The organism is Streptomyces deccanensis (genome assembly GCF_022385335.1).
GTDB classification, from domain to species: domain Bacteria; phylum Actinomycetota; class Actinomycetes; order Streptomycetales; family Streptomycetaceae; genus Streptomyces; species Streptomyces deccanensis.
In genome coordinates this window covers 855381-911518 of sequence record NZ_CP092431.1, presented here as the reverse complement: position 1 = coordinate 911518, position 56138 = coordinate 855381, and the positions used below count along the sequence as shown (strand labels likewise).

The 56138-nt window shown below is 69.6% G+C and carries 52 protein-coding genes, 2 pseudogenes and 1 CRISPR repeat array (2 of these 55 cut by a window edge); of the genes and pseudogenes, 35 read left to right on the top strand and 19 right to left on the bottom strand.

Annotated features, from left to right (window positions below; all coding sequences use genetic code 11):
* The 3 genes in view from cas6e to cas2e are tightly spaced (at most 56 nt apart) and all read left to right on the top strand, a layout consistent with a single transcriptional unit that may run on beyond the window.
* Nucleotides 1–231: the 3' portion of a type I-E CRISPR-associated protein Cas6/Cse3/CasE gene (gene cas6e, locus L3078_RS04295; RefSeq protein ID WP_239750839.1), read on the top strand. It extends 411 nt beyond the left edge of the window; 231 of the gene's 642 nt are visible here — the last part of the coding sequence; its start codon lies off the left edge, out of view; the stop codon is at nucleotides 229–231.
* A gap of 56 nt (nucleotides 232–287) precedes the next feature.
* Complete coding sequence (cas1e, locus tag L3078_RS04290; protein WP_239760203.1) at nucleotides 288–1229, top strand: type I-E CRISPR-associated endonuclease Cas1e; 942 nt, start codon at nucleotides 288–290, stop codon at nucleotides 1227–1229.
* Nucleotide 1230: 1 nt separating this feature from the next.
* The gene (gene cas2e / locus L3078_RS04285; protein ID WP_239750837.1) at nucleotides 1231–1560 is read left to right on the top strand and encodes a type I-E CRISPR-associated endoribonuclease Cas2e; all 330 of its coding nucleotides are present in this window, start codon (nucleotides 1231–1233) and stop codon (nucleotides 1558–1560) included.
* A 16-nt stretch (nucleotides 1561–1576) separates the two neighbouring features.
* Nucleotides 1577–2338: a CRISPR direct-repeat array (repeat unit 29 nt; unit sequence GTGGTCCCCGCCGACGCGGGGGTGAACCG).
* A gap of 78 nt (nucleotides 2339–2416) precedes the next feature.
* On the opposite strand, the pseudogene L3078_RS04280 reads toward cas2e, so the two are convergent.
* Nucleotides 2417–3119 (bottom strand): annotated as a pseudogene (locus L3078_RS04280) (transposase family protein).
* 203 nt (nucleotides 3120–3322) lie between these two features.
* Nucleotides 3323–3571 (bottom strand): DUF7660 family protein, encoded by a 249-nt coding sequence (locus L3078_RS04275; RefSeq protein WP_239750835.1) that lies wholly within the window; start codon nucleotides 3569–3571, stop codon nucleotides 3323–3325.
* A 626-nt stretch (nucleotides 3572–4197) separates the two neighbouring features.
* On the opposite strand from L3078_RS04275, the gene L3078_RS04270 reads away from it, so the two are divergent.
* The 4 genes and pseudogenes from L3078_RS04270 (at nucleotide 4198) to L3078_RS04260 (ending at nucleotide 6276) form a co-directional block, all read left to right on the top strand.
* A complete protein-coding gene (locus L3078_RS04270; protein WP_239750834.1) occupies nucleotides 4198–5070 on the top strand; it encodes an RICIN domain-containing protein in 873 nt (290 codons plus the stop codon).
* Between the two features lie 149 nt (nucleotides 5071–5219).
* Nucleotides 5220–5597: a TipAS antibiotic-recognition domain-containing protein gene (locus tag L3078_RS04265; protein ID WP_239750830.1), complete on the top strand. Its 378-nt coding sequence runs from the start codon at nucleotides 5220–5222 to the stop codon at nucleotides 5595–5597.
* A 111-nt stretch (nucleotides 5598–5708) separates the two neighbouring features.
* Nucleotides 5709–5798, top strand: a pseudogene (locus L3078_RS44895) (IS5/IS1182 family transposase); the annotation flags it as partial.
* A complete protein-coding gene (locus tag L3078_RS04260) occupies nucleotides 5785–6276 on the top strand; it encodes a hypothetical protein (protein WP_239750828.1) in 492 nt (163 codons plus the stop codon). The pseudogene L3078_RS44895 and the gene L3078_RS04260, both read left to right, overlap by 14 nt.
* A gap of 5 nt (nucleotides 6277–6281) precedes the next feature.
* Here the strand turns inward: L3078_RS04260 and L3078_RS04255 are convergent, their stop codons facing one another.
* Nucleotides 6282–9437 (bottom strand): tetratricopeptide repeat protein, encoded by a 3156-nt coding sequence (locus L3078_RS04255; RefSeq protein WP_239750825.1) that lies wholly within the window; start codon nucleotides 9435–9437, stop codon nucleotides 6282–6284.
* Between the two features lie 156 nt (nucleotides 9438–9593).
* Between L3078_RS04255 and L3078_RS04250 the strand changes: the two genes are divergently transcribed.
* Complete coding sequence (locus L3078_RS04250; protein WP_239750822.1) at nucleotides 9594–10049, top strand: hypothetical protein; 456 nt, start codon at nucleotides 9594–9596, stop codon at nucleotides 10047–10049.
* Nucleotides 10050–10063: 14 nt separating this feature from the next.
* Nucleotides 10064–10702, top strand: a complete 639-nt coding sequence (locus tag L3078_RS04245) for a hypothetical protein (protein ID WP_239750821.1) — start codon at nucleotides 10064–10066, stop codon at nucleotides 10700–10702.
* A gap of 38 nt (nucleotides 10703–10740) precedes the next feature.
* Here L3078_RS04245 and L3078_RS04240 read toward each other — a convergent pair whose 3' ends face one another.
* Entirely contained in the window at nucleotides 10741–11679 is a 939-nt protein-coding gene (locus tag L3078_RS04240) for an esterase/lipase family protein (RefSeq protein WP_239750819.1), read from the bottom strand.
* Nucleotides 11680–12246: 567 nt separating this feature from the next.
* A complete protein-coding gene (locus L3078_RS04235; protein ID WP_239750817.1) occupies nucleotides 12247–12726 on the bottom strand; it encodes a MarR family winged helix-turn-helix transcriptional regulator in 480 nt (159 codons plus the stop codon).
* A gap of 60 nt (nucleotides 12727–12786) precedes the next feature.
* On the opposite strand from L3078_RS04235, the gene L3078_RS04230 reads away from it, so the two are divergent.
* Entirely contained in the window at nucleotides 12787–13728 is a 942-nt protein-coding gene (locus tag L3078_RS04230) for an amidohydrolase family protein (RefSeq protein ID WP_239750815.1), read from the top strand.
* 51 nt (nucleotides 13729–13779) lie between these two features.
* Here L3078_RS04230 and L3078_RS04225 read toward each other — a convergent pair whose 3' ends face one another.
* Together L3078_RS04225 and L3078_RS04220 are read right to left on the bottom strand one after the other, a co-directional pair.
* On the bottom strand, nucleotides 13780–14568 hold the full coding sequence (locus L3078_RS04225; RefSeq protein ID WP_239750812.1) for a 2-keto-4-pentenoate hydratase: 789 nt from the start codon (nucleotides 14566–14568) through the stop codon (nucleotides 13780–13782).
* Nucleotides 14565–15197 (bottom strand): TetR/AcrR family transcriptional regulator, encoded by a 633-nt coding sequence (locus L3078_RS04220; protein WP_239760202.1) that lies wholly within the window; start codon nucleotides 15195–15197, stop codon nucleotides 14565–14567. The genes L3078_RS04225 and L3078_RS04220 overlap by 4 nt, the downstream gene beginning before the upstream one ends.
* Before the next feature lie 127 nt (nucleotides 15198–15324).
* Between L3078_RS04220 and L3078_RS04215 the strand changes: the two genes are divergently transcribed.
* The 4 genes from L3078_RS04215 to L3078_RS04200 all read left to right on the top strand — a co-directional run bounded on the left by L3078_RS04215 (nucleotide 15325) and on the right by L3078_RS04200 (nucleotide 19419).
* On the top strand, nucleotides 15325–16926 hold the full coding sequence (locus L3078_RS04215) for a bifunctional 3-(3-hydroxy-phenyl)propionate/3-hydroxycinnamic acid hydroxylase (RefSeq protein WP_239750810.1): 1602 nt from the start codon (nucleotides 15325–15327) through the stop codon (nucleotides 16924–16926).
* Nucleotides 16927–16934: 8 nt separating this feature from the next.
* A complete protein-coding gene (locus tag L3078_RS04210) occupies nucleotides 16935–17798 on the top strand; it encodes an alpha/beta fold hydrolase (RefSeq protein ID WP_239750808.1) in 864 nt (287 codons plus the stop codon).
* Nucleotides 17795–18808: a VOC family protein gene (locus L3078_RS04205; RefSeq protein ID WP_239750806.1), complete on the top strand. Its 1014-nt coding sequence runs from the start codon at nucleotides 17795–17797 to the stop codon at nucleotides 18806–18808. Before L3078_RS04210 ends, L3078_RS04205 begins: the two co-directional genes overlap by 4 nt.
* Nucleotides 18809–19278: 470 nt before the next feature.
* Nucleotides 19279–19419 (top strand): hypothetical protein, encoded by a 141-nt coding sequence (locus L3078_RS04200; protein ID WP_239750803.1) that lies wholly within the window; start codon nucleotides 19279–19281, stop codon nucleotides 19417–19419.
* A 44-nt stretch (nucleotides 19420–19463) separates the two neighbouring features.
* On the opposite strand, the gene L3078_RS04195 is transcribed toward L3078_RS04200, so the two are convergent.
* From L3078_RS04195 to L3078_RS04180, 4 genes are all read right to left on the bottom strand, one after another.
* Entirely contained in the window at nucleotides 19464–20618 is a 1155-nt protein-coding gene (locus L3078_RS04195; RefSeq protein ID WP_239750802.1) for an amidohydrolase family protein, read from the bottom strand.
* Between the two features lie 396 nt (nucleotides 20619–21014).
* A complete protein-coding gene (dmpG, locus tag L3078_RS04190; RefSeq protein WP_239750801.1) occupies nucleotides 21015–22034 on the bottom strand; it encodes a 4-hydroxy-2-oxovalerate aldolase in 1020 nt (339 codons plus the stop codon).
* On the bottom strand, nucleotides 22031–22975 hold the full coding sequence (locus L3078_RS04185) for an acetaldehyde dehydrogenase (acetylating) (protein WP_275593121.1): 945 nt from the start codon (nucleotides 22973–22975) through the stop codon (nucleotides 22031–22033). The genes dmpG and L3078_RS04185 overlap by 4 nt, the downstream gene beginning before the upstream one ends.
* Nucleotides 22972–23808 (bottom strand): 2-keto-4-pentenoate hydratase, encoded by an 837-nt coding sequence (locus tag L3078_RS04180; RefSeq protein WP_239750800.1) that lies wholly within the window; start codon nucleotides 23806–23808, stop codon nucleotides 22972–22974. Before L3078_RS04180 ends, L3078_RS04185 begins: the two co-directional genes overlap by 4 nt.
* 106 nt (nucleotides 23809–23914) lie before the next feature.
* Between L3078_RS04180 and L3078_RS04175 the strand changes: the two genes are divergently transcribed.
* From L3078_RS04175 to L3078_RS04160, 4 genes are all read left to right on the top strand, one after another.
* On the top strand, nucleotides 23915–24637 hold the full coding sequence (locus L3078_RS04175; protein ID WP_239760200.1) for an IclR family transcriptional regulator: 723 nt from the start codon (nucleotides 23915–23917) through the stop codon (nucleotides 24635–24637).
* Nucleotides 24638–25769: 1132 nt separating this feature from the next.
* A complete protein-coding gene (locus tag L3078_RS04170; protein ID WP_239750798.1) occupies nucleotides 25770–26495 on the top strand; it encodes a flavin reductase family protein in 726 nt (241 codons plus the stop codon).
* Nucleotides 26492–27016 (top strand): DUF302 domain-containing protein, encoded by a 525-nt coding sequence (locus tag L3078_RS04165; RefSeq protein ID WP_239750796.1) that lies wholly within the window; start codon nucleotides 26492–26494, stop codon nucleotides 27014–27016. Before L3078_RS04170 ends, L3078_RS04165 begins: the two co-directional genes overlap by 4 nt.
* 29 nt (nucleotides 27017–27045) lie before the next feature.
* Complete coding sequence (locus L3078_RS04160) at nucleotides 27046–28758, top strand: GMC family oxidoreductase N-terminal domain-containing protein (protein WP_239750795.1); 1713 nt, start codon at nucleotides 27046–27048, stop codon at nucleotides 28756–28758.
* A gap of 136 nt (nucleotides 28759–28894) precedes the next feature.
* On the opposite strand, the gene L3078_RS04155 is transcribed toward L3078_RS04160, so the two are convergent.
* From L3078_RS04155 to L3078_RS04145, 3 genes are read right to left on the bottom strand one after another with little or no spacing between them, the layout of a single operon-like run.
* Entirely contained in the window at nucleotides 28895–29662 is a 768-nt protein-coding gene (locus L3078_RS04155) for an SDR family NAD(P)-dependent oxidoreductase (RefSeq protein WP_239750793.1), read from the bottom strand.
* Nucleotides 29659–30702, bottom strand: a complete 1044-nt coding sequence (locus L3078_RS04150; RefSeq protein WP_239750789.1) for a phosphotransferase family protein — start codon at nucleotides 30700–30702, stop codon at nucleotides 29659–29661. Before L3078_RS04150 ends, L3078_RS04155 begins: the two co-directional genes overlap by 4 nt.
* Nucleotides 30699–31892, bottom strand: a complete 1194-nt coding sequence (locus L3078_RS04145; protein ID WP_239750787.1) for an acyl-CoA dehydrogenase family protein — start codon at nucleotides 31890–31892, stop codon at nucleotides 30699–30701. Before L3078_RS04145 ends, L3078_RS04150 begins: the two co-directional genes overlap by 4 nt.
* A 131-nt stretch (nucleotides 31893–32023) precedes the next feature.
* Between L3078_RS04145 and L3078_RS04140 the strand changes: the two genes are divergently transcribed.
* Nucleotides 32024–32599, top strand: coding sequence for a TetR/AcrR family transcriptional regulator (locus tag L3078_RS04140; RefSeq protein ID WP_239750786.1), 576 nt, complete (start codon nucleotides 32024–32026; stop codon nucleotides 32597–32599).
* Here L3078_RS04140 and L3078_RS04135 read toward each other — a convergent pair whose 3' ends face one another.
* Both L3078_RS04135 and L3078_RS04130 read right to left on the bottom strand, forming a co-directional pair.
* On the bottom strand, nucleotides 32600–33451 hold the full coding sequence (locus L3078_RS04135; RefSeq protein ID WP_239750783.1) for an MBL fold metallo-hydrolase: 852 nt from the start codon (nucleotides 33449–33451) through the stop codon (nucleotides 32600–32602).
* A 97-nt stretch (nucleotides 33452–33548) separates the two neighbouring features.
* Complete coding sequence (locus L3078_RS04130; protein ID WP_239750781.1) at nucleotides 33549–34127, bottom strand: TetR/AcrR family transcriptional regulator; 579 nt, start codon at nucleotides 34125–34127, stop codon at nucleotides 33549–33551.
* Nucleotides 34128–34577: 450 nt separating this feature from the next.
* On the opposite strand from L3078_RS04130, the gene L3078_RS04125 reads away from it, so the two are divergent.
* The 9 genes from L3078_RS04125 to L3078_RS04085 all read left to right on the top strand — a co-directional run bounded on the left by L3078_RS04125 (nucleotide 34578) and on the right by L3078_RS04085 (nucleotide 43315).
* Nucleotides 34578–35066 (top strand): DUF6841 family protein, encoded by a 489-nt coding sequence (locus L3078_RS04125; RefSeq protein WP_239750780.1) that lies wholly within the window; start codon nucleotides 34578–34580, stop codon nucleotides 35064–35066.
* On the top strand, nucleotides 35059–35964 hold the full coding sequence (locus tag L3078_RS04120) for an alpha/beta hydrolase (protein ID WP_239750776.1): 906 nt from the start codon (nucleotides 35059–35061) through the stop codon (nucleotides 35962–35964). Before L3078_RS04125 ends, L3078_RS04120 begins: the two co-directional genes overlap by 8 nt.
* Nucleotides 35965–35984: 20 nt before the next feature.
* Nucleotides 35985–36788, top strand: a complete 804-nt coding sequence (locus L3078_RS04115; protein WP_239750774.1) for an alpha/beta fold hydrolase — start codon at nucleotides 35985–35987, stop codon at nucleotides 36786–36788.
* A 68-nt stretch (nucleotides 36789–36856) separates the two neighbouring features.
* The gene (locus L3078_RS04110; protein ID WP_239750773.1) at nucleotides 36857–37741 is read left to right on the top strand and encodes an MBL fold metallo-hydrolase; all 885 of its coding nucleotides are present in this window, start codon (nucleotides 36857–36859) and stop codon (nucleotides 37739–37741) included.
* A 10-nt stretch (nucleotides 37742–37751) separates the two neighbouring features.
* Entirely contained in the window at nucleotides 37752–38228 is a 477-nt protein-coding gene (locus L3078_RS04105) for a PaaI family thioesterase (protein ID WP_239750771.1), read from the top strand.
* The gene (locus L3078_RS04100; RefSeq protein WP_239750770.1) at nucleotides 38225–39274 is read left to right on the top strand and encodes an LLM class flavin-dependent oxidoreductase; all 1050 of its coding nucleotides are present in this window, start codon (nucleotides 38225–38227) and stop codon (nucleotides 39272–39274) included. The genes L3078_RS04105 and L3078_RS04100 overlap by 4 nt, the downstream gene beginning before the upstream one ends.
* A gap of 67 nt (nucleotides 39275–39341) precedes the next feature.
* Complete coding sequence (locus L3078_RS04095) at nucleotides 39342–40031, top strand: winged helix-turn-helix transcriptional regulator (RefSeq protein WP_239750767.1); 690 nt, start codon at nucleotides 39342–39344, stop codon at nucleotides 40029–40031.
* A 121-nt stretch (nucleotides 40032–40152) separates the two neighbouring features.
* The gene (locus tag L3078_RS04090; protein WP_239750766.1) at nucleotides 40153–41721 is read left to right on the top strand and encodes an acyl--CoA ligase family protein; all 1569 of its coding nucleotides are present in this window, start codon (nucleotides 40153–40155) and stop codon (nucleotides 41719–41721) included.
* A 124-nt stretch (nucleotides 41722–41845) separates the two neighbouring features.
* A complete protein-coding gene (locus L3078_RS04085; RefSeq protein ID WP_239750764.1) occupies nucleotides 41846–43315 on the top strand; it encodes a class I adenylate-forming enzyme family protein in 1470 nt (489 codons plus the stop codon).
* 22 nt (nucleotides 43316–43337) lie between these two features.
* Here L3078_RS04085 and L3078_RS04080 read toward each other — a convergent pair whose 3' ends face one another.
* Nucleotides 43338–43898 (bottom strand): TetR/AcrR family transcriptional regulator, encoded by a 561-nt coding sequence (locus L3078_RS04080; RefSeq protein WP_239750762.1) that lies wholly within the window; start codon nucleotides 43896–43898, stop codon nucleotides 43338–43340.
* A gap of 215 nt (nucleotides 43899–44113) precedes the next feature.
* Here L3078_RS04080 and L3078_RS04075 point away from each other — a divergent pair, with 215 nt between their 5' ends.
* The 3 genes from L3078_RS04075 to L3078_RS04065 all read left to right on the top strand — a co-directional run bounded on the left by L3078_RS04075 (nucleotide 44114) and on the right by L3078_RS04065 (nucleotide 47892).
* Entirely contained in the window at nucleotides 44114–45520 is a 1407-nt protein-coding gene (locus tag L3078_RS04075; protein WP_239750759.1) for an aldehyde dehydrogenase family protein, read from the top strand.
* Nucleotides 45521–45666: 146 nt separating this feature from the next.
* A complete protein-coding gene (locus L3078_RS04070; protein WP_239750757.1) occupies nucleotides 45667–46437 on the top strand; it encodes a maleylpyruvate isomerase family mycothiol-dependent enzyme in 771 nt (256 codons plus the stop codon).
* 153 nt (nucleotides 46438–46590) lie between these two features.
* A complete protein-coding gene (locus L3078_RS04065) occupies nucleotides 46591–47892 on the top strand; it encodes a DUF3533 domain-containing protein (protein WP_239750754.1) in 1302 nt (433 codons plus the stop codon).
* A 71-nt stretch (nucleotides 47893–47963) separates the two neighbouring features.
* Here L3078_RS04065 and L3078_RS04060 read toward each other — a convergent pair whose 3' ends face one another.
* Nucleotides 47964–50366: a SpoIIE family protein phosphatase gene (locus L3078_RS04060; RefSeq protein WP_239750751.1), complete on the bottom strand. Its 2403-nt coding sequence runs from the start codon at nucleotides 50364–50366 to the stop codon at nucleotides 47964–47966.
* 108 nt (nucleotides 50367–50474) lie between these two features.
* Entirely contained in the window at nucleotides 50475–51059 is a 585-nt protein-coding gene (locus tag L3078_RS04055; RefSeq protein ID WP_239750748.1) for a TetR/AcrR family transcriptional regulator, read from the bottom strand.
* Between the two features lie 288 nt (nucleotides 51060–51347).
* Between L3078_RS04055 and L3078_RS04050 the strand changes: the two genes are divergently transcribed.
* The 4 genes from L3078_RS04050 to L3078_RS04035 all read left to right on the top strand — a co-directional run.
* Nucleotides 51348–51842 (top strand): (2Fe-2S)-binding protein, encoded by a 495-nt coding sequence (locus L3078_RS04050; RefSeq protein WP_239750746.1) that lies wholly within the window; start codon nucleotides 51348–51350, stop codon nucleotides 51840–51842.
* The gene (locus L3078_RS04045; protein ID WP_239750743.1) at nucleotides 51839–52834 is read left to right on the top strand and encodes an FAD binding domain-containing protein; all 996 of its coding nucleotides are present in this window, start codon (nucleotides 51839–51841) and stop codon (nucleotides 52832–52834) included. The genes L3078_RS04050 and L3078_RS04045 overlap by 4 nt, the downstream gene beginning before the upstream one ends.
* Nucleotides 52831–55074 carry a xanthine dehydrogenase family protein molybdopterin-binding subunit gene (locus L3078_RS04040; protein ID WP_239750741.1) on the top strand — a complete coding sequence of 748 codons (2244 nt, stop codon included), beginning with the start codon at nucleotides 52831–52833 and terminating at the stop codon, nucleotides 55072–55074. The genes L3078_RS04045 and L3078_RS04040 overlap by 4 nt, the downstream gene beginning before the upstream one ends.
* A gap of 102 nt (nucleotides 55075–55176) precedes the next feature.
* Nucleotides 55177–56138 carry the 5' portion of an XdhC family protein gene (locus L3078_RS04035; RefSeq protein WP_239750739.1) on the top strand. The gene runs 193 nt beyond the window's last position, so 962 of the gene's 1155 nt are visible here — the first part of the coding sequence; the start codon lies at nucleotides 55177–55179; its stop codon lies off the right edge, out of view.

Genomic DNA, 56138 nt, shown 5'->3' with positions numbered 1-56138 from the left:
CGCCGCGCCACCGAAGCCGGCCTCGAACTGCGCACCCTCCTGCCCACCCCCCTCACCCCCGCACACCCCCGCACCGGCCAAACCCTGCGCGGCCGGCACCACCTCGTGCGCTACGACGGCACCGCCACCATCACCGACCCCCAAGCCCTCGCCCAGGCCCTGCTCACCGGCATCGGACGAGCCAAGTCCTACGGCGCCGGCCTCCTCAGCCTCGCCCCCGCCCCCGCGTGAACACCCGCCCCCGGGGCGGCGACGCCCGCAGACGCCTCGCCGCCCCCACCCTCGCCATGCTCCCGCGCATCGCGGACTCCCTGTCCTTCCTCTACCTCGACATGGTCCGCGTCGTCCAGGACGACACCGGCGTCTGCGCCCGGATCCAACTCGACGACAACCGCACCGACACCGTCCACATCCCCACCGCCGCACTCACCTGCCTGCTCCTGGGCCCCGGCGTCTCCATCACCACCCGCGCCCTGACCACCCTCGCCCGCCACGGCACCAGCGTCATCTGCACCGGGGCTGGCGGCGTCCGCGCCTACGCCGGCATCCTCCCGGACTCCCTCACCACCCGCTGGCTCGAACACCAGGTCGCCGCCTGGGCCGACCCCCACCAACGCCTCGCCGTCGCCACCCGCATGTACGAGATGCGCTTCGGCGAAGACACCGTCCCCCACGCAACCACCCTCGCCCAACTACGAGGCATGGAAGGCCAGCGCATGAAGGCCCTCTACAAACTCCTCGCCCAGCAACACGGCATCGGCCGCTTCCGCCGCAATTACCACCCTGACCAGTGGCACCAGCAAGACCCCGTCAACCTTGCCCTGTCCGCCTCCAACACCTGCCTCTACGGCATCATCCACGCAGCCGTTCTCGCCCTCGGCTGCTCACCGGCCCTCGGCTTCGTCCACACCGGCACCCAGCACGCCTTCGTCTACGACATCGCCGACCTCTACAAAGCCGACACCACCCTCCCCGTCGCCTTCTCCCTCCACCAGGCCACCGACCCCGAACAGCAAGCCCGCCGCAAATTCCGCGAAGAACTCCGCCTCATCCGCCTCCTGCCCCGCGTCATCCACGACATCCAGCGCCTCCTCACCCCTGCCACCGCCACCGCCACCGACGACGACTCAGACGACCCGACCCGCTACGACGTGCGCATCGTCCACCTCTGGGACCCCAAGACCGGAACCCTCCCCGCCGGCGTCAACTACGCACCGGACGGCACCTGACATGCCCTCCATGCTCGTCATCGCCACCACCGCCGTCCCCGACCACCTCCGCGGCGCCCTCAGCCGCTGGACCACCGAAGTCGTCCCCGGCATCTTCGTCGGCACCGTCTCAGCCCGCGTACGCGACCAACTCTGGGACGCCGTCACCGAAGTCGTCGCCGACGGCGCCGCCGTCCTAGTCCACCCCGCCCCGACCGAACAGGGCTACGCCATCCGTACCGCTGGAACTCGCCGCCGCGTTCCCATTGACTTCGACGGACTCACCCTCATGCGCATGACCGCTGCCCCACAACAACCCCACCTGGCAAAGAACAAGCAAAGCACGAGCTAAGCCGCAGGTCACGAAGGTGGTCCCCGCCGACGCGGGGGTGAACCGACGCTGGCTGCGACCGCGCTCCGGCCCGTCACGTGGTCCCCGCCGACGCGGGGGTGAACCTCCGAACGCGGCGACGAGACCGATGGACGCACCGTGGTCCCCGCCGACGCGGGGGTGAACCGGCGCGAGGAGACAGCATCCGGCGCAGTCGCGAGTGGTCCCCGCCGACGCGGGGGTGAACCGAGCGGCGAGTCGACGGCGGGCTCGGGCGGTATGTGGTCCCCGCCGACGCGGGGGTGAACCGGCCGACAAGCTGCGCGCCCAGCACGGCATCACGTGGTCCCCGCCGACGCGGGGGTGAACCGCTGCACCGCGACGGCGTCCACGGCGTCACCCCCGTGGTCCCCGCTGACGCGGGGGTGAACCGCCTCCGTGCCTGTTGTGGGTGTGGCCGCCGACGTGGTCCCCGCCGACGCGGGGGTGAACCGACGGCCCGGTCCTGCCCGGTCGGCGCTGCCTAGTGGTCCCCGCCGACGCGGGGGTGAACCGGCGGGCACGCATGGCGACCGCGCCGTGATCACGTGGTCCCCGCCGACGTGGGGGTGAACCGGCCCGCACTGGTCGGCGCGGGCCTTCGTGCTGGTGGTCCCCGCCGACGCGGGGGTGAACCGTTGATGGCGGTGATGGTCGCGCCGGGCATGGCGTGGTCCCCGCCGACGCGGGGGTGAACCGAAGGGAATGCCCGACCGGTACATCTCCGTGCGGTGGTCCCCGCCGACGCGGGGGTGAACCGACCTGATCTTCGCCGTCCTCGGGACGGTACATCTGGTCCCCGCCGACATGGAGGTGAACTCACGAGGACGATTCATGATCATGTGGTCAGGGTGAGGTTCAGCATCTGGGAGACCGTTTGGCCCGCACGGTGGAGGCCGTCGTCGTGCTGTCGGCAGTTTCGGAGGATCTTGTGCTTCTTCAGTCGGCCGATGGCATGCTCGACCCGCGCGTGGACCCGTCGGCGCTCGGCGTTGTCGGCCTCTCCCGCCATCAGGGGCCGGCCGGGCTGTTTGCGGTGCGGGACGACGAGGTCGGTGTTGTTGTAGGCGTCGCCGAGCACGGTAACGCCATGGCACCAGTCCGGCAGGCCGGAGTTGCGTCACACGTGGGCGTTGGCCCGGTTGCCCGGTGCTGGTCGGGCGGCGGCCACCACCAAGCGGGTGTCGGCATGGATGATGACCTGCACTTTCGGGGAGAAGCGGTAGTTGCCGCTGGAAGCATCGACCTTGCGGTCGCGGGCCGGGACCAGCGTGCCGTCCACGATCCACAGCCGGTTGTCGGCCTCGACGGGACGTGCGGCCGGTTCGAACCCGAGGAGCGGCCCAAGCCGTCGGATGGCCCTGCGCACCGTCGCCGGCGAGATCTCGAACAGGGGTGCGAGCTACCGCATGGTGAGGCTCGTGCGGCAGAAGACCACCACCAGCACTCGCTCAGCGAACGGTAGGCACCACGAACAGCGTCATCCGCAGCCCCGCAAACGTCTCCGCCCACACCACATCAGCCCTCAACACCTCACGCACACAAGGGAAATGCCCAGATCGTGACGTTCTGCAATGCGCTCTGGACTGGCGATTAGTGGCGCCTCCGGCATGACCCGAACCTGCGGCCAAGCGCTTAGAAGGCGCTTGGACGGATCGCCGGAGGAGTACCTCTGACCTGGTGCTTACAGCATGCCGCGTTCGGGCTATTGCCGACTTCGATACACATTCGACAGGGCCCCTGACTATTCGTAGATGGTCGCCCCTTGCAAGGCTCGTGCGAAGAACGTCCAGTCACCGCTGCCGGGCAACTCGCCGCCGGCGTTGCTGTACCAACCGTCCGCGTCGTCGATCCACGCTGCCAAGGCCTCCAGGAAACTCGCGAGATCCGCGTTCTCCCACGAGCCGCCATCCTCGGCTTGCCTGCGGTGCAGGGAACGGACGAAGGCGGCCAGGGTTTCTCGGCTGTCGACACGATCAGGAGAAGTGGGCATGCGCGGCACCCTACTTGGGTCGCCACTTGCTACTGCATGGCAAGAAACACCCCATCTTGCCGGATCGCTACCCCTGGGGGAAACGGGTATGGGTGGGCGGCGCTGACCTGGAGCTTTGCTGCCGACGGCGCAGCCTCATCCGTCACCGTCGGTCGCCCTTGGTCGGCCTCGGGCACCCTCGCACGGCCCGGAGACGGCCCAGGGCTCACGGCGTGTCTGCATGCAGAGTGTCCCACGTGTCCGACTGTTCAGTCAGGCTTACGACCTGCACGAATGGCCCGGACACCCTTGACAATCAAGTGTCCAGGCGTCGGGGTTATTGCAACAGCTGCCACAGGGAGTCGAGTTATCGGTGGTTGATCAGGCAGACGAGTTCAAGCAACGCTTCATGGGTGTCGGCCCGTCATTCCCATCAGATCCGCAGCCGATCCACGGCGGCGTCTCGCACCGAACCAGACGCTCAACTCACACCCCCTCACACGGCTCTCAGTACCGATTCGCTCCTTGCGCTGGTCGTTGTGGTATCCCCATGCTCCATCCCGAGTGGCGACAGAGACCGGATGCACCGATCCTTGAGATACATACAGGCTGGAACTAGACACATGCACGGATAGGGTGAGTGAGACATGCCTGCTGGACCCGGCGACTTCCTCTTCGGCATATTTCTAGCCGGAGTTGGTTGCCTCACGCGGATCAACAAGTACCGGGCCGAGAAGGGCCTTATCCCAGTCTTCATAGATAAGGACCTATCGGCAGCAGCCGCCCGCCACACGTCGGATATGGCAAATCACCCCTGGGTGTACAAGACGCCCGGTAGAGATGCCCACAAGGGTTCGGACGACAGTACCCCCGGAGTACGGATCGTAGAGGCTGCCGGTGCCGGAGGCTGGGTTCCGGAGAACAATCGGACTGGCGAAATCCTCTACTGGGGTGGCGCATATCTAAAGTCCGACGCACCCATGAATTGGTGGCTGCAAAGCCCGGGCCATGAAGCACTGATCCGAGAACCCGACTTCACCCACATGGGATTCTCGGCCAGCCACAACGGGACCGCCGATGAGTGGGTGTACGGGGTGACCTTCGCCCGCTCTCCCGTTCGACCGCTGCACTCCAAGTTCAGCGATAAAGTCCTCGACGTCGAGGGTATATCGAACGTCGACGGCGCCAAGGTCCAAATCTGGGACTACTGGGGAGGCGGAAATCAAAGGTGGAGAATGGAGCCCGTAGGCGACGGCTACGTAAGACTCATTGCGCAGCACGTCGATAAAGTCATGGATGTCGAGGGTATATCAACCGCGCAAGGGGCGCGCCTGCATCAGTGGAAATGGTGGGGGGGCGACAACCAGCGATTCCTCCCCGAGGTATACGGGGGCACCCACATCAAGTTGACGGCCAAGCACAGCGGTAAGGTGCTTGAGGTCGAATCAGATGTCCTGGGCGCCCCGGTGTACCAGGGAGGTTGGGTGGATGGGCACTCCAGACAGCTATGGCGGTTTTGATCGGCCCTTCGACGGAGCGGTGATCCAGATCCGGCGTGGCGAAGCCCAAATCAATGGTGAAAGCAGGCTTGACTGACCGTCACCTCCGGGCTAGCCACTGTCCTCCTTGCTGGCACGAATCAGGGAACACCAGGGAAGAAGGCGTCATTATGGTAGAGCCGAAGATCAACCGGCCGGAGAGCCTGTTCGAGGGGTTCGCCTACCTGGTGCATGATCCAAAAACCCGCGAGCGGCAGTCGGAGCAAACACAGGCCGAGGAACAGGACATCACCGACCGCCTGATTCGGATGGCCGAGTTCATGGTCGCTCGCACATCGCCCGACAACCCGACCGTACTGGAGGAAGTCGACTGGTACTACCGCGAGGCTAGGCGATACGGGATTGCGGACGCTGCCACGTTCATCTCTCTTGGGGAGATGTACGTAGATGACCCACATTTCAATGCCTTGTACGAGAGGGTCGCCGAAGGCCTAGCCGCCTACCAGCGTGACGCGATGGCTGCTTACGCGAGGGCGCGGTTGAGTTGATCTAGTGGGGCAGGCAAGCGTTGGACCGCCAGGAGCGAGTCACTGGTCCCAGGCTGAAACACCCGGGCACTTAGACCGTGTCCTACGTGGTGAGGCGTCGTTGACCACGGTATGGGGCGGGGTACGTGGAGTTGGATTGTTCCGGACGGGCTGTGGGAGATCGCCAGTCGGCCGGGTGGCGGAGGCGGTGACCACGACCCGGGAGGCCGTGTCGGTCCTGCGCAGGCTGGTCGCCGTCAATCCGCTGGCCCACGAACCTGACCTCGCGAGCGGACTGGGCAACCTCGGTACCTTTCTGATCGGTTCCGGCCGTACCGAGGAGGCAGCCGAGGCCGCCGACGAGGCGGTCGCCATCCAACGGAGGCTCGCGGCTCAGGACCCGGCGCTCCACGAGCCCGAACTGCTGCGCAATTTGTGGATGATCGCCGACGACCACAGAGAACAACGCCCGCACGCTGCGCTCCAGGCGGCTGAGGAGGCCGTCGCTCTCTGCCGCCGGCTGGCCGCCGCGGAACCGGAGAAGTACGCGACGGACCTGCGCGTCGTGCGCACCGCTCACGCGGAGGCGCTGCGCGTGCTCGGCCGTACGGAGGAGGCGGACGCGATCGTCCGAGAACTGGCTGACGAAGAGGCCGAAGGGGGCGAGGAGGGCGATGAGCGGGGCGAGGGCGACCGCTGACCGAGTCAGGGGCGCGTAGTGAGCGATTCGGCGAACTCCGCCAGCGACAGCAGACGCCCGGAGGAGTCGGTCCGGAAATACCGCTCCGGGTCCGCGGTCAGTGTCTCGATCGTGCGGGTGGGCAGACCGCGCAGTCCGGCCGCCTCGTGGGGCCACCACAGCGCGAGCCGGTCGAGGATCTGCTGCGGCCAGCGAGCCGGATCGGCAAAGGGCTCCTTGAGTTCCTCGACGACCGTTCGGTACTGCTCGGGGCTTCCGTCGCGCTCCACCCGTACGAAGGCCTCGACGAAGAACATGAATCCGACGCGCTCGACAGCGCCACGCATGTTCGCCGCGGTGGGCTCCAACCCCACGGAGGTGAGGAGTTCCACGTAGTGCCGCCGCAGCAGGGCGGGCAGCCCCAGTTCGCGACGCAGCCGGGCGCCCGTCGCCTTCGCTTCGGCTGCGGCCCGGATCCGGTCCCGCAGTTCGCGACACCGGTCCATCGCTTCCCGGCGGTCGGCGGGCAGGTCTGCGGCCAGGGGTTCCCAGAGAGCGAGGGCCTCTGCCGCTGCCTGGTCCGCGGAGGGCAGAGGATCGTGGCGCTGCCAAGCGCACATCTGCCGCCACGCCAGGTTGTACAACGAGTCCGCGAGGCGCAGCCCGTGGGCGTCGGGGTGTACGTCGGCCAGCCGGCGGTAGAGCGCGACTGCCTCGTGGGAGCAGGCCAGCGCCTCGTCGACGCGATCGTGCCAGGTGAACACACGGCCGATGTTGTCCAGCGCCTGCGCCAGCTCCGGCTCGTGCGCTCTCGGCCGTCGCGCGACCTGCCGCCGACGGATCTCGACGGCCTCCAACGCCGGGTTCAGCGCCTCGCCCCAGCGGTCGGCCTCGCTCAGCCGGACGCCGAGGTTGTCCAGTGCCCGGGCCAGACCGTCCTCGTGGGCGTCCTGGTTGAGCTTCACCAGCCGACGGTGGTGCGCCACGGACTCCTCAGTGACCCTCAGAGCCTCTTGATTTCGGCCGTTCTCGCCGAGCCGGGCACCGAGATTGTTGAGGGCCGTGGCGAGACGGGGGAGATGACGGCCCGGATCCTGTTCCGCCAGTCGGCGATTGATCACGACTGCCTCCCAGGTCAGTGCCAGTCCCTCGGCGTACTCACCGATCTCGGCATGCAGGCCCCCTACGTTGCTCAGCACGACAGCCAAGCCCGGTTCGTGGGTGTCCGGGTCGATGTCGGCGAGGCGGCGCTGGCGCGTCAGCGCCGCCAGGCCGTCCTCCAGGGCTTCTCTGCGCCGACCCAGCCTCCGCTTCCGCAGGCTGATGTTGGACGCGGCGACCGCGAGCCCGGACGTGTGATCCTTGCGGTCGGCGCCGGTTCGCGCCTGCCGGACCTCGATCGACTCCTGGGCCCTGGCCAGTGCGTCCTCCGTGTGGCCGAGGGTGGACAGCAGTGAGCTGAGGGTGTCCAACGCGATGGCGTGTGCGCGGGCGTGCTGCGGATCGCGGGCAGCCAGCCGGCGCCACAGGTGGACGGCCTCCTCGGCATGCTCCAGTGCGCGCTCGTATCTGCCCGCATGCTCCAGTACGTTCGCCAACCGCTGGAGCACCGTGGCGTGAACCAGCGGGTCGTCCGTGTTCAGCAGCCGGTCCTGCGACAGCCGCTCCACGATCGAGGCGATGCCGGTGTCGAGGTCGCTGTCGCTCCACTGGGGGAAGAGCTTCTCGATCTGCTCGAGCAGAGCTGGCTCCGCACCGGCGGCGAGCGCCGTCAACGCGGCGCTGCCGGCCTCCAGAGCCAGTTCCGGGGACGTGCGCAGGAGCGGGAACAGCAGCTTGTGCCCCACATGCGGCCACCGTTCGGTGGCCGCCGCGAGGAAGGTGACGGACCGCGCCACTCGCTCGCGGCGGGTGCCGTCCGCACCCCGCAACGCGACGACGCCGCCGGCCGCCTCCACGGCCCATGGCTGGTCGGGGTAGTCCGCCCTATGACCGGGCACGGTGAGCGCCAGGAAGTCTTCGGCGAGGCGATCGGGGTAGGGCGGCTCCAGGACGGTACCGCTCTCCGGATCCGGGGCCGGGTAGTACCGGGCGTGATCCTCCAGGACGTGGTGCGGGGAGGCGCGGACGCCCGCCGCGCGCAGCAGTGCGAGGCCTGTTCGCCGGCTCTGCGGGCCGGCGAGGGCTGCGGCGAAGACGGCGCGGTGCATCACCTCCGGCGATGTCCTGACCTTGCCCGCGGTGGCCCCGAGCCGGTGTGTGCCGTCTCCGGCCATGAGGGCCCAGTGCAGGTGCTCGCGATCCAGCAGGTACACGGTCAACCCCGCCGCGTCCGCGGGAGTGGGTCGGCCGTTGACGCGGGCGTCCACCGCGACCAGCGCCGCCATATGCACGGACAAGGTGAGGCCCATGGCGGCGGAGTCCAGGGGGACAGCGGGCAGGATGTACCCGAGGTCGCCGCAGCCGTAGTGACGTGTGAATGCCGTGCGGGCGGCGGCGAACATCTCCGCACGTGCGGCGGCTTCCGGCAGGACTCCCAGGCGTTGGTCGGAGGCCGAGCCGCCGAGTTCCGCCGTCGCGGCGCGTACGGTGGGCCAGGCCTCGTCCGTACGGGCGAGCAGCAGCACGCGGGTGGGGACGGTGTCGTGCTGGTGCAGCAGGGAGTTCCCGAGCAGCAGGGTCAGATGGTTGAGCGGCCAGCGGTCCGCGTAGTCGACGATCAGGAGCAGACCGGTGTGGCCGGCAGGTCGAAGATCGTGTGATGCCGACCCCACCACCGAGCCTGGGGCATGGGTGGCGACGACGGCCTTCCACCCCCGCTCGATCGCCTCCTTGGCCAGTTGGTCGGCGAGCCGCGTCTTCCCCTGACCGCCGACGCCGTGCAACCACCGCATCGACAGCCGATCGCTCTCCCGTAACCAGTGGTGGAGAGAGGCGCGTTCGTCCTGTCGGCCCGTGAAGTCCACGACCGCGTGCCGAGCGTTGAGCAGGCGGCTGGGGAGTTCACGAAGCCACGCGTCGGAAGTCGGTGCCGGAGGTGCCCAGTTGGCGAGGAGATAGACCGGCATACCGTCGCCGTGGACGTGGAGGTCGGCTCCGATCAGCCCGTAGGCGAAGCCGCTCTCGGCCCGCACGGACTGGTGGGCGGCGGTCGCCTGCGGGCCGCCTGGGCGTACCGGCATGCGTGGCCCCCCGGGTGCTTCGTTCCGGCGTGGTGGGCGAATCTACCAGTCGCCGCGAGGGGAACCCGATGCCGCGCTTTCCGCGTCCTTTCCCGTACGTCACCTCCGTGCCGTCGCACGGACTGGACGAACAGCTGGCTCAAGGAGCGCAACGCTATGGCGAAATCGATGGAACTTCTGGCCCTGACCGGCGGCTCAACGGTTGTGGCGGCCATGGCAACCGAAGCGTGGCCGATCGCGCGCGAGGGCACGGTGCGGCTCTTCGCCCGCCGGAGCGAGGAGCAGTCGGCCATCGTGGAGGCTCAACTGGACAGCAACGCCGCGCTGGTCGCCCGGTCGGCCGACGCCGAGCGTGTGCGTGCCGTCCTCGCCCCGGTGTGGCAGCTGGAATTGGAGTCGCTACTGACGGATCACCCCGGTTTGGTGGACGAACTGAGGGTGCTGATCGCCCGGTTGGAGTCGGCGCTGCCGCAAGCCCAGCAGACGTGGGTGCAGAACGGCATCGCGAAAGACAACGCGCAGCTGTTCCAGGCCATGAGAGGGAATGTCATCGTGCACCAGGACGAACCCGGTCGGCGCCGGGCCCGGACCGACACCGGACCTCAGGAGTGAAGGAACGCCGTGACGTGGGGAGCGAGGTGGATCCGGGGCGCGCGGAACAGTACATCGCAGCGGCAGGAGGGTTCGCGTACGGGGCTCTGGAAGCCGACGTGCATGTGTTCGGCGACGGGAAGCCGGTCTACCGGTTGCGAGCCTGGCCGCCCCCGTCCCCGTCCCCGTCTGCGGAGCGGCCCGAGGAAGCCGAATACGGCGACCGCGTACGGGATGTGGCCCGGCTCGAAGAATGGCGCGACACGTCGTCCCGGCTGGCGATGCTGTGGCTGCACGGTTCGCACGCCGAGGACAAGAGACGGTTGACCGCCCGGTTCGCCACCGGTTCGGTTGCCGCCGGGTGGAGCGTGGCCGCGGCCGTGCACGGATCGGCGACCGCCGAAGCGAGCGCACGGTTCATGGAGCACGCCGCCGGGCGTGGAGGCGCGGGGCTCCTGATGATCGTGGAGCGCGCCGACCGCTGGCCGTCCAGCCATCTGATCTGGCTGTTCAGCAATGCCCTGCTGCACCGGGCCGGGGTCCCGGCCCGGGTGCTGCTGACGGCAGAACGGCTCGACCCCTGGTTGGAGATCCGCGGGGTGCTGGCGAACCATCAGGCGAGCGCCTCGGCGCACCGCCTGGAGCAGACCGCCGTCGGCGAAGAGCCGGCGTGAAGCGCACGAGCGCGAACCGTGCGGCGCACGAGCGCGAACTAGGCGGGCTCCTCCGCTCCGCCTGACGGTCCCGGGGAGGGAGGCTGGGGGCCCTGGTGGACGTCGATCCTGCCGTCCTGGACCGCGAACACCTGGCTGTTGTCCGACGCGTTGTTCTCCTGGATGCGGATGCTCGGCTGATTCCGCTCCGCTCGACGCTCGTCCCGTACCGGTTCCGGGGCAGGCGACGACGGTGCTGGGGCCGAGGACCGTACTGCCTCGCGGGCCCGGTCGCGGGCGAACAGCAGGTCCCCTCGCAAGGTGGTGTAGGAGCGGTGGGTGACCGAGTCGGGACGCACGAGGGTCGAATGGTCTCCGGGCAGGACGCCCGCGCCGGGGAAGGCACCGCGCGCGGAGGTCGGCGTGACGATGTTGTCGGACTCACCGGCGTAGACACGGAAGGGGATGGGGCAGGTGCTCGCGGTGGCCCGTTCCGCATGGACGACGCGGTTGATGACGGTGCTGTGGGCCTCAGCGACGAGAGCGTTGAGCGGGCGCAGCTCGCGCTCCTGCGGGTGCTTGCGCACGAAACGGCGGCGGAACGTATGCAGCAGCTCCGCACCGGAGTTGGGGCAGGCGAACGTACAGACCAACCGAATCCGGGTGAGTTCGGCGCCGCGGCCCGCGCTCAGCATGCGGTGGAGGTGGCGCTGGACGATCAGACCGCCTTGGCTGTGCGAGACGAGGACGATGTCGTCGAAGGCCCCCGCCTCCACCCGCAGGAACATCTGCAGGCTGTCGGCGATGTCGTCGAAGGAGGGGATGCGGCGCAGCGGGTTGAAGCGGAAGTACGGGGTCGAGTACTCGAAGGGGAGTGGGGTGACGAAGGACAACTCACGGTCCGTGTCGAGCAACTTCTGGAAGGGGGCCCACACGTCAGGCGAGGAGAGGAGCCCGTGTACGAGGACCACCCCGATCTGTCCATTGGCCTGGGCCACGACCCACCTCCGTGTTCGCCAGTGGAGGCACGCGCCCGGCGCCCCCGCCTCGTACCAGCGTACGCCTGGTTGTGCAGGCGCCGAGGGCGGACTCCGCGCTGCGGAACCCACGCCTCGCGCCTCGGCGCGGCCGGTCGCGGTCAGTCTCTGTCGGCAAGGGGGGTGCTGTTGTTGGGCGGCCAGCACGAGGCTGCCGTCCGGCAGAGCGGGTGCGGCGGCCCCCGGTCCCTCGCTGTTTAAGCCGTGCTTCCTGCCGACCGTCGAGCACCAAGAATCGCTGGTCCAGTCGGCGACGACGGGGCCGACGGCGATGGCGAGGCCGGAAGCGGCCGGGTGTATCCAAGAAGCAGGCGCGGGTCGTGGTAGAGGACGTCGCGGCCACGGTCACCGCGGAGGCCGTTGTCGACTGAGCCGCCAAATGGCTGTCTTCATGACTCCGAAGAGGTCAGCGTGCGGCGCCGAGTGAGTCTTTTGTGTTCGGGCTCTTGGGGAGAAGCGCAGTGAACTTCGGCGCGGGCGTCCGAAGCTGTCGCAACGTTGAGTACGCCACTGTCGCTTGCGGCGCCATCAGTCCGAGTCAGTGTCGGAGACGAGTCCGGTCAGGCGGCGCAGGAGGCTGACGAGCTGAGTGCGCTCGGCCGGCGTGAACGCCTCATAGGCGCGGAGCTGGCGCTCCCGCAGCCGGGAGCGGAGCGTGGCCAGCACCTCGGCTCCCTCGGGTGTGAGTCCGACCAGGACCCGTCGCTCGTCCTCGGGGGACCGGCGGCGCACGACGATGCCCTTCCTCTCCAGCTGCTGCAGCATGCGGGTGGCGGTGGGGACGCTGACGTCCGCGCTGCTCGCCAGGTGGCCCACCGGGATGTCCGTCTCCGTAGCCAGTGGTTCAAGCAGTGCGACCTGGGCCAGGGAGAGCCCGCCAATCCGCTCGGCGCCTGCCGAACGGGCCCGTCGCATCGCGGCGAACAACGCGTCGGCGGCCCGCGCGATCTCCTCTCCGCTGACGTCGCGATCGGTCATGACGTGCTCGGTGTTGTGTTCGCTGCCCATGAAGGGGTAACTTACCAGCACAATAATTAGCCACCTAAATATTAGGAGGCGAGAGAAGTAATGTCCTCTCCGTACCGCATCGATGTCCATCAGCACCTCATCCCGTCGGCCTACCGGGACGTGATGGACAGCCACGGCGCGACAGCCGCAGGCTGGCCCACTCCCGCGTGGGACGCGGAAAGCGCCATCGCAATGATGGACCGCCGGTCGATCGCCACCGGCATCCTCTCGATCAGCTCGCCCGGCACCCACTTCGGCGACGACGCCGAAGCCCGCAAGGTCGCCCGCGCCGCCAACGAGTACGCCGCGGAGCTGGCCAAGGACCGGCCCGACCGGTTCGGCTTCTTCGCCGCTCTCCCGCTGCCGGACGTCGACGGCGCGCTCGCCGAGGCCGCCTACGCACTGGACGAGCTGCGTGCCGACGGAGTGGTGCTGATGTCCAACGTCCGGGGCCGCTACCTCGGGGACAAGGCGTACGAGCCGCTGTGGGCCGAACTCGACGCCCGCGGCGCGGTGGTGTTCATCCACCCCGACGCACCGCCCCTTCCGATGCTGGACGGCATGCCCGGCCCTCTGCTCGACTTCCCCTTCGACACCACGCGCACCGCGGTGCACATGACGCTCAACGGGGTGATGAGCCGTCATACCCGCATGAAGGTGATCCTCTCCCATGCGGGGGGTTTCCTGCCCTACGCCGCCTGGCGGTTCGCCGGCGGCGCCCAGTTCAACCCCGGGACGACGCCGATGGGCATTCTGACGGACCTTCAGCGCTTCTACTTCGACACCGCGCTGTCCAGCACGCCCGCCGCCCTGCCCTCCCTGCTGGCCTTCGCGGCACCCGGGCACATCCTCTACGGCAGCGACTTCCCGTTCGCCCCGGAGGAGGCCGGCGGCCTCCTCGACTCCCTGCTCGACGGTTACGAGGGCTTCGAGCCCGGCCAGCTCGACGCGATCAACCGTGGCAGCGCGGAAGTTCTGTTCCCGCGGCTCGCGGGGGCGTGATCACGGTCGGCCGCCTTCCCTGGCTGGTGCCGACGGCGGCAGCGACCGGCCTCAGACGAAGGACGCCGACACCGGGCGGAGGCCGCTGAAGCGGGCCTCGACCCCCTGCCCGGCAGTGACGAAGGGGGCTTCGGTCATGGCACCGGGCAGCACGATCTCTCCGGGGGCCAGGCTGGTGCTGAACGCGGCGAGGGTGTTGGCGAGCCAGGCCACCGCGGCCGCCGGATGGCCCAGTACCTCGCGCCCGCGGCCCGAGGCGACGCATGCACCGTCGACGAGCAGGTCGACAGTGACGGAGGCGAGGTCGGGCGAGTCGGCCAGGGCCATCCATGGGCCGCAGATCAGACCCGCGGAGCTGGCGTTGTCAGCAACCGTGTCGACCAGCGTGATCTTCCAGTCCTGGATCCGGCTGTCGGCGATCTCCAGGGCGGGCGCGACCGCGTCGGTGGCGTCGAGAACGTCCTGGACGGTGATGGCCGGGCCGAGCAAGGGCCGGGCGAGGCGGAAACAGATCTCCGGTTCGATGCGCGGCCGGCAGTACTGGCCGGCGAAGACCGGCGCACCGTCGCGGTGCACCATGTCGTTCAAAAGGTGACCGAAGTCGGGCTCGCCAACGCCGAGGAGCTGTTGCATGGCGGCCGAGGTCAGCCCGATTTTGTGGCCGACCACGGACGCGCCGTCGGCCAGGCGACGGGCGATGTTGTCCCGCTGGATCGCGTAGGCGTCGCTCAGGTCCAGCCCGGGCAGCAGGGACGAGAGCGGCTCGATCGGGGCGATGTGATGCTCCGCGTCGCGCAGTAGTCGTGCGGCCATCGCGCGTTGCTCGGTGTTCAGAGTCATGCGTCGGCTTCCGCGGCCATGCGGACCGCCGCGTCATAGACGAGCCGCGCGTGCATTTCGAACATCGCGACCAGGTCGATACTGTCGCCGGCGATCTCCCGCTGAACGAACAGGCCGTCGGCGCCCGCGACGGCGTAGACGCTGAGCTTGCGTACGGCATCGTCGTCCAGGGCCGGGAACAGGCTCCCGATCACGTCGGCGATCCGCTGGCTCGCGGTGCCGCGGACCTGAAGGAACACCGCCCGGCCGCGGGGCTCCGCCGGCCGCCGTTCAAGAGCGAGCATGAGGCCGAGGCGCAGAAAGTCCGGCTCGTCGACCAGGGACTTCGCGACATTCGCCGCCATGGTTGTGACCCGCTCCAAGGGCGTGCCGGTCTCTTCGTCCGGCAGCTCGACGGCAGCCAGCCAGGTCTCGAAGCTGCGTTCGATGACCGCGGCGATCAGGTCGTCCTTGTCCTTGAAGTGCCAGTAGATCGAGCTGGCGGGGAGCCCGCACTTGGTGCTCACGGCCGCGATGGACGTGCCCTCGTATCCGCGTTCCCCGGCGATGTCGACCGTGGCGTCCAGGATGCGCTGCCGCGACTCGACCCCGTTCGCGCGCTTCTTTCGCGCTGTCTGTGCACTCGGCATCAGCTCTGTCCCTCCCAGTCCCGGGCTCTTGACCGTACCCGACACGAAGCTTAGCGTAGCGACCATTCCAATTGGAGTGACCGCTACAGCAAGAGCCGTGCGACAGGGACGACAGTGAGGTGGCCTGGTGAGTGAAGTCAGGGCCGAGGGCAGAGCCGACGACGATGTGTATGACGTAGCGGTGATCGGCTACGGACCGACAGGCGTAACCGCGGCGAACCTGCTGGGCGGAATGGGTCTCCGGGTGGTGGTGCTCGAACGCGATGCCGAGATCTTCTCCCGCGCGCGGGCGATCTCCACGGACGAGGAGGTCGTCCGGATCTGGCAGCGCATCGGACTGGCCGAGCAGCTCAAGCAGGACATGCTGGCCGAGCGGCCGCTTGACTTCGTGGACGCGCGCGGCCGCGCCTTCCTCAGCGCGCACCCGACGCCGCGCGGGCACGGCCATCCGCCGCAGATGTTCATCTACCAGCCGGCGCTGGAGCAGGTCCTGCGCGACGGCGTCGACCGCTACCCGAACGTCGAGGTGTTGCTGCGGCACGAGTGCCTGCGCCTGCGGCAGGACGCCGACGGCGTGGAACTGACCACGCTGTCCACCACCGACGACTCCGTACGACGCCTGCGCGCGAAATACGTGATCGCGGCCGACGGTGGCTCCAGCCTCACCCGCGCCCAGCTCAACGTGGGCTACGAAGGGCGGACGTACGAGGACCGCTGGGTGGTCATCGACACAGCGATGCTCAAGCCGTGGCCGGATCACGACCGGCTGCGCTTCCGCTGCGACCCGGCCCGGCCGGCCGTGGACTGCCCGACCCCGCTCGGGCACCACCGCTGGGAGTTCCCGATCTTGCCGGGCGACGACGAGAAGTACCTGACGACAGACGAGGCGATCTACTCGATGGTGGCCCGGTACGGGATCGTCCGGGACCAGATCAAGATCCTGCGCGCCACCGTCTACAGCCACCATGTCCGCTTCGCCGCATGCTTCCGGGTGGGCCGGGTCTTCCTCGCAGGCGACGCCGCCCACGCCATGCCGCCGTGGATCGGGCAGGGTATGGCGGCCGGCGTGCGCGACGTGGCCAACCTGTGCTGGAAGCTGGACGCGGTGCTGCGGGGCGAGCTGCCTGAGCCGGTGCTCGACTCCTACGAGGCCGAGCGCAAACCGCACGTCAAGGAGGTCACCAGGCGGGCGGTGTTCGTCGGGCGGATCATCACCGAGCGCCGCCGTGCGGTCACCCGGATCCGCGATGCCGTGCTGCCGGTGCTGAACCGCGTGGGGGGTGTCAGCGCCTGGCTCCAGGACTCCAACTGGATCCCCGTCGCCCACTACGGCGACGGCTTCCAGGCCCGCCCCCGCACCAAGGCGTCCGGACACCAGATACCCCAGCCCTGGGTGACCGGCCCCGACGGCGAACGCGTCCGCCTGGACGACGCGTTGGCCGGCCGCTGGCTGCTCCTGCACCTCGGGCCGCCCACCGCGCAGCCTGCGTGGGGGCGCCTGGGCGTTCCGTCGCTGGCCGTCCTGCCGGTGGGCTCCCGCCCGGCCGAGGGCGCGGTCGTCGACAGCGACGGCGTCCTACTGCCCTGGATGACCGAGCACCGCGTGGCCACCCTGGCCCTGCGCCCCGACGCCTACGTCTACGCGGCCGCGCCCACCGGCGCCCAACTCCCGTCGCCCCCGGCGGGATTCACTCCCGCCCCGCAGGCCAGCGCCACGACCGCACCGTGAGGATCACCATGACCACGCAGACCGACCTGCCGGAGATGCAGGAGTACACCCTCGACATCGGCAGCAAGAAGATCTTCGTCGCGGAGACGGGTGACGGCCCGCCCGCGCTGCTGCTCCACGGCGGCGGCCCGGGCGCCTCGGGCGTCTCCAACTACAGCCGCAACATCGCCGAGTTGGCCAAGGAATACCGGGTCCTCGTGCCCGACCTGCCCGGCTACGGCCGCAGCAGCAAGGGCATCGACCTCACCGACCCGTTCGGTTCCCTCGCCCACGGCATCCGCGGCGTCCTCGACCGACTCGGCCTGGACAAGGCCCACCTGGTCGGCAACTCCTACGGCGGTGCCTGCGCCCTCCGCCTGGCCCTGGACACCCCCGACCGGGTCGACCGCATGGTCCTCATGGGCCCCGGCGGCATCGGCACCACCCGCGCCCTCCCCACGCCGGGCCTGAACAGCCTGCTCAACTACTACACCGGGGACGGGCCCTCGCGGCTGAAGCTGGAGAAGTTCGTCCGCGACTACCTGGTCTTCAACGCCGCCCAGGTGCCCGACTCGGTCATCGACGCCCGCTACGAGGCGAGCATCGACCCGGAGGTGATCGCCAGCCCGCCGCTGCAGCGCCCCAAGGACCTGCGCACCGTGTGGAGGATGGACTTCACCCGCGACAAGCGTCTGAACCGTCTGCCCGTGCCGACGCTGGTGCTGTGGGGAGCGGCGGACAAGGTCAACCGGCCGTCCGGCGGCCGGATGCTGGCTGAGCGCATGCCCAACTGCGACCTGTACGAGGTCGCCAACACCGGCCACTGGGTGCAGTGGGAGCGCGCCGGCCTCTTCAACCGGCTCTGCGCCGATTTCCTGGCAGGCCGTCGATGAGCACCCGCACCGCACCGTCCGTCTTCGGCGCCGTCCACCTGGGCTACATCGTCATCGAGACCAACCGCTTCGCCGACTGGCGCCGGTTCGGCACCGAGGCCATCGGCATGCACCACGACGACCTCTCCCACGACCTGATGCGCTTCCGCATCGACGACCACGAGTGCCGCTTCCTGCTGCGGCGCGGTCCCGCCGAAGACGTCGTGGCCATCGGCTGGCACGTGAACGACCACGTCTCGTTCGAGCAGGTCGAGGCCCGCATACTGGCCCACGGCGTGCCCTGTGTCGAGGGCAGTGCCGAGGAGGCAGCCCTGCGCGGTGTGGAGCGGCTGCTGCGCTTCCCTGGCCCCAAGGGGATCACCCAGGAGATCTACACGACCCCGTTCATGTCGTCCGAGCCTCTTCTGATGCTCGCCTCCGGCTGGGTGACCGGCGATGCGGGCATGGGCCATGTCGCGATCACCTCGGCCAAACCCACTCTGATGCGCGGTTACTTCAGCACGGTTTTCGACGCTCGCCTGACCGACTACATCGACGAGACCATCAGCGGCATCAAGCTGAAGATTCGCTTCCTGCGGGTCAACGAACGTCACCACTCCATCGCCATCGCCGCCGTCCGAGGCCTGCCCATCGACCCCATCCGCACCCGCGTCCAGCACCTCAACATCCAGGCCGAAAGCCTCGACGACCTCGCGCAGAGCTACGAGCGGGTGTGCGAACTCGGCTTCGACATGGCGTTGTCGGTGGGTCAGCACACCAATGACAAGGAACTCTCCTATTACGCCCGCACCCCTTCGGGCTTCGAGTGGGAAGTCGGCTGGAACCCCATCGTCATCGACGAAAACACCTGGGATCCCTCCACACACCAGGGCATCAGCATCTGGGGCCACAAGCCCGTCGGCCAGACGATCGTCGACAAGCTCGACCAGTTCCGGCTCGGCACGCGTTCACTCGTCCGCCCGGAGAAGACCGTCCCCGCCCTCAGCGGCGTCGGTATCCCCGACGACTGACCGCCCTGGCGCCCGTTGGCCCCGGCGGGATCGGTCTCCTTGGGCTCGGCCCCGGCCGGGCCCGGGGAGACCGCGGCCACGTCCTGGCCGTTTCTGTCATGCCTAGATCATGAGGGTTTGTCATCAGTCCCTCGGCAGCAGCGGACAGACGGCGCTGATGCTGTTGGTCGGCGCATTGGAGGGCCGCACGACCGGACTGGGCGGCAGCGTGCGGTCGGCATTGCCGTGGCGGTCCAAGCCCACAACCTGCAGCCGCTAATCCACCCGTCACTCGTCGTGGTCGGCTGCGCGGTCGTGCCCACCTGTCTCTACCCCCTGTTCTGGAGCCGGTACAACCGCACCGGCCTGCTGCGGACGGTGCACGTGGTCTGGCCTGCCCCTTCGCCCTCTATGTTTCCTCCGCGGCCTTCTCCGGCCCTCCCGCTTCGTTCCTGCCCGCTCTCGACGTCCCCTGGATCGCCCTCCAGCCCATGGGACTGATCGCCATGCTGGCGGGCTTTCTCCTGGGCTGGGCGGGCACCAGCCGCGGGCGACACAGGGAGGCGGCCGCGGAGGAGACCGACACGGCAGGCTGGAAGGAGCAGGTCATCGCGGGAGCCGGGGCGGAGTGACGTCCCTCTGCTCAGGCGGCCGCCCGGATAGAGGTACTTCGTCGTCAGGGCCCGAGCCTCTTGGCGAGTCCGGGGAACTGGGCCAGGGCGTTGGACCGTTCCACCTTCACTCGGTCACCCGAGGTGAACGTCTCGTCCAGTTGGGGCGCGGGATCCCCGAACGCCGGGAAAAGGCCGCTACTGAAGGGCCAGTCGGTGGCGAACAGAATGTGCTCTGTGCCGGCCAGCTCGCGCACCGACTTCATGGCCTGCGGGGCAGGGGAGAGCGCCGTGTCGTAGAAGAGCTTACGGAAGGCCGGGCTGCTGTCGTCCGTGCCGGTGATGCCCAGCGTCTGGGCGACGGCGGGGGTGACGGTGAGCAGGCTGGCACGGAAGGAGATGTACGGCAGAGTGCCGCCGGCGTGAGCGCCCAGCCAGCGGATGTTCGGGTAGCGCCGGTAGACGCCCTTGTAGAGCATGTTGATCAGCGCGCGCGTGGTGTCGAAGGTGAACTCGTACAGGAAAGGCGGCAGCTTCAGGTGGGGGTAGTTCTGCGGGGTCGTCGGGTGGATGAACACCATGACCCCGAGGTCGTCGAGTGCCCTCATCAGCGGTTCGAAGACGGGGTCGCCGAGGTACACGTCCGCGTAGCTGCTGAAGATTCCAACGCCGTCCAGCTTCAACTCCCGCACCGCTCGCGTGACCTCCACCACGGCGGCGGCGATGTCCTGCTCGGAGGCGGGGGCGCCGATCGGCAGAATGGCGAACGCGCCGAAGCGTCCGGCGAGCCGCGCCGCGTCGGTGTGCACCAGGTCCTTGCTCATGTAGTCGTTCAGGCGCCGCGCCATGGCGACGCGGTCACCGGCGGAGGACAGATAGGTCACGCCGGGTTCGGAGACGGAGACGACTTGTGTCTGGATGCCGTAGCGGTTCATGAAGTCGACGGCGAGCGCGGGGCTCCACGCCGGGAACGGCACGCCGCCGCTCTCAGCGACGCCGTTCGCTGTCAGTGACAGTCGGTAGAAGTCCGGGACGATGTGACAGTGCACGTCAATCCGGTACCTGCTGCGAGGAAGCGGGATGTTCTCGGTGGCCGACTGGCTGTCGGCGAGTGTGGGGGAGGTGGTGAGGGCCGTCGCGGCGACACCCAAGGGCACTGCGGCCTTGAGGACTCCGCGACGTCGCACACCGATGGGTACATCGAGCTGAGGGCCGGTCATTGAGGGCTCTCCAATGGGATAGGGGGCGTGAGGGCGGTCGTCGACGAACAACCGGGTCTGCGCGTACAAAAGATGGCGTCATGAACGGGCAAGGCGAGAGATCCCGATCCGCAGCCCGCGGTCTCATCACCGCCGGAGAACTGCCCGCCGTGAGGTCACCCGCCCCTGGTCGTGCAGAGTTCCAGCGACGCCTCGGGCGCGGCGTGGGAAGGGAAATGGCTGAGAAGACCCCGGGCGGGCGTTTCCCACTCGTCGAGAATGTGCGGCACTGCCGCAGCGGGAGCAGGCGGAGCTCGTCAACGACCTGGTGGTCTCCTTCCTGGCTGAGGAGAGGTGGCCGCCCGAAAGAGCGGTGAGTCCCAGCCGACGCCGCCGGGCTCACCACCATGCCCCCGGTCAGACCGCGCTCTCCGCACGCGCGACCAGGTCCAGCGCGATGTCGGTGATCATGTCCTCCTGCCCGCCCACCATCCGGCGTTGCCCGACCTCGACGAGGACGCTGCGAGTGTCCAAGCCGTAGCGGGCGGCGGCGGTCTCGGCGTGACGCAGGAAGCTGGAGTACACGCCGGCGTAGCCGAGGCTGAGGGTCTCGCGGTCCACTCGTACCTCGCGGTCCTGGAGTGGTCGTACGAGGTCGTCGGCGGCGTCCATGAGGGGGAAGAGATCGCAGCCGTGCTCCCAGCCGGTCAGGTCGGCTACCGCGATGAACGCCTCCAGAGGGCAGTTGCCGGCGCCCGCGCCCTGCCCGGCCAGGGAGGCGTCGACACGTACGGCACCGCTCTCGACGGCGACGACGGTGTTGGCCACTCCCAGGGCGAGGTTGTGGTGGGCGTGGATGCCGAGCTCGGTGGCCGGGTCGAGGACGTCGCGGTAGGCGCGGAAGCGGTCGCGGACACCGTCCATCGTCAGGCGGCCGCCGGAGTCGGTGACGTAGACGCAGTGGGCGCCGTAGGACTCCATCAGCGCGGCCTGGCGGGCCAGTTCAGCGGGTTCGGCCATGTGGGACATCATCAGGAACCCGGCCACGTCCATGCCCAGCTCGCGGGCGGCGGCGATGTGCTGGGCGGAGATGTCGGCCTCGGTGCAGTGAGTGGCGACGCGGACCGAGCGAATGCCCAGGCGGTGGGCCTGCCGCAGGTCGTGCAGGGTGCCGATGCCGGGGAGAAGGAGCGTGGTGGGTACGGCGCGGACGGCCACATCGGTGACCGCCTCGATCCACTCCCAGTCGGTGTGGGCGCCGACGCCGTAGTTGATGCTGGAGCCGGCGAGGCCGTCGCCGTGGGCGATCTCGATGGCGGAGACTCCGGCGGAGTCAAGGGCGGCGGCGATGGCGCGGGCCTGGTCGACGGTGTAGCGGTGCCGGACGGCGTGCATGCCGTCTCGCAGGGTGACGTCCTGGACGTAGAGACGGGTCATCGCGCGGTCACCTCCGGCGAACGGCGGACGGCCATGCGTTCCGCGGTGCGCAGCGCGGCCGAGGTCATGATGTCGAGGTTTCCGGCGTAGGCCGGGAGGTAGTGGGCGGCGCCCTCCACTTCGAGGAAGACGGAGACTTTCAGGGCCTCGTCCACGCCGGGGGCGAGGGTGCGCAGGGGATCGTCGTTCGCGACCTTCTCGAACTGCACCGTCTGCTTGAGCCGGTAGCCGGGTACGTACGCCTGCACGCGCGCGACCATCCCCTCGACGGACGCCGTGACGGCCTCGGTCGCACAGTCGGAGACCAGACAGTGCACGGTGTCCCGCATGATCAGCGGGGGTTCGGCCGGGTTGAGGACGATGATGGCCTTGCCCCGCGTGGCGCTGCCCACCTGCTCGATGGCGCAGGAGGTGGTCTCGGTGAACTCGTCGATGTTGGCGCGGGTGCCCGGTCCGGCGGAGCGGGAGGCGATGGAGGCGACGATCTCGCCGTAGTGGACCGGCGTGACAGCGCCCACCGCGGCGACGATCGGGATGGTCGCCTGGCCGCCGCAGGTGACCATGTTGACGTTCGGGGCATCGAGATGGGCGTCCCCGTTGACCGGCGGGACGACGTACGGGCCGAGGGCGGCCGGGGTGAGGTCGACGAGGGTACGGCCGAGCCGGCGCAGCACCTCGTCGTGGTGGCGGTGGGCACCGGCCGAGGTGGCGTCGAATACGATCTCGACGTCGGTGAACTCGTCCAGCTTCACCAGCCCCTCGATGCCTTCGTGCGTGGTGGCGACCTTCAGTCGGCGGGCGCGCGTCAGGCCGTCGGAGTCCGGGTCGATGCCGACCATCGCGGCGATCTCCAGGCTCTCCGAGAGCCTAAGGATCTTGATCATCAGGTCGGTGCCGATGTTGCCGGAACCGATGATCGCGACCTTCGTCCTTTCACTCACCGCTGGGCTCCTTCCGGCGCGAACCGGACCCGCACGGAGCCCAGTTCCGAGATGTGGGCCTCGAACTCGTCGCCGGGGGCGGCGGGGGTCATCGGGCCCAGCGCCCCGGTCAGCACCAGGTCGCCAGCCCTCAGCGGATCGCCGCGCTCGGCGAGCGCCGAGGCCAGCCAGACCGCCGCGTTCAGGGGGCTGCCGAGGCAGTCGGCGCCAGTGCCCTCGGAGGCGATGACACCGCTCCGGGTCATGGTCATCATCGCGGCTCGGACATCGACCCGGGTGAGCGGTACGGGGGTGCCCCCCAGGACGTACAGGCCGCAGGAGGCGTTGTCGGCGACGGTGTCGACGAGGGAGATGTCCCAGTTCCGCACGCGGCTGTCGACGATCTCCAGCGCGGGCAGCGCGAAGTCGACGGCACGCAGCAGGTCGACGACGGTGGACGCGCGGTCGGGGAGATCCCTGCCCAGCACGAAGGCGATCTCGGCCTCCACCTTGGGCTGGAGCAGCTGCCCGGCGGTCACCTCGGCGCCGTCCGGCACGGCCATGTCGGCGAAGAGCGCGCCGAAGTCGGGCTGGTCCACGCCGAGTTGGCGCTGTACGGCCACGGAGGTCAGGCCGATCTTGCGGCCGACGATCCGGCGGCCGGCGTCCAGGCCGCGCCGGACGTTCAGCTGCTGCACGGCGTAGGCGGTCTCCAGGTCGCCGCCGTCGTCGAACAGCGTCCGCACCGGCGGGCAGGTGGCTCGGGTACGGGTGGCCTCCGCCAGCAGGTCGGCGGCCTTGACCACGGCCGGTGGGACGGCGTCCGGGCGGGCGTCGTCGAACACGGTCGACATGGATTACCTCCGGGGAAGTGGGAGCGGCGGGTTGCCCTCGATATAGACACCGCCCTTCCCGGAGGACAAACTTTGTTCCGTGAAACGGAACAATGAGAACGGCAGCATGCTGGACAAAGCCGCGATCATCCTTGAGAGCTTCAGTCCGGACGGTGGTCCGTACCGTCTGTCGGAACTTTCAGGCCGTACCGGCCTGCCGAAGCCGACAGTGCACCGGCTGGCGGCGGACCTGGTGCGTTTGGGCTGGCTGGAGCGCTCGGGCCCTCGGTACCGGCTCGGCGCGAAGCTCTTCGAGCTTGGCTCGCTCGTCCCGCACCGGCTCGGTCTGCGTGAGACGGCCCTGCCTTTCCTGCAGGACCTGTTCGAGGCCACCCGGGAGACCGTCCACCTCGGCGTCCGCGAGGGCATGGAGGTGGTCTACCTCGAACGCATCCACGGCCACGAGGCCCTGCAGCTGCCCTCCCGCATCGGCGGCAGTCTGCCGCTGACCTGCACCGGCGTCGGGAAGGCCCTGCTGGCCTTCTCCGGCGACGAGCTGGCCGAGGAGGTGCTGTCCCGGCCGCTGCCCGGCCTCACCCCCCATTCCGTCACGGACCCGGCCCGGCTGCGCATGGCCCTGGAGAAGATCCGGGTCTCCGGCCTCGCCTACGAGGAGCAGGGGGCCGCGCTCGGCGTCAGCTGCATCGCGGCGCCTGTCTTCGCCGGAGGCGCCACGGTCGCCGCCCTCTCGGTGGCCGTGCCCCGTGAACGCTTCAGCCCTGCCCAATTGGCTCCAGCCGTGCGCACCGCGGCGCTGGGCCTCTCCCGCGTACTGCGGGGCAGCAACTGACCGAGTGTGTGGTCGCCGGGTCGACCAAGTCCACCTCCGCCGCCCCCGGCACGGCCGAGATCTTCGTCCCCGGCGAGCCGGAGGTCCGCACTGCGGAGCGCCTGCACAGCGAGGGCATCACCCTCGCCGACGACACCTGGGATTCCCTCGCCAGGTCAACACGCTCTCTCGCCGCATGTTCCACCACTCATCGTCTTCGCTGGTGCACGTCTGTGAGAGGACGCATGCCGGGACTGTGGCATGCGCCCGGCCGATGGCCGGGCCCGGCCATGCCTTGACCGGCTGGCCCAGAGGGCGAGTCGCCGGATCGGAAGAGGTGGCGGGGCTGCACCGGCCGGGCGGTCCTGGGGCTGAGGGTGGTCCATCGGCCCGACCTGCTCCAGGCCGGCGGCCCGGCCGCGCGTGTCCAGTCTGTGCCCGAGTGGCCGGACTTCCGGGCGGCCTGCCTGAGCGGCGCCTGCCGCCCCGCCCCTCCGCACGGCCCGGCCGTTCCTGCAGCCGGCGGTCGCACGGGATCCGCCCCCAGGTGGAGCGGGGGTGAGCCGTGTTCTGGTGCGCTGCACCCCTCTTCCCTGATGCTATACATTTCCTATAGTCGCTGCTAGCGTTCCCGTCCATGACGATGGAGTCACTCAAGGGACTGCGCCCCTTGTCCACCGGCGCCGGCCGAGACCGAGTTCGCACGAGACCGGCGGGCCGGGACGGCGACTGCATCCGCTCGTCCCCGCCCGTGCCGTTCGGTGGGCACGGGCGGCGAAGCGAAGGGGGCTGCCTGACCGCGGCCTCCGGGGCCGGCTCCGGGTGGTCCTGGGGGCAGTTCGACGCGGAGACAGAGCGTGCGGGCTCCCGGCACGTCCGCCGGACCGGGCGCTGACGCACAGCGCGTACCTATACCGCTCGCCCGGCCGAAATGAGGTCGTACGCGGGTGTGGCACTCAACTTCACGCTCGTTCCCGAGACGGGCTTCCGTGCCGGTCTCTCCTTCGTAAGCACTGAAGGCTGTTCTCGACCCAGCGGGGCGGCGGCGAAGCCCACAAGCCGCGCGAACCGAAACATGAACTGCCCGATCTACGCACTCATGGCAACGGAGCCGGCGTTGTTCAGCCGGCCCGGCCGCTGAAGGGATCACTGAATGCACATCGACGCCGAGAACCTCACGGCTGCGGAATCGTACAAGTTGCTGATCGGCAGCGTCATTCCGCGGCCCATCGCATGGGTCAGCACGCTGTCGGCCGACGGGGTCGGAAACCTGGCGCCGATCTCGTTCTTCACGGTGGTCGGCCGCAAGCCCCCCATGGTCTCGTTGTCGATCCAGCCCCGATCCGACGGTGTCACGCTCAAGGACAGCTTCGTGAACATGCGCGACACCGGCGAGTTCGTGACCCACCTGGCCACGCTGCCGCAGGCGCTTCCGCTGCATCTCAGCGCGCGTGAATTCGAGCCCGACGAGGACGAGTTCGACATGGTGGGGCTGAAGAAGGTGCCCAGTTCCGTCGTGAAGCCGCCCCGTATCGAAGGCGCTCCGATCGCGTTCGAGTGCGTGGTGGAAATGATCGTGCCCTCGCCGGACGGGCTCAACCACCTCGTGGTGGGGCGGGTCGCGCAGTTCTACATCCGCGATGACCTCTATCTGCCCAACGGGCGGATCGACACCGGTGCTGTCGCGCCGATCGGTCGGCTGGCCGCCGAGTACACGGTGGTGAACAACGCGTTCGTCCCACCTCTGGACAGCGAGACCCTCGCACGGTTCGAGGGCCGTCGGATGCAACGACTCGACCAGCATGACGAGGGCTACTCGATGATCGACACTGCGGAATGGTCGCCGTCCGGATCCGTCATGCGGGGAGACGAGAAATGACCGGTGGGACACGCGTTGTCGCCCATGCGGTGCGTCGGCTCGAAATCGCGGTCGATGGGCAGTTCGAGGAGTTCCGGCAGCGCTATGAGCAGGCGGTCCCTTCCTTCGACCCGGGACACTTCGGCGCCCTCGACCCGGACCGCACCGACTGGGCCACGATCCGCCGGATCACCGACCAGCAGGCGCCGCACGGTTTCCTGCTCTACTGGCGCGGTGAGGCCGACCTGATGATGCGGCTGGCCGGGCACGCGCGGCGCTGCACCGTCTACCTCATGGGCAACCACACCATCGCCGAGCGCATGTATCGCCACAACGCCGGTGTCATGCTCTACGCGCCCCTGCGCACGACCATCTACGAGACCCACGACGACCGGCTGTGGTTCTCCGTCGATCAGCCCAGCACCCGCTTCTCCAGTTTCGACGATCCGCAGATCGCCGACGTCGGCATGGAGTTGGACGGCAAACTCGCCGGGCTGTTCACCGTGCTCGGTCTCGTCGTTCCCGCCGAGCTGACGCGGTGAACGGGGACCGGGGATCGGAGGCAGCACTCATGACAGCCTCCGCGGCCACGGAACCGGACTATGACGTGATCGTGGTCGGGTCGGGCTTCGGTGGCAGTGTTGCCGCCCTACGACTCACGGAGAAGGGCTACCGGGTCGCCGTGATCGAGGCGGGCCGCCGGTTCGCCGACGACGAGTTCCCCAGGACGTCGTGGGATCTCAGACGCTACCTGTGGGCGCCCGCGCTCGGCTGTTTCGGTATCCAGCGCGTCCACCCACTCAAGGACGTCATCGTGAACGCGGGCGCCGGCGTGGGCGGCGGTTCGCTCGTCTACGCCAACGCGCTGTACCGGCCGCCCAGACCGTTCTACACGGATCGGCAGTGGGCGCACATCACCGACTGGGAGTCGGAACTGGCGCCCTACTACGACCAGGCCGGCCGGATGCTGGGCGTGGTCACCAACCCGACCACTACCGCCTGCGACCAGGTGATGCGCAAGGTCGCGGCCGACATGGGCGTGGCCGACTCCTACCAACCGGCCCCGGTCGCGGTGCACTTCGGCGAGCCCGGCACAACTGCCGACGACCCGTTCTTCGGCGGTGTCGGGCCCCGGCGGACCGGCTGCACCGAGTGCGGCTCCTGCATGACGGGGTGCCGGGTCGGCGCGAAGAACACCCTGGTGAAGAACTACCTGTACATCGCGGAACGCGCCGGAGCGACGGTCCTGCCGATGACGATGGTGGACGCGGTACGGCCCCGGCCGGACGGGTCGTTCTCGGTGGACGTCCACCGGACCGGGAGGCGCGCACGCCGCTTCCGGCGGAGTCTGACGGCTGGCCAGGTGGTCCTGGCCGCCGGCACCTGGGGGACGCAGCGCCTGTTGCACCGGATGCGGGACGACGGCGTACTGCCTGAGCTGTCGCAGCGGTTGGGGGAGCTGACCCGCACGAACTCCGAGGCGATCCTGGCCGTCAGCCGCTCCGCGGTCACCGCGGAGTCCGACTTCACCCACGGCGTGTCGGTCACCTCCTCGATCCACCCGGACGACGACACGCACATCCAGGCGGTGCGCTACGGCAGGGGAAGCAACGCGATGAGCCTGCTGCAGACCGTCGCCACCGACGGCTCCCTCCCCATGCCACGGTGGCTGCAGATGGTGCGCGCGGTCGTGCGGGAGCCGCTGAAGTCGATGACGTTGCTGTTCAACGGCTACCGGTGGAGTGAGCGGTCGATGCTGCTGCTGGTGATGCAGAGTCTGGACAACTCGATCACGACGTACACCAAGCGCGGGCTGTTCGGGCGCCGCAGATTCACCTCGAAACAGGGGCACGGCGCGCCGAACCCGACGTTCATCCCCGCCGGACACGAGGCGAACCTGCGCGCGGCCGAGCACATCGGCGGCATCGCGGGCGGGTCGTGGGGTGAGATCTTCAACAGGCCGATGACCGCGCACTTCTTCGGCGGTGCACCGATCGGGACCTCGCCGGAGGACGGGGTGATCGACCCGTACCACCGGGTGTTCAACTACGCGGGGCTGTCCGTCGTGGACGGCACCGCGCTGACGGCGAACCTCGGTGTGAACCCGTCGCTGACCATCACCGCCCAGGCGGAGCGCGCTTTCGCCCTCTGGCCCAACAAGGGCGAGCCCGATCCGCGCCCGGCCCAGTCACAGCCCTACCGTCGGCTCGCCCCCGTGGCCCCGGCCCATCCCGCCGTGCCCACCACGGCGCCGGCCGCCCTGCGGCTGCCGATCGTGGACTGAACCACCTCATACGACGGGGCCGGCGTGCCGACCCCGTCGACCGACAAGGCGTCCACCCGGCCGGATGAGGCCGTCGTGGCGCACAGCCAGATTGCCCGCAGGAACGGGGGAGCGGCCCGGAGAAAGGGGCGTGCCGTCAGTGGCCGGACATGCCGCCGTCGACGGCGAGCGTGGCGCCGGTGACGTAGGACGAGGCGGGACTGGCGAGGAAGACGACGGCGGCGTCGAGCTCGTGCTGCTGTCCCAGGCGGCCCATGGGGCTGGTCTGCCGGATGAACGTCATGAGCTGTTCCTCGGGGACCTGGGAGGTCATCTCGCTGGCGAAGTATCCCGGTGCGACGGCGTTGACCCGGATGCCCCGGCGTCCCGTCCACTGCTGGGCGAGGTCACGGGTGAGGCCGATGAGGCCGGCCTTGCTGGCGGCGTAGGCCGCTTGCGGGGCATAGGACTTGATCAGTCCGAGCACGCTGGCCACATTGACGATGCTGGAGCCGGGCCGCATGACGCGGGCGCAGGCCTGTGCCGCCCAGTAAGCGCCGTTGAGGTTGATGTCGACCACGCGGCGGAAGTCCTCGGGGCGTTCCTTCAGAGCGGGGATCGCCGTGCCGAGGCCGGCGTTGTTGATCAGGATGTCGACGCGGCCGAACTCGTCGACCGCCGCGCGGGCCATCGCCTCACACTGCTCCGGATCGCCGACGTCGGTGGCAACCGTGAGGGCGCGGTGTCCGGTGTCCTGCACTTGTCTCGCCACCTCGGTCAGCCGGTCGGCGCGGCGGGCGGCGAGGACGACGTCGGCGCCCGCCTCCGCGAGCGCCCGGGCGAACCCGGCACCGAGGCCGGAACTCGCCCCGGTGACGACCGCGACCTTGCCGTCGAGCCGGAAGAGATCGAGGACGTTGCTCATCGGAGTTCTCCGTGGGGCAGGGCCCGTAGGCCGGCGGCAGTGAGGGGCGCGACGGCGCGGCCGACCGTGTCGAACCCCGTGCCGCGGGTCAGGCCCTGCTGGTGGCGGGCGTGGATGCCCTCGGCGATGACGGCGATCTTGAAGTAGCCCAGTGCGAGGTAGAAGCCGAGGTCGCCGAGGTCGCGGCCGCTGGCCTGGGCGTAGCGCTGGGCGAGGTCGGCCCGGGTGGGCAGGCGGTCGCTGGTGGAGGCGGCCGATCCGCTGAGCACGGGCGAGAAGGCGGGGTCGGCGTAGACGAGGTGCAGACCGAGGTCGGCCAGGGGATCGCCCAGGGTGGCCATCTCCCAGTCGACCACCGCGCGCACGCTTGCCGGGTCGGCGTGGTCGAGGATGGCGTTGTCGATGCGGTAGTCGCCGTGCACGATCGACGCCCCGCTCTCCGCCGGGCATGCGGCGGCGAGGCGGTCGAACAGCCGCTCCATGTCAAGCAGTTTGCGGGTCCGGACGCGGTGCCACTGGTCGTACCAGCGCCTTACCTGGCGGGTCAGATAGCCCTCGGGCCGTCCGAAGCCGTCCAGCCCGACCTCGCCGGGATCGACGGCGTGCAGGCGCGCGAGGACGTCGACCAAGCCGTGGGCGCAGCGTGTGATCTCGCTGTCGGGCAGGGCGTGCAGCTGCTCGCGAGTTCGAATGACCTGGCCGTCGATGTGCTCGACGACCGAGAAGGGCACCCCGAGTCCGTCGCCGGTGTCCCCGAACGCCACGGCACGGGCCACGGGTACGTCACTGTCCGCGAGTGCGGCGACGACCCGGTACTCGCGCCGCATGTCGTGCGCGGAAGGTGTGAGGCCGCCCAGCGGGGGACGGCGCACGACCCATCGCGTGTGCCCGTCGGTGACCAGGTAGGTCAGGTTCGACCGCCCGCCCTGAAGCAACTCGGCGTGGAGCGTGCCGCGGAACTCGGGCACGTGCCAGCCGAAGAACCGCTCCAGTGCGGGCATGTCGAGGCCGTCCACGGTGGTGCGATCCGTGTCGGTCATCGCGCGGCCGTCTCGGTGTGGCGGCGCAGGACGCGGCGGGCGATGGCCCAGCGGTGGGTCTCGGAGGGGCCGTCGTAGATTCGGAAGGGCCTCACCTCGCGCAGGAACCGGCCGAGCAGGATGTCGCCGGACACTCCGAGCGAGCCGCAGACCTGCAGCGACCGGTCCACGACGCGCCACACGGCTTCGGCGCAGAAGGTCTTGGCGATCGAGGTGGACTGGGCGGCGGACCGGCCCTGGTCGAGCTCGAAGCAGGCCTGGAGGATCAGTCCACGGGCGGCGGCGATGTCGATCTCGTTGTCGGCGATCATCTGCTGCACCATGCCGAGATCGCCGAGCCGTGCGCCGAACAGCCGGCGCTCCGCGGCTCGCGCGACGGCGATGTCCTGCGCGCGGCGGGCGATGCCCAGCCACCGCATGCAGTGGGTCGTGCGAGCGGGTCCGAGCCGCACCTGTGCGTAGCGGAAGCCCTGGTCGACCTCGCCGAGCACCGCCTCGTCCGGTACGACACAGTTGTCGAAGTGCAGCTCGACGTGACCGCCGTAGAGGCTCTCGTCGAGCGTCTCGATGTGCCGGACGATCTTCATGCCGGGGTTGTCGGCGTCGACCAGGAACATGGTCGCGCCGCCCTGCTCACCGGGTTCGCCCGAGGTCCTGGCCATGCAGATCGCGAACCCGGCGCCGTCGGCGCCGGTGATGAACCACTTGTGTCCGTCGATGCGCCAGCCGCCCGGCACGCGCTGCGCGCGGGTGGTCAGGGCGCTGGGGTCGGAGCCCGCGCCGGGTGCCGGTTCCGTCATCGCGAAGCAGGAGCGGACGGCGCCGGCCGCGAGGGGGAGCAGGTAGCGCTCCTTCTGCTCGGCGGTGGCGATGGCTTCCAGCATGTGCATGTTGCCCTCGTCGGGGGCGGCGATGTTCAGCGCCAGGGGACCGAGCAGGGAGTACCCGGCCTCCTCGAACACGGCGGCCCTGCCCCGCATGTCCAGCCCGTGGCCGCCGTATTCCGTGCTCACGTGCGGCGCGAAGACGCCCGCGTCCTTTGCGGCCCGCTGCAGCCCGATCCGGACGTTCTCCGTCCGTGCGACGCCGCGGTGTTGTTCCTCGGCCGGGATCACCACCTCGCGGACGAAGTCGGCGGTGCGGCGCGCGAGGTCCGCGGCGACGGGGTCGTGGGTGAGGTCGACTGTCATGGCGGCTCCCGATCTGGCTAATGGGCATTAGCGAAGACTCTAGGCCGCCTCAGGTGCTGCGCACCATGGTGCATGTCACAGCCGCTAAACTGGGTCGGCTATCGAGTGTTAGTCCCGGAGGTGGAGGCGAAGTGAGTCGAGCCGACGACATCCGTGCCGCGGCGCTGGAGCTGTTCACGCGTCTCGGCTACGAGGCGACGACGATGGCCGACATCGGACGCGGGGTGGGTATCCGCGGGCCGAGTCTGTACAAGCACGTCGCGTCCAAGCAGGACCTGCTCGCCCAGATCATGATCGGCACGATGGAGGACCTCCTCGCCGCGCACCGCGCAGCCGTCGCCAGCAGCGACGGACCGGTCTCCCTCCTGCGCCGCGCCACCGAGGCGCACGTGCGCTACCACGCCCGGCACCGGCTCGAGGCCTTCGTCGGAAACCGTGAAATCCGCTCTCTCGTCGAGCCGCATCGCAGTCGGGTGCTGGCCCTGCGCGCGGAGTACGAAGCCGGTTTCCGCGCGATCGTCGAGGCGGGCTTCAAGGAGGGGTGCTTCAAGGTCGCCTCCCCCCGGCTGGTCTCGTATGCCGTCCTCGACCTCGGTATGGGGGTTGCCGCCTGGTACCGCGAGGACGGCGAACTCAGCGAGGACACGATCGTCTGGCAGTACGGCGACTTCGCCCTGCGCCTCGCGGGCGTGAGCCCTGAAAAGTAGTTACTTCAGGCCGAGTGCCGCCGCGCTGTAGATCACCGTGGTGGGGTTCAGCCGGGTGGGGTGCGACTCGAGCATCTGCTCGATGAACTCGGCGGCGGTCGGCTCCCCTTGGAGAACGCGGTCCGCGTCCTGGATGTAGGCGATCGTGTCGGCGAGTACTCGGGCGTTGTCCGGCGCTCCCGGGCGCTGGTGGGCGGCCACGACGATGTCCGGCTCAAGGTTCTGGATCTTGGACAGCGTCTGGATCCACGCCAGCCGCTTCTGGTGATCGCTGGTCACGAGCGTGGGGTGGACGTCGTTGTACGCGATGTCTCCGACCATGACGGCGGAGAGGCTGGGAACGTATACGTACGAGGAGTCGTCGACGTCGGATCGGCCTGTTGCCACCGCGAGCACTTCGTGGCCTTCCAGGTCGAGGCGGTTATCCGTGAGAGCCTCCGGCACGGTGACGGTCGAGCCGATCGGGTCGACGAACAGCTGACCGTACAGCTTGAGGTCATGTCCGGACTCGGCTTCCGCCTCGATGAGGCGCACCGTCGCCTCGGTGGCCACTACGCGGGCCCGGGGGAATCGTTCGAGCAGGATCGACGAGCCGAGGAAATGGTCGAAGTGGCCGTGAGTGATGTAGATGGTGGTGAGTTCCTTGCCGCCGGCCTCGATCCAGTCCGCCAGCTTCTGCGCGTCCTCCACGGTGGGTACCGTGTCGACGAGAATGGCTTCCCGCTCACCGGCGATCAGGGTTGCGGCCGTGGGCGGCCAGGTCCAGCCGCCCTCGGGCGGGGCGACGGGCAGAGGGGCGTGCACCGGACGGGCCGGCGCGGTGAAGACGCTCAGGGTCAGTCGGTCGGTCATGGCTGTGATGCTCCGATCGGTCCAGATTCTTTACCTGTAGGTACAGAAATAGGGTGTGGTGTGCCGTCCCCTGGGCGAAAGTGCTCGGGGGAGGGGGTTAGAGAAGGTCTACGGTCGTGTCGACCACCCGGCGCAGGCGGTCGGGGCCCGGCTCGATGCGGGCGAGGACGTTCATGCCCGTGAAGGTGTTCAGCAGCATGCTGGCCAGGGCGCCAGCGTCCCGATCGGGAGGGAACTCCCCGGCGCGCTGACCTTCCTCGATCAGTGCCCGGACGGAGCTTTCGATGCGGTCGAACAGTTTCCGTACCTGCGCCGCCACGGCCTCGTCTGCGTATCCGAACTCCACCGCGCTGTTCGTCGCCAGGCAGCCCCGGCGGTCCGGACCGGTGAAGTACGAGTCGACGAGGAAGTGCAGCGCCGTGCGCAATCGCTCCTTCGCCGGCCCGGGGCCCTCCAGGCGCGTGGTCACGGCCGCCAGTCGCAGGTCCAGGTAGCGGCGCAGCGCCAGGTCGAACAACTGGCGTTTGCCGCCGAAGGCGTTGTAGAGACTGCCCTTGCCGATCTGCAGGCTGTCGACCAGTTGCTGGGGGGTCGTGGCGCCGTATCCCTGGCGCCAGAACACCGCCATCGCCTGCTCGACCGCCACATCCGGATCGAAGTTTTTGGGCCTTGCCATGGACGTACTGTAGCAATCATTCTTTACTCAGAGGTAAAAAATTTCGGTTCACTTTGAGCTATACATTTCCTATAGTCGCTGCTAGCGTCTCCGGCGATGGCAAAGGGGTCAGTCGGCGGGCCGCGTTCCGTAATCGTCCGAGGCGGGCACGGCGCCGGTCCGGCAGTGCTCGTGAGCCGCATGGGCGCCGACCACCGGAACGGCGGGCGGGCGCCGAGGTCCGAGGGGCTGGCCGGCCATACCGCCCGCGCCTGGTCGTCCTTCCCGATCCGACGGTCACGCGGCTGACGCAGAAGATCTCGTCCGCGAGGTCGCCGCGCAGTTGATGCAGGTCAGTGAGGCGGGGGAGTGCCGTCCCCTCGCCCAGCGATCAACGGCACCCGCAGCACGCCCCCCTCTATGGGCGCGACCGGACGGCCGTCGAGATCCTTTCCGAGAGGAACATGTCGAATGCCTGACAATCCGACCGAGGCCACGCGTGCCGAGGTGACGCACTGGTTCTTCCAGGACTACCTGCCGCGGTGGGTCGCCGTGGCCGCGGGCACGTCCGACGAGGGGCCCGAGTTCATCCTCGACTACTGGGGCACCCCGCTGCACGTCACGGGGCTGGAGCAGTCGTTCTGGTGCCTCGACGACGCGAGCGTGCTGGCCTTCCTGGAGATGAACCACGCGCCGCTGCGGGAGGCGGAGTACAGCCACACCGTGGTGCCCGACCGGCGGGTGTTCGTCTACAACACCGTCGGTGCCGCGATCGAGGTGATCTGGTCGCGGCGCCGCGCCGACGAGAGCGAGATCCAGCGTTGGGCGGTGCAGTTCAGCGTGGCCAGGTCCGACAAGGGCTGGCGTGTGGTCGGCATCCACTCGGCCGCCACGGACAAGGACAGACTCGCCGACATCTGGCCCGTCGAAGCGGTCCTGGAGGAGGCGAACCATGGCTGAGAAGGTCTATCCGCCGCTGGTCATGCCCGAGGGCGTCGGCCGGCGGAAGGTCACCGTGTGGAGCGACGGCCTCGCGCTCGACGCGGATGTCTACCGGCCGACGAACCTCGCCCCCGACGCCGCCCTCCCCGCCGTCGTGCTGTCGCACGGCTGGGGCGGCAGCAAACTCACCGCGGAACGCTACGCGGCACTGTTCGCCTCGGCCGGCATGATCACCCTGACCTTCACCCAGGGCAGCTGGTTCGACTCGGGATCCCCGCTGCAACTGATCGGCGACGCCCCCGACCTCGACGACGGCAACGAGGCACGCGCCCACGTGCGGTTCATCCGCGACCTGGTGGACCCCTTCGCCTGGGCGGCGAACCTGCGCGCGGCCCTGGACTACATCGAAGGCGAGCCCAATGTGGATCCCGCGCGCATCGGACTGTGGGGCACCAGTCTCGGCGGGGGCATCGCCGTGTACCAGGCCGCCAACAACCCCCGTGTGAAGGCGCTGGTCGTGCAGGTGGCCGCCATCGCCCCCCTGGGCGGCCCCGTCGCACAACTGGCCCGCAAGCGCGCGATCGACACCGCCCGCGGCGACACGGATCCGATTCCCCAGGGCACCGATCCGTGGCCGAATATGCAGGGAACCCCGCACCTGGCGAAACTGTCGCACTTCAGCCCGCTCGCCCAGGTCGACCGGCTGCGGATCCCCACCCTGATCATCGACGCCGGCGAGGAGGAGATGTACCCCATCGCCGACAACGGGGCCCGTGCGGCGGAGATCATCAAGAACACTCCCGGCGGCGTCGTCGACTACCACGTCATCCCCGGCATCGACCACTACGGCATCTACTTCGACGGCTACGAGCCCGGCAGCCGGGCCGCCCTCGACTGGTGGAAGCGGCACCTGTGAGAACACCACACACGCTCACCGTGCCCACCACCCTGGGCCCGCTCCACGTGCGGGACGCCGGCCCCGCCGACGGACCCGTGGCACTGCTGTGGCCGAGCCTGTACAGCGACGGCGACACCAGCTGGGGCGCACAGCTCGACGACCTGCACGCCCTCGGATGGCGGACGCTGCTGATCGACCCCCCGGGCACCGGCGGCAGCCCGCCGGCCGCGCGCCGGTTCACCATGGAGGAGTGCGGCGAGGCCGCGCTCCGGGTACTCGACGACGCGGGTGCCGACCGGGCGGTCTTCTTCGGGCTGTCGTGGGGCGGCATCGTGGCGCTGCGGGTCGCGCTCGCCGCGCCGCACCGGGTGGCCGCCCTGGTCCTGTCCAATACCACCGCCCGAGGTGTGGGTCTGCGTGAACGCTTCCAAGTCCGCGTGACCTCCCTCCTGACCCGGGTCGGCGTTCCGGGTGGCCTGGGCCGGCTGGTCGTGGCCGGGATGCTCAGCGATCACTCCCGCCGTCACGACACCGGGTTCGCCTCCGCACTCGCCGCCACGGTCGGCAGCCTCGACCGCGCCGGGCTGGCCCGTGCCGCGCGGTCGGTGCTGGGCGACCGCACCGACGTGGTCGATGCCCTGCACCGGATCACCGCTCCCACCCTCGTGATCGTCGGCGCCGAGGACAAGGCGCTGCCGCGGGTCCCCCACTCCGACGATCTGGCCGAACGCATCGTCGGCGCCCGACTCGAGGTGCTGCCGCGTGTCGCCCACCTGGCTCCCCGCGAGGAGCCCGCCAAGGTGGCGAATCTGATCAAGGAATTCCTCGCGCCGCTGGGATAGCGCCCCCCCGCCCCCGATTCCCGCGCCTGGCGGCATATCGCCGCATGGCACCGAAAGGAACACCACGCATGGCTGAGCTGACCTATGACGTGTACGTCTGTGACGGGGTGCCGCGCGCCCGCCGCGAGCGGCTGCCGGGCGGTGGCCGCATCGTGTCGTCCCCGCTGGCCTCGACGCTGATCCTCGGGGAGGGGGACGCGGTCCTGGTCGATCCGCCGTTCACCCGCGAGCAGACGGAGGCGGTCGGTGACTGGGTGGAGCGCTCGGGCAGGCGCCTGGCTTACATCTACGCCACCCACGGCCACGGCGACCACTGGTTCGGCACCGGCCGGCTGCTGGAACGCTTCCCCGACGCGATCCCGTACGCCACCGAGGGCACCATCGGGATCATGCGCCGCAACGTCGAGGGGCGCGCGCAGTTCTGGGACGCGGACTTCCCCGGCCTGATTCCGGACTCCCCGCTCGTCTACCGGACCGTTCCCGCGGACGGGTTCGAGCTGGAGGGACACCGGATCGAGGCGGTCGAGGTCGGCCACACCGACACCGACGACACGACCGTGCTGCACGTTCCTTCGATCGGTCTGATCGTCGGGGGCGACGTCGTCTACAACGGCGTGCACCAGATGCTGCTGGAGACCCCGGGCGGCGGATTCGAGGCATGGCTGGCCGCCCTCGACGTCCTCGACTCCCTCAACCCCCGCTCCGTGGTGGCCGGCCACAAGAACCGTGACCTGCCCGACGACCCGGCCATCATCGACGAGACCCGCCAGTACCTGCGCGACGCGCAGCGGCTGCTCGCCGAGAAGCCCACCCCGCAAGCCTTCTTCGACGAGATCATCGCCCGCTATCCCGACCGGCTCAACATCGGCCCCGTCTGGTATGGCGCGCACGGCCTCCTGGGCGTTCCGATGCCCGTGGTGGCCGAGGGCGAGCCCAACCCGGCGAACGAGTAGGGGCGCCACAGTGACACAGCCCAGGACCGAAGCATCGGCCGTACCTGACGAAGGACCCTTCTCGGGCTTCGACGTGTTCCGCAGCGCGTTCGTCGAGGCCGTCGGCCTGACCTTCACCGAGGTCACGGGCACGCGGGTGCGCGGGGAGATACAGCTGGGACCTGAGCATCACACCCCGTGGGGAGTGGTGCACGGCGGGGTCTACACGGCCGCCGTGGAGTCCGCCGCCACCGTCGGTGCGTGCGCCGGGGTGGCCGATCGCGGCCAGGTCGCCGTAGGGGTGGCCAACAGCACGGACTTCCTCAGGCCGATCACCGCCGGGACGGTGGAGGTGCTGGCCGAAGCGATCCAGCAGGGGCGCGGTCAGCAGCTGTGGCAGGTGGCCGTCACCAGTGTCGACAGCGGCAAGCTCGTCGCCCGCGGCCAGCTGCGGCTGGCCAACGTTCCCGCCACCGGCCTCCCGAACACCCTGGGGGAGCAGTCATGACCACCCTCGTTTCACCTTCCGCAAGCCACGGCCGCAGTCCGGCGGGCCTGGACGTGTCGGCGTCGTTCGCGACCACGCTGGACACACCGGAGCACATCCGCATCGCCGAGGAACTCGGCTTCAAGCGGGCGTGGCTGTACGACACACCGCAGCAGAGCCCCGACGTGTGGATGACGCTGGCCCTGGCCGCTCAGCGCACCCACCGCATCGGGCTAGGACCGGGCGTCCTCGTACCGGCCCTGCGCCACCCGATGGTCAACGCCAGCGGGGCCGCGGCTCTCGAACGCCTGGCCCCCGGGCGCGTCGCGGTCGCGTTCGGCACCGGCTACACGGGCCGCCGGGCCATGGGGCAACAGCCCGTCTCCTGGGCGTACATGACGCGCTATGTCACGGCCTTCCGCGCGCTCCTCAGAGGCGAGACGGTCGAGTGGGAGGGCAGCCCGATGCGCATGCTGCACACCCCCGAATACCCGCGCGGCGCGCCGGACACCATCCCGGTCTACATCGCGGCGATCGGCCCGAAGGGCACGGCGATCGCCGAGACACTCGGGGACGGCGTCTTCATCATGGGCATCGACGGTGTCTCCGAAGAGGTGACAAGGAAGTTCGCGAACGTCATCTACGGCTCCGCCGGGTCCGTGCTCGGTGACGGCGAGGACCTCGGCAGTGAGCGACTGCGCACGGCGGCGGGCCCGGCACTGGCGCAGTTGTTCCACATCTCCTACGAACTCGGTGGCGAGGAAGCGGTCAAGGCGCTGCCGGGTGGGGCGGAGTGGCTGGACGTCGTGCTCAGGACGTCGGAGGCCGAACGCCACCTCGCGGTGCACCACGGCCACCTGCTGCGCCTGAACGAGGCGGACACCGCTGCCTGGAACGCCGGCGGCAACACGCTCGTCGGGCACACCCTCACCGGCACGGCCGGCGATGTGCTCGCCAGGGTGGAGGCCCTGGCGGCGCAGGGGGTCACCGAGATCACGTACCAGCCCGCCGGCGACGTCCGCCGAGAGCTCGAAGCCTTCGCCGACGCGGTGGGACTGCGGCGATGAGTCCGGCCCGCACGTGCGTGGTGTACAAGCCGTATAGCGAAAAGTTATCGCGCCGTACAGTAGAGGCATGACGACTGCACGAACATATGGCCAGATGTGTCCGCTCGCCCGTTCCATGGACATCCTCGGCGAGCGGTGGACCTTTCTGATCGTGCGTGAGCTGCTGCTAGGGCCCAAGCGGTTCAAGGATCTAGCCGACACGCTCCCGGCCCTCGGGCCGAACCGGCTGACCGCGCGTCTGCGCAGTCTGGAGGCCGCCGACGTCGTTCGCCGGAGCACGCTCCCGCCGCCCGCCGGTGTGGCGGTGTACGAGCTCACCGAGAGGGGTGAGCAGCTTCGTGAGCCGCTCATCGGGCTCGGCCGGTGGGGGCTGGGGCTTCCGCCGTCTCCGGAGATCGACCCGGCGACGACCCGCGTGGACCTCATCGCCCTGAGCGTGTCGAGCCTGGTCACGCCGGACCAGCTCGCAGGTCTCAAGGAGATCTACGAGCTGCACGTAGGCAGAGAGACGTTCCATGTCGAGATCGCCGACGGTCGGATGTGGACCAGGAGCGGTCCGGCACCCGTTCGCCCCGACCTTGAGGTCCACTGCCGTACCCGGACCTTCCTCAAGCTGATTTTCGGCGGCACCCAGGTGGCCGACGCGGTTCGGTCGGGCGATGTGCGAGTGGCCGTCGGATCGGACGAACTGGTCGAGCGTGCCTTCGACCTGATGTCCGGTACCGAGATCGATTACCCGGTGTACGTGGGGATGTAGCGCGAGAGAGGTTCGCTCCGCGGGTGCCCACTGCCGCGTCTGCGGTGAGCGCGCCGGACCCTGCGGTCCGCCGCCGGCCGCGGGCGGTCCCCATGACCCCCGCAGTGCAACGGAGCAAACCTTGATACCCGACCTGTCGTTTGAGCCGCTGAGCCCCGTCTCGTTCCTGGACCGGTCGGCCGCAGTGTTTCCCGAGCGCACGGCCGTGATCGACGGAGCTCGGCGCTTCACCTACGCCGAGTTCCACGACCGGTGTCGGCGGCTCGCCGGCGTCCTGGCCGCGCTCGCGAACGGCCGCCCTGTCGCCGTCCTCGCGCCCAACACGCACGTCATGCTCGAGGCGCACTACGGAGCCCCGTGGGCCGCTGCGCCTTTGGTCACGATCAACACCAGGCTTTCCGCCCCCGAGGTTCGCTACATCCTGGAGCACTCGGAAAGCGCGGTGCTGCTGCTGGATCCGCAGTACGACGACCTCGTGGCCACGGCGATCGACGGCATGCCGCGCCCGCCCGTGATCGTGCGGGCGGGACCGGGCGACGACGGCGCCTACGACGAACTCCTCGCGGCCGCCGAGCCGACGGCCATCCCGCTGTCCGATGAGCGGGCGCTGCTGTCGGTCAACTACACCTCCGGAACGACCGGCCGTCCCAAGGGCGTCATGTACCACCACCGAGGCGCCTATCTTCAGGCCCTCGCGATGGTCACGCACACCCAGCTGAGCGCGTCCTCCGCCTATCTGTGGACGCTGCCGATGTTCCACTGCAACGGCTGGTCCTTCCCCTGGGCGGTTACCGCAGCCGGCGGCACGCACGTGTGCCTGCCCAAGGTGGAGGCGTCCGCGATCTGGCGGTACATCCACGACGATCACATCACCCATCTGTGCGGCGCCCCCGCGGTGCTGTCCATGGTGGTCAACGCTCCGGAGGCCGGGCGCGACTCGGGGGGCGTCATCCGCTTTCTGACCGGCGGGGCGCCGCCGAGCCCGACCCTGCTCGCCGCTGCCGAGGACCTGCGGATCGACGTCACGCACCTGTACGGACTGACCGAGACGTTCGGGCCGGCGGTGCTGTGCGACTGGCACCCCGAGTGGAACGGCCTCGGTGCCGCGGAGCAGTCCAGGCTCCGTGCCCGGCAGGGCGTGGCCAACGTCATCGGCCTCGCCGCCCGGGTGGTCGACGGTGACAAGGACGTCCCCGCTGACGGCACGACCATCGGTGAGATCCGGCTGCGCGGCAACAACCTCATGCTGGGGTACTTCAAGGACGATGCCGCGACCGCCGCGGCCGCTCCGGACGGCTGGTTCCGCACCGGTGATCTCGGCGTCCGCCACCCCGACGGGTACATCGAGCTGAGGGACCGCAGCAAGGACGTCATCATCTCCGGCGGGGAGAACATCACCTCGATCGAGGTCGAGCAGGCCATCGCCAGCCACCCGGCGGTCCTCGAAGCCGCCGTCGTCGGAGCCCCGGACGAACGCTGGGGCGAGGTGCCCGTCGCCTACGTCGTCCTGCGGCCGGATGCCGTCGCCACCGAGCAGGACATCGTCGACCACGTCAAATCTCGGATCGCACGGTTCAAGGCGCCCAAGCGCGTCGTCTTCGGTGAACTGCCCCGCACCTCCACCGGCAAGATCCAGAAGTACCTGCTCCGCGAGGGCGAGCGGGCCACTTCCGGCGACCGAAGCAGCTGAAACCCCCGTGGCGGGACGGCCGTTCGCCGCCACCCCGGCCTGCCCGGCCCGCGTACGGCGTCGGCTGTTTCGACTCCTGGACCCCTTGACCCGACCGCACTCCACACAGAACAGGTACCCCGCCATGAACTTCGCCTCGCTACCCGACCGCCGCGCCGAACTCGACCCGCAGGGACCCTCGGTCTCCGACGGACGTACATCACTGACCAACACTCAGTTCCTGCACCGTGTCCGGGCGGCAGCACGCCACCTCAAGGATCTCGGGGTCGAGTCCGGCGACGTCGTGGCCCTCAAGCTGACGAACCGCGTCGAGTTCGTCCTTGTGCTGTTCGCGTCCTGGCGGCTCGGCGCCACCGTCACCCCCGTCAACCCGAAGCTGACCGAGGTCGAGGTCGCGCGCCAACTGGCAGACGCCGGCGCACGCCTGGTCGTGGCCGAGGACGGCACGACGGCTGAGGACGGCATCGTCACGCTCGCCGTCGACGACCTGTACGAAGACGCTGCAGGCACAGACCGCGCCCTGGATACGGACCCCTCCGCGCTGGCCCTGCTCATCTACACCAGCGGCACGACCGGAGTGCCCAAGGGCGTGATGCTGGACCACGCCAACATCGACGCCATGACGGACATGTCGAGCAAGGCGCTCGAGCTGGGGCCGGCCGACCGGAGCCTGCTGATCCTGCCGCTCTTCCATGTCAACGGCATCGTGGTCAGCGTGCTCACGCCGCTGCTCGTGGGCGCCGGTGTCGTCATCGCCGACCGGTTCGATCCCCACACCTTCTTCGACGTCATCGAGCGGGAGCGCCCGACCTTCTTCAGCGCCGTTCCCACCATCTACAACATGCTGGCGGCCCTGCCGGACGCGGTGCGGCCGGACACGTCGTCCGTGCGCTACGGCGTCTGCGGCTCGGCGCCGGCGTCTGCCGAGCTGCTGACCCGGTTCGAGGCCCGGTACGGGTTCCCGCTCATCGAGGGGTACGGGCTGTCCGAGACCTCCTGCGCCTGCACCGTCAACCCCCTCGCCGGTCCCCGGCGCGCCGGGACCGTGGGGCTTCCCTTCCCCGGGCAGGACATCCGCATCGCCGATGAGAACGGTGCCGAGGCGGCTGCGGGGGAGAACGGCGAAATCCTCGTGCGGGGCGCCAACATCATGCGCGGCTATCTCGGCCGCCCGGACGAAACAGCCCGGACCGTCGTCGACGGCTGGCTGCACACGGGCGATATCGGCCACCTCGACGCGGAGGGCTATCTGACGCTGGTCGGACGCTCGAAGGACGTCATCATCCGCGGCGGGGAGAACATCTACCCCAAGGAGATCGAGGACGTGTTGGCCGGCGACTCGTCAGTCCTCGAGACGGCTGTGATCGGTGTCCCTGACGAGAAATGGGGAGAAGTCGTCGTCGCCTACGTGCAGCCACGGCCGGGTCTGACGGTCGATCCGGCAGCGCTGGAAGCCCTCTGTGCGCGCAGTCTCAGCGGCTACAAGCGGCCGACCTCGTATGTCGTCGTGGAGGCCATCCCCAAGAACGCGGTGGGCAAGATCGACAAGATCGCGGTGCGGGCGGCTCATGCCGCTGCGTCGGCCGTCGCGTAGTTGCAAGACGTGGCGGTGGGTTTCACCCGTCTTCTGTGCCGCCGACGGCGCGCAGGAGGAAGGGCAGCAGGCGGTCGGCCGTCTGTGCTGCCGACGCCGCGTCCACCTCGTCCGGCGTCAGTGGTGTGAGGAAGAACCTGCTCATCATGGGGCCGATGACCAGGTCGCCGAGGAGGTCGGCGTGCTCGACGGGCGGGATCTCGCCCCGGTCCGCCGCGCGCTGTGTTATCTCCTCCATGCGCAGGCGTACAGGGGTGACGAAGGTGTTGGTGAGTGCCTCGGCCAGCGGGGCGTTGTGCGCGGCCTCGGCGATCAGGGAGCGCAGCACGCCCCCTTCCTTCCCGGTCATCGAGGCGGCCTTGTTCTGGAGCAGGGCGCGCAGGTCCCCTTCGAGCGTGCCGGTGTCCGTCGGCGCCGTGAGCTCCTGGGCGTAGGCCGCGGCAGCGGCGACGACCAGGGCCTCCTTGGAGGGCCAGCGGCGGTAGAGGGTCGCGGTGGACACGCCGGCGCGGGCGGCCACGGCGGCGGTGGTGAGTCCGCCGTACCCGTTCTCGCTCAGGACCGCGAGAGTCGCCTCCAGCAACGCACGGTCCCGGGACGCGTCGCGAGGACGTCCCCGGCGTGCCGCCGGCCCGGTCATCGCGGCGTTCCCGGCGCCGTGCGGCAGACGTGGAGGCCAGAGTCCCGAAGGGCCCGATGGGGCGGCTGTTCGAAGCGTTCGCAGTGCGTGGGAGAGGTCACAGCGAAAGCATACACCCATACGAAACGAAATCACTTCGTTTCGTATATGCTCGCGGCATGACTACCACCACTCACCTGGATCCCGATTCCACGCATCACGCGGCGGAGACCGTCGCGCGGCTGCGCGCCACGTTTCATACCGGCCGTACCAAGCCGGTGGCCTGGCGCAAGCAGCAGCTGCGGGCGTTGAGACGTCTGCTGACGGAGCATGAGGAGGTGTTCGCGGAGGCGCTGCACACCGACCTCGGCAAGAGTGCGACCGAGTCGCACATGATGGAGATCGGCTTCCTCGTGAGGGAGATCGATCACACCCTGCGCCACCTCGACCGGTGGCTGCGTCCGGCCAGGGTCTCGGTGCCTCTGCCGCTCATGCCGTCCCGGGCCTGGACCGTGCGTGAGCCGCTGGGTGTCGTGCTGGTCATCAGCCCCTGGAACTACCCGGTCAATCTGGCGCTCGCGCCGGTCATCGGTGCCCTGGCCGCCGGCAACGCCGTCATCCTCAAGCCCAGCGAGGTCGCCCCCGCGACCTCGGCCGTGCTCGCGTACTGGCTGCCCCGGGTCCTGGACCCGCAGGCCGTGGCCGTCGTCGAGGGAGGCGTGGAGGAGACGACCGCCCTGCTTCACCAGCGCTTCGACCACATCTTCTACACCGGCAACGGCACGGTGGGGCGCATCGTCATGGCCGCCGCGGCCCGCCATCTCACCCCGGTCACCCTGGAACTGGGCGGCAAGAGCCCCGCCGTCGTCGAACCCGGCACCGACCTCGCCACAGCCGCCCGCCGCATCGCCCTTGGAAAGTTCATGAACGCGGGCCAGACCTGCGTGGCCCCCGATTACGTGCTGGCGATCGGTGAGGCGGGCGCCGAGATAGAGGGGCATCTGGTCGAGGCGGTGCGTGAGATGTACGGCACCGATCCGTCCCGCAGCAACGACTACGGCAGCATCATCAACGAGCGCCACTTCGACCGGCTGGCCGGCCTGCTGAACGACGGCCGCACCGTCGTCGGCGGCGACCACGACCGCCCCACCCGCTACATCGCCCCGACCGTGCTGGCCGATGTCGACCCCGACTCCCCGGTGATGCGCGAGGAGATCTTCGGCCCCATCCTGCCCATCATCCGGGTCCCCGACCTGGACGCGGCGATCTCCTTCATCACCGGGCGGGACAAACCACTGGCCCTGTACGCCTTCACCGCCTCCAAGCGCTCCAAGCGGCGCCTGATCGCGGAGACCTCCTCCGGCGGCCTGGTCTTCGGCCTCTCGAACCTCCAACTCGGCGCGGCCAACCTGCCTTTCGGTGGCGTCGGTGACAGCGGTATGGGCCGTTACCACGGCTTGTACTCCCTGGACACCTTCAGCCACACCAAGTCCGTCCTCGACAAGCCGCTCAAGCCCGACACGCTGGGCGTGGCAACCCCGCCCTACACCCGCCGCAAGGACCGCATCCTGCGACGGATCACATGAGCCGCGCGCGACGAGCCGCCACGCCGCCGAGCGGCCCGCCCGCCCGCGATTCCCACGTCAACAAGCCGACCGGCCGACACCGCAGGACGCGTGGGGCACCCGCCTCTCGTGGCAGCGCGCCCCAAGGGCCGGCGAAAGGATCACCGATGAGACCGGACAGAGCCCAAGCCTTCCGCGCGGAGCGCGCGGAGATGCTGCGCTTCTGCGCAGACCTGGACGACCAGGAGTGGAGCGCACCGAGCCGTGCGACCGGATGGACCGTGCAGGATGTGGTGGCGCACATTGGGGCCACCTGCCGCTCCTTCTTCACCCCCTCCGTGCTCACGATGATGCGCATGAGGGACCTGGAGCGGACCAACGACCTGTTCGTCGACAAGCGTCGAGGCCGACCGGTTTCGCAGACGCTCGCCGAGTACGAACGGTGGAGCCGGATGATCGGCGTGGCGGCCCGGGTGCCTCTCAACTGGACGCGTCTGCCGATGGCCGAGCTCGGCTGGTTCCCGGGTGGGGTGATGATCGCCGGTGCGATGACGTTCGACCACCACACCCACCTGCGCCACGACATCGCCCCTGCCCTGGGGCGGCCGGTCCCGGCCACCGACGCGAACCGGATGGCCGTGGTGCTGGAGTGGATGATGGCCGTCGTGCGCAATCAGCTGCGTGCCGCGCGGCCGGAGTGGTTCGTCCGTCCCGTCACGATCGAGCTGGAGGGTCCGGGCGGCGGCATCTGGTCCGTGGGACCGGGCGCCGTGGTGAAGGCCGGACCGTCGGACAAGCCAGCCGCCACCATCACCGGTCGTGCCATCGACTTCCCGGAATGGGCCACCCACCGGGCCGACTGGCGCCGGCGGGACCTGAGGATCTCCGGCGACGCCGACTACGCCGCTCGCTTCCTCGACTTCGTGCGGGTGGTGTGAGCGGGCCGCTCCTGCGCTCCTGGCGGTTCACCAGGGACGGGAGCGGAGCCGGGCCGGGAGGTTTCCTGAGCAGCAGAGTGAGGACGTGGATGCGCGATGACGCTCCCTCCGGCCCTTCCTCTCCGTAAGCCTTCGCACGAACGGGAGTTCGTCATGGATGGGTTTCACCCCTTCCGCGTGTTGCGGACCCGAAGCCTGTGGATGACCAACGGCGTCATCGCGGGCGTCCTGGCCCTGTTGTTCGCGGTCCTCTATCTCGGCGCCAACGTCGATCCGGCCGGCCACCTGCGCAACCTGCCCGTAGGCCTGGTCAACGCCGACGAGGGAGCGGCCCTCGACGGCAAGCAGGTCAACCTCGGGGAGCAGACGTCCCGGTCGATCACGAAGTCCCCCGCGAAAGGGGAGGAGATCGACTGGAAGGTGATGGACGAGAAGGAGATGAAGGAGGAACTGGGCAAGGGCAAGCTTTTCGGCGCGCTCGTCGTGCCTGACGACTTCACCTCCTCCACCATCGCGCTGACCGACAACGCGGCCGACAACAATCCGGCTCGCCCGACTCTCACTGTGCTGACCAACCAGTCCGCCGGCAGCCTGGGATCCAACCTGGCGCGGGAGGCGGCGACTCGGGCAGCCGAGAACGCCTCACGCCAGGTGGGCAGGGAGCTGACCGCGCAGATGGGGGCCGAGTACAAGACGCTGCCATCCGCCGCGCGTCTTATGCTGGGCGACCCGGCGGCCGTCACCGTGAAGGACGGGCATCCGCTCGACGCGCACAGCGGCCTGGGGCTGACGGCGTTCTACTACGCGCTCGTCCTCGTGGTCTGCGGCATGCTGTCCGCCAACGTCATCAGCGGCCAGGTGGACCACGCCCTCGGCTACACCCACAACGAGATGGGGCCGTTTCGCACACACCGCCCCCTGGTCAGGGCGACCCGGGTACAGACCCTCGCCATCAGCAGCACCCTGATGGCCGGACTGTCCCTGGTGATGGGCACCCTGGTCATGGCGGGCGCGGTCGGCCTCATGGGCATGGACGCCTCGCACCTGCCGCTGCTGTGGCTGTACTCGGTGTGCGCGATCGCGGTCGTCGGGATCGGCGCGCTCAGTCTCCTCGCGGTCTTCGGCACGCCCGGCATGCTGGTGGCCGCGCTGGTCTTCATCGCGATGGCGGTGCCGACGGCCGGCGCCACCACACCGGTCGAGGCGCTGCCCAGCTTCTACCGCTTCCTTGCTCAGTTCGAGCCGCTCGGGCAGATCACCGGGGGTGTCCGCTCGATCCTCTACTACGGCGCGCAGGGCGACGGGGGACTGGCCCGCGGCTGGGTCATGATGGCCGCAGGCCTTGCACTGGCCGCCCTCTTCGGCTTCGGCGTGACGGGCTGGTACGACCGCCGGGGGCTGCACCGCGTTCCTGCTGCCGACGACCCGCCGGTGCGGGCCGCCCGCCCGGCATGAGCGCCATACCGGCCGGTGCAGGGCCGACTTCCGTTCTCGGTCGTCGTCGCGCGGTGTGGCGGATGAACCGTTCAGACGGGGTGGAGGACCTGTTCGGCCCATATGGTCTTGCCCGTTGGCGTGTAGCGGGTGCCCCACCGCTCGGTGAGCTGGGCGACCAGCAGCAGGCCGCGGCCGCCCTCGTCGCTCAGCCGGGCCCTCCGCAGGTGCGGGCTGGTGCTGCTGCCGTCGGACACCTCGCAGGTCAGTGTCCGATCCTTGATCAGCCGCAATCGGATCGGGCCGGTGCCGTAACGGATGGCATTGGTGACCAACTCGCTGACGACGAGTTCCGTGACGAACGACGCCTCTTCGAGCCCCCACTCGGTGAGACGGTCGCCGGCGCGCTTGCGTGCCTCGGCCACGATCGCGGGATCACTGGGCAGGTCCCAGGAGGCCAGGCTCTCCGGCCCGAGGGCCCGGGCGCGGATCAGCAGCAGGGCGACGTCGTCGCCGCCCTCGGGGTGCTGGATGTCCAGGACCGTCTCGCACAGGGCTTCCAGCGAGGGTTGTGGCCGGGCGAGTGCCCGGCACAGGCTGCGGTTGCCTTCGTCGAGGTCGTGATGTGGGCCTTCGATGAGGCCGTCGGTGAACAGCGCCAGCACGCTGTTCTCGGGCAGCGTGAACTCCGCCGCCTCGAAGGGCAGGCTGCCCAGGCCGAGAGGAGGACCGGTCGGCAGGTCCACGACGTGGGCCGCCTCGTCCGGCCCGACCAGGATCGGGGGCGGATGGCCGGCGCGGGCCAGTGAGCATGTGCGGGTGACGGGGTCGTAGACGGCATACAGGCAGGTGGCGCCGATGTCTCCCGGGATCTGTGACGGCGAGGCGTCGCCGGTGTCATCGGCGTCGTCGGCGTCCTGGGGGAGCCCGGAGTGGGTCACGATGTCGTCGAGGTGGGTGAGGAGCTCGTCGGGCGCCAGGTCGATGTCGGCGAGGGTGCGCACCGCTGTGCGCAGGCGGCCCATGGTGGCCGAGGCACGGATGCCGTGTCCGACGACGTCGCCGACGACGAGGCCGACGCGCGCGCCGGGGAGCGGGATCACGTCGAACCAGTCGCCGCCCACTCCGGCGTCGCCGCCCGCGGGCACATAGCGGGACGCCGTCTCGACCGCAGGGTGGAGCGTGGGCCTCCCCGGCAGCAGGGACCGCTGGAGCGCCAGCGCGATGCCCCGCTCGTGGGTGAAGCGGCGGGCGTTGTCCAGGCAGACGGCGACCTTGGCCACCAGGTCCTCGATGACGGTCAGGTCGTCGGGGCCGAAAGGGTCGGGAGAGGCCGCGTGCCGGAGGAAGAGGGCGGCCCCGAGGGTCACGCCGCGGGCCCGGACGGGCACCGCGAGCAGGGAGTGCGTTCCGAAGGCGCGGGCGTACGTCTCCTGGGCGGGGTCTTCGGCGAGCCAGCGCACGATGTCAGGGTCCCGCACAGAGGCCAGCACCGTACGGCCGGCGACCTGGCAGCGGACGACGGGAGAGGACTGCGGATGGGTGTGGACCGCGCCGACGCCAGGGGTGGCGTCGGGCGGGAGAGGCCGGGTGCCGCCCTGAGCTGCTCGTCGCAGCGTGAGGGGCCCTGTGCGGGCGCCGGGGCGGGGCAGCGCTCCGCGGAAGACGTCCTGCAGCAGATCGACGCTGACGAAGTCTGCGAAGCGGGAGACGGTCACGGTCACGTCGACGAGTTCCTGGGCGGTTCCCGTCACGTCCAGGCTCGCGCCGATGCGGGTCCTGGCCTCGCTGAGCAGGGCCATGCGTTCGCGGCTGTGGTGCTGCTCGGAGTAGTCGTTGCTCACCAGGCCCACCGCGTGCACCCGGCCGTGCGCGTCCTTGAGGGGGAAGACGTCCACGGCCCAGGCATGTGCCCGGGGTTCACGCGGGAGCGCCACGAACAGTTCGGTGTACTCCGGCTCGCCGGTCTCACCGACCCGGAGGATCCTGCGCTCCGCCTCCTCGAACGCGGCTCCCGGGAGGAATTCGGTCAGACGCCGGCCGCGGACTTCACTCTGGACGAAGCCCACCGCCCGCCGCGTGGCCTCGTTGGCCCACAGCAGCCGCGCGTCACGGTCGTAGATCGACAGAGACGGGGACTGCTGCTCCAGCATCCACCACATGAGGTCCTGCAGCTTCCCCGTCCCCGGTGACGGAACCGTCGTCACGAGGAAGTGCTGCTGCTGCGTGGCGCCGAGCAACGGGCTCAGGTGGACCCTCGCGTCCAGCAGATGGCCGTCGCGATGCCGGAGCGTCGCGCCGTCGGCGCCGACCAGATCGCCCAGGGGTCGGCCGACGATCTCCGCAGAGGTGTATCCCAGGAGGTCCTCGGCCTCGCGACTCCAATAGGCCACACGTGCGTCCCCGTCCGTCACCGCGATGGTCACGGAATCCGCGAGGTGGGCCTCGTCCAGTTGTCGTGTGCGTCGGCCGGGCGGCCCGCCGGTGCGATGCATGGCGCACCTGACCCTTCTACCTGCTGCCGTGTGCCGGGGCACTTCCACGATCGTCCGACAAACGGCGTAGGGCAAGACGGGACGTGACGGGCCGGGAGACCGGGTGATTCAGCCCTGGGGTCCCACGCCGCGCAGAAACGTGTCAACGACGAGCGTGGCCAGCGCGTCCGCGTTCTGCCGGACCCGGTCCGGGTCGGAATCCGCGCCGCCTCCGTGCAGGGCCTCGTCGACGAGGGCGTAGTAGACCCTCCGCGCCCACATGAGGTCCGTGTCCGGGGCGAGGAGTCCTTCGCGCTGCGCGCGGGCGAGGAACTCGAGGGCGCCGGCGTTGATTTCGGACCAGATCACCTCGGTGAGGGGGGTGTCGGCGAGGGGGTGGCCGAGGGTGAACCGCCAGACGCTCTTGATCCGCAGTGCGTTCGCCGTGGCGCGGTGCAGTGCCACGAGTGGTGGGGCGGTGTCCATGTGGGCATCCTCGACGGACTCCATGAGCTGCTGCTTCGCCGAGGCGGCGAGTGCTTCGATGAGGGCCTGGCGGCTGGCGAACCGCCGGTGCACGGTCGTTCTGGCCACGCCGGCCTGCTCGGCGATCTGCTCCATGGAGGCGCCGGGGTCTTCGGCGAGGACCTGCTCGGCTGCCTCCAGGATCGCGCGCACGCTACGCGCGGCATCGGCCCGCAGGGGTCGACCCATGACCTATCCACTCCCGCTGTCGATTCGTGATGCATCGAAAACCATACGCCTTACCTGCTGATTTATGTCGATTTGCATCAACGTTGTTGCATGAGAATGTAAAATCGCGACTGATGAGATGCGATAACTCATCAAACTGCTACGTTCCTGTTTTACATTATGGGCGTACGCTCGCGATTCGGTTCCCCGGTCAGCGGCTTCGCAGTCCGCGGAGCGGGGTCCCTTTTGTCCCGGCCTATGTGCCTGGTGGCCCCCCCCATGAGACGAGCGCACGGGCGAACCGGAGGAATGACCACGGTGGAGATAGAGCTGCGGATCAACGGGTCCGCTCATCGGCTGGACGTCGCGCCGCAGGTGAGCCTGCTCGACGCGCTGCGCGAATACCTGGGCCTGACCGGCACGAAGAAGGGCTGCGACCAGGGCGCGTGCGGGGCCTGCACGGTGCTGGTGGACGGTCGGCGGATCAACGCCTGCCTCGCGCTGGCCGTGCAGTACCAGGACCGTGAGATCACGACCATCGAAGGGGTCGACCACCCGTTGCAGGAGGCGTTCGTCCGCACCGATGGCTTCCAGTGCGGCTACTGCACGCCGGGCCAGATCTGTTCGGCGATCGGGATGCTCGCCGAACACAAGGAAGGCGCGCCCAGCGCGGCGACCGAGCACCTGGCCGACACCGGTGGAGAGCTGGACGAGGCGGAGATCCGGGAGCGGATGAGCGGCAACCTGTGCCGCTGTGGCGCCTACAACGGCATCGTCTCGGCGATCAAGGAGGTCGCGAAGTGAAGTCTTTCTCCTACCTAAGCGCACCGGACACGGCCACGGCGCTGCGCACGATCGCGGACAGCGAGGACGTGAAGTTCCTCGCGGGCGGCACGAACCTCGTCGACCTCATGCGTGAGGGCATCGAACACCCGTCGACGGTCGTGGACATCACCCGCCTGCCGCTGACCGGGATCGAGGAACTGCCGGACGGCACCATCCGTGTCGGGGCGCTGGTGAGCAACAGCCGGCTCGCGGCTGACCCCCTCATCAGAACCCGCTATCCGGTGCTGGCGCAGGCGATCCTGCTGGGGGCGTCCGCCCAGTTGCGCAACATGGCGACGGTGGGCGGGAACCTGTTGCAGCGCACCCGGTGCATGTACTTCTACGACGAGGCCTCCGCGTGCAACAAGCGCGTGCCCGGCAGTGGTTGTGACGCGATCGGCGGGTTCTCCCGCGGCAGTGCGGTGCTGGGGGCGAGCGAGCACTGCGTCGCGACGCATCCCTCGGACATGGCGGTGGCGCTGGTGATGCTCGACGCGGTCGTCGAGGTGGAGAGCGTGCGCGGTGTGCGGCGTGTCCCGGTCGCCGAGTTCCACCGTTTGCCCGGCGACACACCGCACATAGAGACGGTGCTGGCGGCCGACGAGCTGATCACGGCCGTTGAGCTGCCGTCGGTGCCGGTGGCAGCGCACTCGCGCTACCGCAAGGTCCGCGACCGCGCGTCCTACGCGTTCGCCCTGGTCTCCGTCGCCGCCGCGCTGGCCGTCGAGGACGGCCGCATCGCCGAGGTCCGCCTCGCACTCGGCGGCGTGGCGACCAAGCCGTGGCGGGCACGGACCGCGGAGGAGCTGCTGCTCGGCGCCGAAGCCAACGATGAGAACTTCGCCCACGCCGCCGCGGCCGAACTCGCCCCCGCCCAGCCCTTGTCCGGCAACGCCTTCAAGATCGACCTGGCCCAGCGGACGGTCGTGGCCGTCCTGCGGAAACTCAACGCCGAGCGGAGCGCATCGTGACCACACGCACCTGGACAGGCTCCGAGGTCGACGCGGACGCTTCCGTGCCCGTCGGGGGCGCGGTCGGCCGACCGGTGGACCGCCGGGACGGCCACGCGAAGGTGACCGGGGCGGTGCGCTTCTCCGCCGAGCACCACTACCCGAACCTCACGTACGCGAAGCTGGTGCATGCCACCGTCGCCCGTGGCACGATCACCGGAATCGACACGGCCGCGGCGGCCGCGGTGCCCGGCGTCGTGGCGGTTCTCACCCACCTCAACGCGCCGAGGATCAAACCACCTCGGAAACCCAACATCGTGCGGGACCTGGGACCCGACGTCTCGGGAACCGACGTCGACTACCTCAACACCGATCAGGTTTTCTGGGACGGCCAGCCGATCGCCGTCGTGGTCGCGGAGACCTCGGCCGCGGCGAACGAGGCCGCCCCACTCGTCGAAGTCACCTACGACCTGCTGCCCGCGCGCGTGGACTTCGCCATCGAGAAGACCAACGCCACCCCGGCCAAGGGCGACCTCACTTTCTCCGGGGTGAAGAAGAAGGGCGACGCCGAGGCGACGCTGGCGGCTGCGCAGGTGTCGGTCGACCTGCGCTACACCACGCCCGGCCTGCAGCACAACGCGATCGAACCGCACGCCACGGTCGCCGTCTGGGACGGTGACCACCTCACCGTGCACGACACCACGCAGGCCATCAACCAGACCGGCCGCTACCTCGCCTGGCGGTTCGGTGTGCCGGCGTCCCACGTCCGCGTCCGCGCCGAGTTCCTGGGAGGCGGCTTCGGGGGCAAGTTCGCCGTCTGGCCCGGCACGGTCATCGCGGCGATGGCGGCCAAGGCCGTCGGACGGCCCGTGCGCCTGGCGCTGACCCGCACGGCCGTCAACCGCGCCACCGGCGGGCGTACCGCCTCGACCAACCGCATCGCGCTCGGCGCGACCCGCGACGGCCGGCTCACCTCACTGATCCAGGAAAGCATCACCCGCACCGGCTCGGCCGGGGGCCTGCTCGAGGCGACCAGCTCACCCGCCCGGCACCTCTACGGCGCCCAGAACATGCTGACCCGGCAGAACCTCGTCGCGATGGATCTGATGCCGAACACCTGGCTGCGCGCCCCCGGCGAGGCGATCGGCAGCTTCGTACTGGAATCGGCGATGGACGAACTCGCCTACGAGCTGTCCATGGACCCGATCGCCCTGCGGCTGCGCAACGAGCCGGCAACGGATCCGACGGGTGGCAAGAAGTTCTCCCAGCGCATGCAGCGCGAAGCCTTCGAGGCGGGCGCCGAGCGCTTCGGCTGGGCGGACCGCGACCCCGAACCCCGCTCCATGCGGGACGGCGAGTGGCTCGTCGGGATGGGCACGGCCGCCGCCTTCCACCCGGTGCTGCGCCTGGTCGCCGACGTCAAGGTACGGCTGAGCGACGACGGCAGCGCGCTCGTGCAGTGCGGTTTCCACGAGATGGGCATGGGCGCCGCGACCGTCCAGGCACAGATCGCCGCGGACGCGCTCGGCATCGACTACGAGAAGGTCCGGGTCGAGTACGGAGACTCGGCCCTGCCGTCCGGCCCGATGGCAGGCAACTCCAACCAGACGGCGACCGTGGCCACCAGCGTCCTCGCCGCGTGCGCCGAGCTGACCCGGAAGATCACTGCGCTGGCCCGGCGTACGGGCACGACCGGTCAGGAACCGGCGGCCGCCCTGCGCGCGGCGGGCACCCCGTTCCTCGAAGCGTCGGTCGGGTCGGACACCCGGTTCGGTGCGCTGGGCAGCCAGGGCCGCTTCCTGTCCACCTTCCTGAAGGACCAGCGCTGGTCCAAGGCCGCCCGCGGCGCGCAGTTCTGTGAGGTGCGGGTGAACGCCGACACCGGCGAGCTGCGGATCTCGCGGTGGCTCGGCATGTTCGACGTCGGCCGCGTCATCAACCCCAAGACCGCAGCCAGCCAGCTTCGCGGGGCCGTGGTCATGGGCATCGGGATGGCGCTGTCGGAGCAGAGCCTGATCGATCCCCGCAACGGGCGCACCATGAGCGCCGGACTCGACTCCTACTACGTTCCCGTCCACGCCGACATCCCCCCGATCGACGTCGACTGGCTCGACGAACCGGACAGGACGATGCCCCTGGGCATCATCGGGCTGGGCGAGGTCGGCACGACCGGGGTGGCGGCAGCTATCGCGAACGCCGTCTTCCACGCCACCGGCAAGCGGATCCGGGACCTGCCGATCACGCTGGACAAACTGCTCTGAAACGACGGCGGCCACGGGCCTCATCGTGCATGGCCCTTCAGGGCGCCCCCTGCATGACGAGGCCCGACCCGCGTACAACCAGGACGACAGGAAAGTATCCCCATGCTGGACATCGCCGGCGAGCTGAACCGGTGGCTCGCGGAAGGCCGCGACTTCGCCGTGGCCACGGTCGTGGCCGTCAGCGGCAGCGCTCCACGTGGGCCGGGCGCCGCGCTCGCCGTCGACGCAGACGGGACGGCCATCGGCTCGGTCTCCGGTGGCTGTGTCGAAGGCGCCGTCTACGACCTGTGTACCCAGGCGCTCGCCGACGGCAAGGCGGTGCGCGAGCGGTTCGGCTACAGCGACGAGGACGCCTTCGCCGTCGGCCTGACCTGCGGCGGCGTCCTCGACATCCTGGTCACCCCGGTGCCCGCCGACGGACTGGGCAGGAAGGCGTTCCGGACGGCGCTGTCGGCCACCGCCCGGGGTGAGGCGGTGGCACTCGCCCGCGTGGTCCAGGGCCCCGTGAAGCTCCTCGGACAGGCGCTGGCGGTCCGCCAGGACGGCTCGTACGAAGGCGAACTCGGCGGGCACCCGGATCTGGGCCGCGCCGTCGCCGACGAAACTCGCTCGCTGCTGGATGCCGGCCGCACCGGCACGTTCGACCTTGCGCAGGACGGCTCCCACTGCGAGCCGGACCTGACCGTGTTCGTCGAGTCGAGCGTGCCGCCGCCGCGCATGCTCGTCTTCGGCGCCATCGACTTCGCGGCAGCGCTGGTGCGCATGGGCAAGTTCCTCGGTTACCACGTCACGGTGTGCGACGCCCGGCCCGTCTTCGCCAGCCGGACGCGCTTTCCCGAGGCTGACGAGATCGTGGTCGACTGGCCGCACCGCTACCTGCACCGAACCGAGACCGATGAACGGACGGTGGTGTGCGTCCTCACCCACGACGCCAAGTTCGATGTACCCCTGCTGGAGACGGCCCTGCGGCTGCCAGCCGCCTACATCGGCGCGATGGGCTCCCGCCGCACCCACGCCGACCGCGACCGCAGACTCCGGGAAGCGGGCCTCACCGAAGTCGAACT

Bases quoted from the DNA above. Each gene is read 5' to 3' on its own strand.
- cas1e (WP_239760203.1), top strand. From the start codon at position 288: ATGCTCCCGCGCATCGCGGACTCCCTGTCCTTCCTCTACCTCGACATG.
- cas2e (WP_239750837.1), top strand. From the start codon at position 1,231: ATGCCCTCCATGCTCGTCATCGCCACCACCGCCGTCCCCGACCACCTC.
- L3078_RS04275 (WP_239750835.1), bottom strand. From the start codon at position 3,571: ATGCCCACTTCTCCTGATCGTGTCGACAGCCGAGAAACCCTGGCCGCC.
- L3078_RS04270 (WP_239750834.1), top strand. From the start codon at position 4,198: ATGCCTGCTGGACCCGGCGACTTCCTCTTCGGCATATTTCTAGCCGGA.
- L3078_RS04265 (WP_239750830.1), top strand. From the start codon at position 5,220: ATGGTAGAGCCGAAGATCAACCGGCCGGAGAGCCTGTTCGAGGGGTTC.
- L3078_RS04255 (WP_239750825.1), bottom strand. From the start codon at position 9,437: ATGCCGGTACGCCCAGGCGGCCCGCAGGCGACCGCCGCCCACCAGTCC.
- L3078_RS04250 (WP_239750822.1), top strand. From the start codon at position 9,594: ATGGCGAAATCGATGGAACTTCTGGCCCTGACCGGCGGCTCAACGGTT.
- L3078_RS04235 (WP_239750817.1), bottom strand. From the start codon at position 12,726: ATGGGCAGCGAACACAACACCGAGCACGTCATGACCGATCGCGACGTC.
- L3078_RS04230 (WP_239750815.1), top strand. From the start codon at position 12,787: ATGTCCTCTCCGTACCGCATCGATGTCCATCAGCACCTCATCCCGTCG.
- L3078_RS04225 (WP_239750812.1), bottom strand. From the start codon at position 14,568: ATGACTCTGAACACCGAGCAACGCGCGATGGCCGCACGACTACTGCGC.
- L3078_RS04220 (WP_239760202.1), bottom strand. From the start codon at position 15,197: ATGCCGAGTGCACAGACAGCGCGAAAGAAGCGCGCGAACGGGGTCGAG.
- L3078_RS04210 (WP_239750808.1), top strand. From the start codon at position 16,935: ATGACCACGCAGACCGACCTGCCGGAGATGCAGGAGTACACCCTCGAC.
- L3078_RS04205 (WP_239750806.1), top strand. From the start codon at position 17,795: ATGAGCACCCGCACCGCACCGTCCGTCTTCGGCGCCGTCCACCTGGGC.
- L3078_RS04200 (WP_239750803.1), top strand. From the start codon at position 19,279: ATGGGACTGATCGCCATGCTGGCGGGCTTTCTCCTGGGCTGGGCGGGC.
- L3078_RS04195 (WP_239750802.1), bottom strand. From the start codon at position 20,618: ATGACCGGCCCTCAGCTCGATGTACCCATCGGTGTGCGACGTCGCGGA.
- dmpG (WP_239750801.1), bottom strand. From the start codon at position 22,034: ATGACCCGTCTCTACGTCCAGGACGTCACCCTGCGAGACGGCATGCAC.
- L3078_RS04180 (WP_239750800.1), bottom strand. From the start codon at position 23,808: ATGTCGACCGTGTTCGACGACGCCCGCCCGGACGCCGTCCCACCGGCC.
- L3078_RS04175 (WP_239760200.1), top strand. From the start codon at position 23,915: ATGCTGGACAAAGCCGCGATCATCCTTGAGAGCTTCAGTCCGGACGGT.
- L3078_RS04170 (WP_239750798.1), top strand. From the start codon at position 25,770: ATGCACATCGACGCCGAGAACCTCACGGCTGCGGAATCGTACAAGTTG.
- L3078_RS04165 (WP_239750796.1), top strand. From the start codon at position 26,492: ATGACCGGTGGGACACGCGTTGTCGCCCATGCGGTGCGTCGGCTCGAA.
- L3078_RS04160 (WP_239750795.1), top strand. From the start codon at position 27,046: ATGACAGCCTCCGCGGCCACGGAACCGGACTATGACGTGATCGTGGTC.
- L3078_RS04155 (WP_239750793.1), bottom strand. From the start codon at position 29,662: ATGAGCAACGTCCTCGATCTCTTCCGGCTCGACGGCAAGGTCGCGGTC.
- L3078_RS04150 (WP_239750789.1), bottom strand. From the start codon at position 30,702: ATGACCGACACGGATCGCACCACCGTGGACGGCCTCGACATGCCCGCA.
- L3078_RS04145 (WP_239750787.1), bottom strand. From the start codon at position 31,892: ATGACAGTCGACCTCACCCACGACCCCGTCGCCGCGGACCTCGCGCGC.
- L3078_RS04135 (WP_239750783.1), bottom strand. From the start codon at position 33,451: ATGACCGACCGACTGACCCTGAGCGTCTTCACCGCGCCGGCCCGTCCG.
- L3078_RS04130 (WP_239750781.1), bottom strand. From the start codon at position 34,127: ATGGCAAGGCCCAAAAACTTCGATCCGGATGTGGCGGTCGAGCAGGCG.
- L3078_RS04125 (WP_239750780.1), top strand. From the start codon at position 34,578: ATGCCTGACAATCCGACCGAGGCCACGCGTGCCGAGGTGACGCACTGG.
- L3078_RS04120 (WP_239750776.1), top strand. From the start codon at position 35,059: ATGGCTGAGAAGGTCTATCCGCCGCTGGTCATGCCCGAGGGCGTCGGC.
- L3078_RS04110 (WP_239750773.1), top strand. From the start codon at position 36,857: ATGGCTGAGCTGACCTATGACGTGTACGTCTGTGACGGGGTGCCGCGC.
- L3078_RS04100 (WP_239750770.1), top strand. From the start codon at position 38,225: ATGACCACCCTCGTTTCACCTTCCGCAAGCCACGGCCGCAGTCCGGCG.
- L3078_RS04095 (WP_239750767.1), top strand. From the start codon at position 39,342: ATGACGACTGCACGAACATATGGCCAGATGTGTCCGCTCGCCCGTTCC.
- L3078_RS04085 (WP_239750764.1), top strand. From the start codon at position 41,846: ATGAACTTCGCCTCGCTACCCGACCGCCGCGCCGAACTCGACCCGCAG.
- L3078_RS04075 (WP_239750759.1), top strand. From the start codon at position 44,114: ATGACTACCACCACTCACCTGGATCCCGATTCCACGCATCACGCGGCG.
- L3078_RS04070 (WP_239750757.1), top strand. From the start codon at position 45,667: ATGAGACCGGACAGAGCCCAAGCCTTCCGCGCGGAGCGCGCGGAGATG.
- L3078_RS04065 (WP_239750754.1), top strand. From the start codon at position 46,591: ATGGATGGGTTTCACCCCTTCCGCGTGTTGCGGACCCGAAGCCTGTGG.
- L3078_RS04060 (WP_239750751.1), bottom strand. From the start codon at position 50,366: ATGCATCGCACCGGCGGGCCGCCCGGCCGACGCACACGACAACTGGAC.
- L3078_RS04055 (WP_239750748.1), bottom strand. From the start codon at position 51,059: ATGGGTCGACCCCTGCGGGCCGATGCCGCGCGTAGCGTGCGCGCGATC.
- L3078_RS04050 (WP_239750746.1), top strand. From the start codon at position 51,348: ATGACCACGGTGGAGATAGAGCTGCGGATCAACGGGTCCGCTCATCGG.